Annotated in this window: 58 protein-coding genes and 1 pseudogene (2 of these 59 running past the window's edge); 34 read left to right on the top strand and 25 right to left on the bottom strand. The window is 48.9% G+C overall.

The features are described 5' to 3' along the window. Both ACJJIY_RS20590 and ACJJIY_RS20585 read right to left on the bottom strand, forming a co-directional pair. On the bottom strand, positions 1 to 245 hold the 5' end (the start) of the coding sequence (locus ACJJIY_RS20590; protein WP_445358730.1) for a glycoside hydrolase family protein. Its footprint begins 742 nt before the window's first position; 245 of the gene's 987 nt are visible here — the first part of the coding sequence; the start codon lies at positions 243 to 245; the stop codon falls past the left edge of the window. 114 nt (positions 246 to 359) lie between these two features. Further along, positions 360 to 1,580: an ROK family protein gene (locus tag ACJJIY_RS20585; protein ID WP_445358729.1), complete on the bottom strand. Its 1,221-nt coding sequence runs from the start codon at positions 1,578 to 1,580 to the stop codon at positions 360 to 362. Between the two features lie 246 nt (positions 1,581 to 1,826). Between ACJJIY_RS20585 and ACJJIY_RS20580 the strand changes: the two genes are divergently transcribed. After that, complete coding sequence (locus ACJJIY_RS20580; RefSeq protein ID WP_445358728.1) at positions 1,827 to 3,428, top strand: sodium:solute symporter; 1,602 nt, start codon at positions 1,827 to 1,829, stop codon at positions 3,426 to 3,428. 158 nt (positions 3,429 to 3,586) lie between these two features. Beyond that, on the top strand, positions 3,587 to 4,801 hold the full coding sequence (locus ACJJIY_RS20575) for a hypothetical protein (protein WP_445358727.1): 1,215 nt from the start codon (positions 3,587 to 3,589) through the stop codon (positions 4,799 to 4,801). 64 nt (positions 4,802 to 4,865) lie between these two features. On the opposite strand, the gene ACJJIY_RS20570 is transcribed toward ACJJIY_RS20575, so the two are convergent. The 5 genes from ACJJIY_RS20570 to ACJJIY_RS20550 form a co-directional block, all read right to left on the bottom strand. Beyond that, positions 4,866 to 5,198, bottom strand: coding sequence for a hypothetical protein (locus ACJJIY_RS20570; RefSeq protein WP_445355986.1), 333 nt, complete (start codon positions 5,196 to 5,198; stop codon positions 4,866 to 4,868). 209 nt (positions 5,199 to 5,407) lie between these two features. After that, entirely contained in the window at positions 5,408 to 8,509 is a 3,102-nt protein-coding gene (locus tag ACJJIY_RS20565) for an efflux RND transporter permease subunit (RefSeq protein WP_445358726.1), read from the bottom strand. Beyond that, a complete protein-coding gene (locus tag ACJJIY_RS20560) occupies positions 8,506 to 9,588 on the bottom strand; it encodes an efflux RND transporter periplasmic adaptor subunit (protein WP_445358725.1) in 1,083 nt (360 codons plus the stop codon). The genes ACJJIY_RS20565 and ACJJIY_RS20560 overlap by 4 nt, the downstream gene beginning before the upstream one ends. 576 nt (positions 9,589 to 10,164) lie before the next feature. Beyond that, complete coding sequence (locus ACJJIY_RS20555) at positions 10,165 to 10,461, bottom strand: hypothetical protein (protein WP_444896582.1); 297 nt, start codon at positions 10,459 to 10,461, stop codon at positions 10,165 to 10,167. A 22-nt stretch (positions 10,462 to 10,483) separates the two neighbouring features. Further along, positions 10,484 to 12,073 carry a VCBS domain-containing protein gene (locus tag ACJJIY_RS20550; RefSeq protein WP_445358724.1) on the bottom strand — a complete coding sequence of 530 codons (1,590 nt, stop codon included), beginning with the start codon at positions 12,071 to 12,073 and terminating at the stop codon, positions 10,484 to 10,486. 380 nt (positions 12,074 to 12,453) lie between these two features. Here ACJJIY_RS20550 and ACJJIY_RS20545 point away from each other — a divergent pair, with 380 nt between their 5' ends. The 11 genes from ACJJIY_RS20545 (at position 12,454) to ACJJIY_RS20495 (ending at position 22,653) form a co-directional block, all read left to right on the top strand. Continuing rightward, positions 12,454 to 13,089 (top strand): CHAP domain-containing protein, encoded by a 636-nt coding sequence (locus ACJJIY_RS20545; RefSeq protein ID WP_445358723.1) that lies wholly within the window; start codon positions 12,454 to 12,456, stop codon positions 13,087 to 13,089. 145 nt (positions 13,090 to 13,234) lie between these two features. Beyond that, the gene (locus ACJJIY_RS20540; RefSeq protein ID WP_445358722.1) at positions 13,235 to 14,404 is read left to right on the top strand and encodes a hypothetical protein; all 1,170 of its coding nucleotides are present in this window, start codon (positions 13,235 to 13,237) and stop codon (positions 14,402 to 14,404) included. A gap of 207 nt (positions 14,405 to 14,611) precedes the next feature. After that, positions 14,612 to 15,424 carry a sensor histidine kinase gene (locus ACJJIY_RS20535; RefSeq protein ID WP_445358721.1) on the top strand — a complete coding sequence of 271 codons (813 nt, stop codon included), beginning with the start codon at positions 14,612 to 14,614 and terminating at the stop codon, positions 15,422 to 15,424. After that, positions 15,412 to 16,173, top strand: a complete 762-nt coding sequence (locus ACJJIY_RS20530) for a LytR/AlgR family response regulator transcription factor (RefSeq protein WP_445358720.1) — start codon at positions 15,412 to 15,414, stop codon at positions 16,171 to 16,173. The genes ACJJIY_RS20535 and ACJJIY_RS20530 overlap by 13 nt, the downstream gene beginning before the upstream one ends. A 772-nt stretch (positions 16,174 to 16,945) precedes the next feature. Next, positions 16,946 to 17,668 (top strand): hypothetical protein, encoded by a 723-nt coding sequence (locus ACJJIY_RS20525; RefSeq protein WP_445358719.1) that lies wholly within the window; start codon positions 16,946 to 16,948, stop codon positions 17,666 to 17,668. 3 nt (positions 17,669 to 17,671) lie between these two features. Continuing rightward, positions 17,672 to 18,622: an IS5 family transposase gene (locus ACJJIY_RS20520; RefSeq protein WP_444895065.1), complete on the top strand. Its 951-nt coding sequence runs from the start codon at positions 17,672 to 17,674 to the stop codon at positions 18,620 to 18,622. Positions 18,623 to 18,801: 179 nt separating this feature from the next. Further along, positions 18,802 to 19,005, top strand: coding sequence for a hypothetical protein (locus tag ACJJIY_RS20515; protein WP_445358718.1), 204 nt, complete (start codon positions 18,802 to 18,804; stop codon positions 19,003 to 19,005). Positions 19,006 to 19,351: 346 nt separating this feature from the next. Continuing rightward, positions 19,352 to 19,966: a hypothetical protein gene (locus tag ACJJIY_RS20510; protein WP_445358717.1), complete on the top strand. Its 615-nt coding sequence runs from the start codon at positions 19,352 to 19,354 to the stop codon at positions 19,964 to 19,966. Between the two features lie 23 nt (positions 19,967 to 19,989). After that, positions 19,990 to 20,673, top strand: coding sequence for an ABC transporter ATP-binding protein (locus tag ACJJIY_RS20505; RefSeq protein ID WP_445358716.1), 684 nt, complete (start codon positions 19,990 to 19,992; stop codon positions 20,671 to 20,673). Beyond that, positions 20,661 to 21,875, top strand: coding sequence for an ABC transporter permease (locus tag ACJJIY_RS20500; RefSeq protein WP_445358715.1), 1,215 nt, complete (start codon positions 20,661 to 20,663; stop codon positions 21,873 to 21,875). Before ACJJIY_RS20505 ends, ACJJIY_RS20500 begins: the two co-directional genes overlap by 13 nt. Continuing rightward, positions 21,868 to 22,653 (top strand): outer membrane lipoprotein-sorting protein, encoded by a 786-nt coding sequence (locus tag ACJJIY_RS20495; protein ID WP_445358714.1) that lies wholly within the window; start codon positions 21,868 to 21,870, stop codon positions 22,651 to 22,653. The genes ACJJIY_RS20500 and ACJJIY_RS20495 overlap by 8 nt, the downstream gene beginning before the upstream one ends. Positions 22,654 to 22,719: 66 nt before the next feature. Here the strand turns inward: ACJJIY_RS20495 and ACJJIY_RS20490 are convergent, their stop codons facing one another. Then, on the bottom strand, positions 22,720 to 23,724 hold the full coding sequence (locus ACJJIY_RS20490) for a tRNA dihydrouridine synthase (RefSeq protein WP_444896593.1): 1,005 nt from the start codon (positions 23,722 to 23,724) through the stop codon (positions 22,720 to 22,722). Between the two features lie 565 nt (positions 23,725 to 24,289). Between ACJJIY_RS20490 and ACJJIY_RS20485 the strand changes: the two genes are divergently transcribed. The 4 genes from ACJJIY_RS20485 (at position 24,290) to ACJJIY_RS20470 (ending at position 28,421) form a co-directional block, all read left to right on the top strand. Continuing rightward, positions 24,290 to 24,526 (top strand): OadG family protein, encoded by a 237-nt coding sequence (locus tag ACJJIY_RS20485; protein ID WP_445358713.1) that lies wholly within the window; start codon positions 24,290 to 24,292, stop codon positions 24,524 to 24,526. Positions 24,527 to 24,579: 53 nt separating this feature from the next. Next, positions 24,580 to 26,370 carry a sodium-extruding oxaloacetate decarboxylase subunit alpha gene (gene oadA, locus ACJJIY_RS20480; protein ID WP_445358712.1) on the top strand — a complete coding sequence of 597 codons (1,791 nt, stop codon included), beginning with the start codon at positions 24,580 to 24,582 and terminating at the stop codon, positions 26,368 to 26,370. A 19-nt stretch (positions 26,371 to 26,389) separates the two neighbouring features. After that, on the top strand, positions 26,390 to 27,706 hold the full coding sequence (locus ACJJIY_RS20475; RefSeq protein WP_444896596.1) for a sodium ion-translocating decarboxylase subunit beta: 1,317 nt from the start codon (positions 26,390 to 26,392) through the stop codon (positions 27,704 to 27,706). Between the two features lie 265 nt (positions 27,707 to 27,971). After that, positions 27,972 to 28,421 (top strand): hypothetical protein, encoded by a 450-nt coding sequence (locus ACJJIY_RS20470; protein WP_444896597.1) that lies wholly within the window; start codon positions 27,972 to 27,974, stop codon positions 28,419 to 28,421. Positions 28,422 to 28,554: 133 nt separating this feature from the next. On the opposite strand, the gene ACJJIY_RS20465 is transcribed toward ACJJIY_RS20470, so the two are convergent. Both ACJJIY_RS20465 and ACJJIY_RS20460 read right to left on the bottom strand, forming a co-directional pair. Beyond that, positions 28,555 to 29,202, bottom strand: coding sequence for a type 1 glutamine amidotransferase (locus ACJJIY_RS20465; RefSeq protein WP_444896598.1), 648 nt, complete (start codon positions 29,200 to 29,202; stop codon positions 28,555 to 28,557). Next, on the bottom strand, positions 29,203 to 29,853 hold the full coding sequence (locus ACJJIY_RS20460) for a hypothetical protein (protein WP_444896599.1): 651 nt from the start codon (positions 29,851 to 29,853) through the stop codon (positions 29,203 to 29,205). Positions 29,854 to 29,944: 91 nt separating this feature from the next. On the opposite strand from ACJJIY_RS20460, the gene ACJJIY_RS20455 reads away from it, so the two are divergent. Then, positions 29,945 to 30,826 (top strand): LysR family transcriptional regulator, encoded by an 882-nt coding sequence (locus tag ACJJIY_RS20455; protein WP_444896600.1) that lies wholly within the window; start codon positions 29,945 to 29,947, stop codon positions 30,824 to 30,826. Here ACJJIY_RS20455 and ACJJIY_RS20450 read toward each other — a convergent pair. The 3 genes and pseudogenes from ACJJIY_RS20450 to ACJJIY_RS20440 all read right to left on the bottom strand — a co-directional run. Further along, positions 30,753 to 30,977: pseudogene (locus ACJJIY_RS20450) on the bottom strand (allophanate hydrolase-related protein); the annotation flags it as partial. The gene ACJJIY_RS20455 and the pseudogene ACJJIY_RS20450 overlap by 74 nt on opposite strands. Positions 30,978 to 31,119: 142 nt before the next feature. Further along, positions 31,120 to 32,538, bottom strand: a complete 1,419-nt coding sequence (atzF, locus tag ACJJIY_RS20445) for an allophanate hydrolase (RefSeq protein ID WP_444896601.1) — start codon at positions 32,536 to 32,538, stop codon at positions 31,120 to 31,122. 136 nt (positions 32,539 to 32,674) lie between these two features. Then, a complete protein-coding gene (locus ACJJIY_RS20440; RefSeq protein ID WP_444896602.1) occupies positions 32,675 to 33,280 on the bottom strand; it encodes a hypothetical protein in 606 nt (201 codons plus the stop codon). A 236-nt stretch (positions 33,281 to 33,516) separates the two neighbouring features. Between ACJJIY_RS20440 and djlA the strand changes: the two genes are divergently transcribed. From djlA to ACJJIY_RS20425, 3 genes are all read left to right on the top strand, one after another. Further along, entirely contained in the window at positions 33,517 to 34,302 is a 786-nt protein-coding gene (gene djlA, locus ACJJIY_RS20435) for a co-chaperone DjlA (protein ID WP_444896603.1), read from the top strand. Between the two features lie 46 nt (positions 34,303 to 34,348). Continuing rightward, positions 34,349 to 34,657 (top strand): BolA family protein, encoded by a 309-nt coding sequence (locus ACJJIY_RS20430; protein ID WP_444896604.1) that lies wholly within the window; start codon positions 34,349 to 34,351, stop codon positions 34,655 to 34,657. A 429-nt stretch (positions 34,658 to 35,086) separates the two neighbouring features. Next, entirely contained in the window at positions 35,087 to 35,932 is an 846-nt protein-coding gene (locus ACJJIY_RS20425) for an OmpW/AlkL family protein (RefSeq protein ID WP_444896605.1), read from the top strand. A gap of 113 nt (positions 35,933 to 36,045) precedes the next feature. Here the strand turns inward: ACJJIY_RS20425 and ACJJIY_RS20420 are convergent, their stop codons facing one another. The 3 genes from ACJJIY_RS20420 to recQ form a co-directional block, all read right to left on the bottom strand. Continuing rightward, entirely contained in the window at positions 36,046 to 36,288 is a 243-nt protein-coding gene (locus ACJJIY_RS20420) for a hypothetical protein (protein WP_444896606.1), read from the bottom strand. A gap of 276 nt (positions 36,289 to 36,564) precedes the next feature. Beyond that, positions 36,565 to 38,076 carry a CoA-acylating methylmalonate-semialdehyde dehydrogenase gene (locus tag ACJJIY_RS20415; RefSeq protein WP_444896607.1) on the bottom strand — a complete coding sequence of 504 codons (1,512 nt, stop codon included), beginning with the start codon at positions 38,074 to 38,076 and terminating at the stop codon, positions 36,565 to 36,567. Positions 38,077 to 38,174: 98 nt separating this feature from the next. After that, positions 38,175 to 39,980, bottom strand: a complete 1,806-nt coding sequence (gene recQ, locus ACJJIY_RS20410) for a DNA helicase RecQ (RefSeq protein ID WP_444896608.1) — start codon at positions 39,978 to 39,980, stop codon at positions 38,175 to 38,177. A gap of 153 nt (positions 39,981 to 40,133) precedes the next feature. On the opposite strand from recQ, the gene ACJJIY_RS20405 reads away from it, so the two are divergent. Continuing rightward, a complete protein-coding gene (locus ACJJIY_RS20405) occupies positions 40,134 to 40,562 on the top strand; it encodes a hypothetical protein (protein ID WP_157953964.1) in 429 nt (142 codons plus the stop codon). On the opposite strand, the gene ACJJIY_RS20400 is transcribed toward ACJJIY_RS20405, so the two are convergent. Next, positions 40,546 to 41,358 carry a glutaminyl-peptide cyclotransferase gene (locus ACJJIY_RS20400; protein WP_444896609.1) on the bottom strand — a complete coding sequence of 271 codons (813 nt, stop codon included), beginning with the start codon at positions 41,356 to 41,358 and terminating at the stop codon, positions 40,546 to 40,548. The genes ACJJIY_RS20405 and ACJJIY_RS20400 overlap by 17 nt on opposite strands. Positions 41,359 to 41,367: 9 nt before the next feature. On the opposite strand from ACJJIY_RS20400, the gene ACJJIY_RS20395 reads away from it, so the two are divergent. Then, positions 41,368 to 42,003, top strand: a complete 636-nt coding sequence (locus ACJJIY_RS20395) for a DUF502 domain-containing protein (RefSeq protein WP_444896610.1) — start codon at positions 41,368 to 41,370, stop codon at positions 42,001 to 42,003. On the opposite strand, the gene mnmC is transcribed toward ACJJIY_RS20395, so the two are convergent. From mnmC to ACJJIY_RS20375, 4 genes are all read right to left on the bottom strand, one after another. After that, on the bottom strand, positions 41,996 to 43,984 hold the full coding sequence (mnmC, locus tag ACJJIY_RS20390; RefSeq protein WP_444896611.1) for a bifunctional tRNA (5-methylaminomethyl-2-thiouridine)(34)-methyltransferase MnmC2/FAD-dependent 5-carboxymethylaminomethyl-2-thiouridine(34) oxidoreductase MnmC1: 1,989 nt from the start codon (positions 43,982 to 43,984) through the stop codon (positions 41,996 to 41,998). The genes ACJJIY_RS20395 and mnmC overlap by 8 nt on opposite strands. Before the next feature lie 13 nt (positions 43,985 to 43,997). Continuing rightward, positions 43,998 to 44,537: a flavodoxin FldB gene (gene fldB, locus ACJJIY_RS20385; protein WP_444896612.1), complete on the bottom strand. Its 540-nt coding sequence runs from the start codon at positions 44,535 to 44,537 to the stop codon at positions 43,998 to 44,000. A gap of 14 nt (positions 44,538 to 44,551) precedes the next feature. Then, a complete protein-coding gene (gene trmL, locus ACJJIY_RS20380; protein ID WP_108732553.1) occupies positions 44,552 to 45,025 on the bottom strand; it encodes a tRNA (uridine(34)/cytosine(34)/5-carboxymethylaminomethyluridine(34)-2'-O)-methyltransferase TrmL in 474 nt (157 codons plus the stop codon). An 82-nt stretch (positions 45,026 to 45,107) separates the two neighbouring features. Beyond that, a complete protein-coding gene (locus tag ACJJIY_RS20375; RefSeq protein ID WP_282933559.1) occupies positions 45,108 to 45,638 on the bottom strand; it encodes a glycine cleavage system transcriptional repressor in 531 nt (176 codons plus the stop codon). 92 nt (positions 45,639 to 45,730) lie between these two features. Here ACJJIY_RS20375 and ACJJIY_RS20370 point away from each other — a divergent pair, with 92 nt between their 5' ends. From ACJJIY_RS20370 to ACJJIY_RS20355, 4 genes are all read left to right on the top strand, one after another. Further along, positions 45,731 to 46,075, top strand: coding sequence for an MTH1187 family thiamine-binding protein (locus tag ACJJIY_RS20370; RefSeq protein WP_445358711.1), 345 nt, complete (start codon positions 45,731 to 45,733; stop codon positions 46,073 to 46,075). 16 nt (positions 46,076 to 46,091) lie between these two features. Continuing rightward, positions 46,092 to 46,904, top strand: a complete 813-nt coding sequence (locus tag ACJJIY_RS20365) for a class I SAM-dependent methyltransferase (protein ID WP_445358710.1) — start codon at positions 46,092 to 46,094, stop codon at positions 46,902 to 46,904. A gap of 62 nt (positions 46,905 to 46,966) precedes the next feature. After that, complete coding sequence (locus ACJJIY_RS20360; protein ID WP_108732557.1) at positions 46,967 to 47,191, top strand: YheU family protein; 225 nt, start codon at positions 46,967 to 46,969, stop codon at positions 47,189 to 47,191. After that, the gene (locus ACJJIY_RS20355) at positions 47,184 to 47,822 is read left to right on the top strand and encodes an alpha/beta family hydrolase (protein WP_444916035.1); all 639 of its coding nucleotides are present in this window, start codon (positions 47,184 to 47,186) and stop codon (positions 47,820 to 47,822) included. Before ACJJIY_RS20360 ends, ACJJIY_RS20355 begins: the two co-directional genes overlap by 8 nt. Here the strand turns inward: ACJJIY_RS20355 and ACJJIY_RS20350 are convergent. Then, the gene (locus ACJJIY_RS20350; protein ID WP_413665059.1) at positions 47,797 to 48,084 is read right to left on the bottom strand and encodes an antibiotic biosynthesis monooxygenase family protein; all 288 of its coding nucleotides are present in this window, start codon (positions 48,082 to 48,084) and stop codon (positions 47,797 to 47,799) included. The genes ACJJIY_RS20355 and ACJJIY_RS20350 overlap by 26 nt on opposite strands. Before the next feature lie 118 nt (positions 48,085 to 48,202). On the opposite strand from ACJJIY_RS20350, the gene tusA reads away from it, so the two are divergent. After that, complete coding sequence (gene tusA / locus ACJJIY_RS20345) at positions 48,203 to 48,433, top strand: sulfurtransferase TusA (protein ID WP_282933554.1); 231 nt, start codon at positions 48,203 to 48,205, stop codon at positions 48,431 to 48,433. 75 nt (positions 48,434 to 48,508) lie between these two features. On the opposite strand, the gene ACJJIY_RS20340 is transcribed toward tusA, so the two are convergent. Further along, the gene (locus ACJJIY_RS20340; RefSeq protein WP_108732560.1) at positions 48,509 to 49,195 is read right to left on the bottom strand and encodes a hypothetical protein; all 687 of its coding nucleotides are present in this window, start codon (positions 49,193 to 49,195) and stop codon (positions 48,509 to 48,511) included. Between the two features lie 293 nt (positions 49,196 to 49,488). Here ACJJIY_RS20340 and ACJJIY_RS20335 point away from each other — a divergent pair, with 293 nt between their 5' ends. The 5 genes from ACJJIY_RS20335 to ACJJIY_RS20315 are packed head-to-tail and all read left to right on the top strand — an operon-like array spanning position 49,489 to position 54,168. Then, entirely contained in the window at positions 49,489 to 50,073 is a 585-nt protein-coding gene (locus tag ACJJIY_RS20335) for an elongation factor P hydroxylase (protein ID WP_445358709.1), read from the top strand. After that, a complete protein-coding gene (locus ACJJIY_RS20330; RefSeq protein WP_445358708.1) occupies positions 50,070 to 50,963 on the top strand; it encodes a 5'-3' exonuclease in 894 nt (297 codons plus the stop codon). The genes ACJJIY_RS20335 and ACJJIY_RS20330 overlap by 4 nt, the downstream gene beginning before the upstream one ends. Then, positions 50,960 to 52,081, top strand: coding sequence for a 4-phosphoerythronate dehydrogenase (locus ACJJIY_RS20325; RefSeq protein ID WP_444916037.1), 1,122 nt, complete (start codon positions 50,960 to 50,962; stop codon positions 52,079 to 52,081). The genes ACJJIY_RS20330 and ACJJIY_RS20325 overlap by 4 nt, the downstream gene beginning before the upstream one ends. Then, positions 52,072 to 53,223, top strand: a complete 1,152-nt coding sequence (locus ACJJIY_RS20320; protein ID WP_444916038.1) for an ATP-NAD kinase family protein — start codon at positions 52,072 to 52,074, stop codon at positions 53,221 to 53,223. Before ACJJIY_RS20325 ends, ACJJIY_RS20320 begins: the two co-directional genes overlap by 10 nt. 3 nt (positions 53,224 to 53,226) lie before the next feature. Next, positions 53,227 to 54,168 (top strand): class I SAM-dependent methyltransferase, encoded by a 942-nt coding sequence (locus tag ACJJIY_RS20315; RefSeq protein ID WP_445358707.1) that lies wholly within the window; start codon positions 53,227 to 53,229, stop codon positions 54,166 to 54,168. Positions 54,169 to 54,202: 34 nt separating this feature from the next. On the opposite strand, the gene ACJJIY_RS20310 is transcribed toward ACJJIY_RS20315, so the two are convergent. Then, positions 54,203 to 54,604, bottom strand: coding sequence for a hypothetical protein (locus tag ACJJIY_RS20310; RefSeq protein ID WP_444896621.1), 402 nt, complete (start codon positions 54,602 to 54,604; stop codon positions 54,203 to 54,205). Continuing rightward, entirely contained in the window at positions 54,604 to 55,818 is a 1,215-nt protein-coding gene (locus ACJJIY_RS20305) for a pyridoxal phosphate-dependent aminotransferase (protein ID WP_108732567.1), read from the bottom strand. Before ACJJIY_RS20305 ends, ACJJIY_RS20310 begins: the two co-directional genes overlap by 1 nt. A 186-nt stretch (positions 55,819 to 56,004) precedes the next feature. On the opposite strand from ACJJIY_RS20305, the gene msrB reads away from it, so the two are divergent. After that, positions 56,005 to 56,130: the beginning of a peptide-methionine (R)-S-oxide reductase MsrB gene (gene msrB / locus ACJJIY_RS20300; protein WP_413665066.1), read on the top strand. The gene runs 291 nt beyond the window's last position; the window shows 126 of its 417 coding nt (coding positions 1-126); its start codon is at positions 56,005 to 56,007; its stop codon lies off the right edge, out of view.

The raw sequence follows: 56,130 nt of genomic DNA, 5'->3' as shown, positions 1-56,130 counted from the left end.
GTAGTGTAAGAGTCTGCAGCTTCCTCACTGGCGGTTGCAGTTCGAGGTGAGGGTTTTAATGCATCCTGGAGCGTTGTCCAATGAATAAGGTCCGTAGAAACGGCATGACCGACAGATACATTCCAATGGCGCAGCTCAGGATCGCCCAGTGATTTATCGGCTTGAAGGTAAAATACATGGTACTGGTCGCCGTCCTGCGCGAACCAAAAATCCCATACCCATTTATTATCGAGATTAAATGCCATGATATTTACCTCATTGGTGCTGATTGGAAATTTGCCGGTGAGTTATTGCTTTGATTATTCTTAGGGAGCCCAGAGTTATTTTTATGCTTTTCTGGGGTTCCAATTAAGGCGCAATCAGGTAGATATTCTTCCTGGTATGCCGCCCTTTAATAGAACTGTTTTATCCGGTGCAAAAATTGAGTAAAAAGGCAGAATCGCACCGCCTGTGGCGATGGCGTCGACTCCAATTTTTCCACTGACAATTTTGGGCGCAAATACACCTGAAGGCGCCACCTGCTTTATCCTGCGAGAAATCATTTCGACCAGTTCGTCTAATAAAAAGCGGGGTAAATGCGCATCGACAATAATAGCCTCCAGGTCCAGTACGCTGATTGCCGATAGAAATGCATAAACCAGCGCATCTGCACAGTCGTCCAGCCACTCTTGGATCTGAGGGCGGGCCTGGTCCATTACCGTTTCAAGTTCGGAAGTGCTGGTAATTTCGATGCCGCACTCTCGTAAATGTCTGCGCAGCCCAAATAGTGAAGCGCGATTGAGGAGTAGCTCAAATGCCCCTTGGTTTTCAGGGGTACTGCTAAGTTTTGAGGGGGGCACTGGCAGGGAAACCAGGTTGCCCGCATTGCCATGGACGCCGGTTTCCAGGCTGCTATTTAATACCAGACCTCCACCGATAAAGGTTCCGATATAAACGTAGAGAAAATTGGATATGTCCTGGCCATTGCCAAACTGCAATTCGGCAACAGCAGCAGCGGAACAGTCGTTCTCGAAGAAGACCGGCAGATGTGTGCGCTGAGCAACTTCTTCAGCAAAATTAATTTCCTGCCACTGGGCGGCAAGTTCTTCACTCATATTGAGCTCTTCGGTCCAGGCGCCGATAAACCAGGGCATAGCGATACCAACGCCCACTAGTTTCCCTCTGTCTTTAGCGGGTAGGGTATCAGTAAGTGCCTGGAGGCCCGATTTAATTTTTGTCAATAAAAATTCGGGCTCCGGGAATTCAAATTCGTGGCAAATCTTCTTTAGTACTGTGCCACCAAAATCCATTAGTAACAGCTCGATATTGCGCCGTCCCACCTTGATGCCGACAGAGTAAGCACCAGTAGGGCTAATAACGTACATAATCGAGGGTTGGCCTTTGCCGCCCAGTCGGCGCCCCTCTCGCATCACCAGCCCTGCGTTTTCCAAATCATCGACAATCCGGGTAACCGCCTGAGCGGTGAGGTCAGTTTGGCGCGCTAGGTCGGACTTGGAGGCTGCGCCAGTCTTCCGCAGGGTCGTGAGCACCACTCGCTCGTTATAGCGGCGTAAACCACTGGAATTGCTACCTTTACCCATCCGTGCCCCCTGAGATGAAACGTGATCTGATCCGGCCACCGATTGTCCGGTTCTATTGTTAAAAGTGTAACTTTAAAGCCTTTACTTAGTCTATTGGCTTCGTTGGTACTAAGATCCGAGTTTATATAACTTATTGATTAATATAGATTTTTTTGTTTATTGAAGCTTGGCTTTACTTAATTAAATCACTGTGATTTAATTTTTGGCCAAGTTCAAGCAAATCATTCTAAAAATACGCTGCTAGCAGTGAACGAGGAAGTTATGCCGGTCGATTTTGGTCTTCACCCAGTCGATGCGACCATTCTGGTCGTCTATTTTGTTTTCACCATCGCCCTTGGGCTCTTCCTAAGTCGCCGCCACGATACTGCAGAGGACTACTTCCTGGCTGGGAGGAAAATGGTATGGCCCTTGATTGGCTTATCCCTGTTCGCTTCCAATATATCGAGTACCACTTTGATCGGCTTAGCCGGAGATGCTTACAGCACTGGCATAGCGGTCTTCAACTATGAGTGGATGGCGGCGGTTATCCTGGTTTTCTTTGCCGTTTTCTATCTGCCCACAATTCTTCGCTCGCGTATTTACACGATGCCGGAAATGCTTGAGCGTCGCTTTAACAGCACCGCGCGCACTTATTTTTCGGGATTGACTATTTTCCTGAATATTGTGGTTGATACTGCAGGTAGCCTCTATGCAGGGGCCCTGGTAATGAAATTGATATTTCCTGAATTACCAATTTGGACCATGATTTCAATTTTGGCGGTGATCGCGGGTATCTACACCATCTGTGGAGGTTTGGCTGCGGTTATTTATACCGACACCATTCAGGCGCTGCTGCTGATATTTGGTTCAATCCTGATCAGTATTTTTGCCTTGGATCGCGCAGGAGGTTGGGAAAATGTTGTATCCCAGGTCTCGGCGGAACAATTGAGTCTGATACGGCCCATCGGTGATTCGAGTGTGCCCTGGTTGGGGCTAATTACGGGAGTCACTTTGCTGGGTTTTTATTTCTGGTGTACTAACCAATTTATGGTGCAAAGGGTACTCAGTGCAAAAGATGTTAATCACGGCCGCTGGGGAGCCTTATTTGCCGGTCTGCTCAAACTTCCCGTGCTGTTTATCATGGTTCTGCCTGGCACTATGGCGATTGTTATTTTCCCCGAGCTAGAGCGCGCAGATATGGTTTATCCCACTCTGCTATTTGAGCTGCTGCCTGTCGGTATCCTGGGGCTAGTATTGGCTGGTTTTGTTGCTGCACTAATGTCGCAAATTGATTCCACGCTTAATTCAGCTTCCACGCTGGTGACCATGGACTTTGTGCGGAAGTTTTTTCCGGGCCTAAACCAGCACCAGTTAATGCGTGTAGGTCAGCTGGTTACCTTTATCTTTATGATACTTGCCGTACTTTGGGCACCACAGATTGAGAGTTTTGGTTCCTTATTTCAGTATCTGCAGAAGGTGCTTTCCTATGCAGTTCCCCCTGTACTGGCACTTTTCCTGATCGGATTCTTTTGGCGTGGTGCTAACTCCAAGGGAGCTATAGCTACTTTGCTATTAGGTACCTTGGGCGGTGTTGGCCTCTTTTTTGTCAATGAAGTCTTCGACTGGACAAACTTACATTTCCTCTATATTGCTCCAATTTTGTTTGTCTTCTGTTCACTGGTATTGGTGATTACCAGCCTGCTTAATCCAACTGAGATTAGCGAAGAAGCCAAGTCTTTCACTTGGTCTAAAAGCGATTTTGACACTGAGACTGTATCCCTAAAAGCACAGCCATTATGGCAGAACTATCGAGTTCTATCCGTGCTACTGCTTGTCGCTACTGCGTTGGTGGTGGGCTCGTTCTGGTAGCGCGAAGTCAGATTACTTCTATTTTTCACCCCACAGGATGGAAAACTTAAACAATAAAGGCAATACAGGAGGGCTGGACACGGACGAAGTTGACAAAAGGTTGTACTCAGATAGTTGTATCCGTTTAAAAGAATAATCTTATAAAGAAGGTGTTGACTATGAAGTATTTCGTCACAGTGATGTTAGGTTTATTGGCTTCTGTGCAGATTAGTGCAACAGAAAATATTTTGGATCAGTACTTCAACACATCAGATAATGGTGGGACCCTAAGGTACGATACAATATTTCAGTATGGTAAGAGTGGGAATGGTAGCGATTTCGATATGTGCGACAGCTATGTCACCACCCGAATCCCTGGAGACAAGATCACCGCTATAACCAGTTTTAGCGGTGATGAGAGAATCAAAGGGTTAAAGCTCGAATACTTATATGCAGGAGATGAGGAGGTTGGTAAAACCACTATCTCCGGATATCGAAAGTTGCTTGGTGCTACCGAATATATTCAAGGTTGGCGCTTCTATAAAAAGCGCGATGGCAATATTTCCAGGATTCGAGTCTACTTGAAAGACATGGCTGATAACTCAACCCGTGATATTACCTTTGGAGGTAATAATGGCTGGTACAAGTGGGAGGAATACCATCTAAGTATTGAAACCCGGTCAGTAGTTGGATTTGCTGGTACTGCGAGTGATAGTAAAGTTTGGAGTATTTACCCTTGCGTTGCGGATCGTTTGGAGTTGGTGGAATCTGGAGTAGAGATTCATTGGGATCAGATTGTGGAAACTCCCAACAATACCAGGACATTCTTTGGTGAGAGATTGCTTGAGAACTCCGGCAGTATTGCCCAAAACGATAGTACAGAAGTCTGGTATACCGACGGGAAGAGTGAAACAGATACCTGGACTAATACTATGGGGATTTCGGTTACTGCTGGAGTTAGCTTGACCGAGGGCTACAAAGTCGGTGTTCCCGGTACTGTTGAAAATAGTGGTTCCATTACATTCAGTTTTTCTGAGACTTTTAGTGTTTCAACGACCGTTGGGGAAACATCGACCAAAAGCAACCAGGAAACTGTTAAAGATGCCATGCCATCTAATGTACCCGCCTATGGATTGATGATGGCGCGGATGATGGTGGAAAATAGCGAAGTTGAAGTTCCCTATACCACAACGGTCATGAATCCCCATAATGGTGATGAGTTCGAGTTGTCAGGAGTTATCAAAGGTTCCAGCTATTCCAATGCGCGGAAACGCTGGGATGAAGTGGGGCGGGCCTTTCCGACTCGTTATGAAATTTACCAGAGTTATGCTTGGGTGATCGAGTACTATGGGTTGGAAAATGCAAGTTTGATAGATGATCCGGATATTTTCTAGATTGATATTGATAAGAATTGACTGGCCCAAATTATAAAGGGTCAGTCAATCATATGAGATTCTGCTATTCATCATGAAAACGGATTGAGCCTAAGCGAATCCTATCATCTTCACATTCGTAATAACTGAACTTTACAGTTTTCTGGGACATATAGGCGGAAAGTAGAAAAGATACCTTGGTATTGTATATGGTAGAGTCGTCATTAATAAGAAAAAAGGTGTTTTTGCTCACGCAGCTCACCTCTGTCTCTGGATTGACAAATCCTCTAAGTCTGACATCTACACCGTTCGAGTGTACTTTTAAGTAGTAAATTTGCGCCCTCTCTGTCCAAGCGGCTTCGCTGATAAGTGGCAGTGTAAATGGAATACTCAAAAGTAAATATTTTAGAGGCTTCATCCTTGATTCCTTGCCAGTCTATAAGAGGTGATTCAACCAATTCTCTCCGTATTGGTTAACTGACCTATAAAACTATAGCAAATTAAATTGTTAGAATAGGTGGTAGACAGCGTCGTAAAGTGCCCTTCGAGGAAAATATTCACGCCCATACCGGTAGTTTGATTCTGTTATCTGTATGGCGTGAATAAATTAAGGCCACCTGTTGGATATTATGCAGTGGTGGCTTCTGGGAGTTTTAAGTCGCGGTTATGAGTGGCGGCGGGTGTGATAGTGCGAAACAAACTCGTTGAAAGTAGGGCGGACATAAAAACTAAGACGAATAAGGCGCTAGAAACCATTCCACCTGTAATGACAGTGGCTAGGCCGCGATAGATCGCTGCGCTACTTCCGGGGTTAAGCACTAAAGGGATATTGCCAAAGATACAGGTAATTGTTGTAAGCATAATGGGGCGGACACGCAAGCTGGCAGCCATATATATCGCCTCTAATTGATTGGCTCCGTTTTGCAATGACTTATGAAATTGGTTGACCAATAGTATCGCATTATTAACTACCAGCCCCATTAAGATTACAAAGCCGATCATGGTTATTACATCCAGGCTTTGGGGAGTAAACAGATTTAAAACTTGTAAGCTTATCATTCCGCCAGCGAAAGATAAGGGTACAGCACAGAGTACTGCTGCTGCTAACTTTGCGGACCTTTGGGCGAAATACAATAATAAGGCCAATACTGCAATAGCTGCTGCAAAAATCTTTAGAAATTCACTGAGGAACAGGTTGAGTTCATTGGCGCTACCTCTAAACTGTGTATGAAGATCATTGTAGGAACTTTCTGATAAAAACTCTTTTACAGATTGATCAACATCCTCGACAAAAGACTTCATAGCAACGCCTTCGGGAGGAGTCAAGTTTATTGATGCACTCACTTCCTGGCCAACACGAAGTATACTGGCTGGCGCTTGAGTGATTTTGGCGTCAGTCAATTCTCGTAGAGGAATAAAGCCATGATTGTTAATCAGTATCTCTGTATTTAGGAGCATCTCAAGGTTTTGCGGTTCTCTTGCTTTAAAGTAAAAAGGAAGAGTGTTGGTCCCTGTATAGAAATGCCCAATATATATTCCATCGGTTAAAGCCATCATATGATGATTTAATTCCGATATCGTAATACCTAAACGAGCTAATTGTACTAGTTTGGGTTGAAATTCAATACGAACCGCTCTATTTTGAAGTGCGCTACCTTCTTGAATTTGCGCTTCTGGAAACTCTAAGCGTAAATGACTCATCAGCTCACTCCCTGCCATCTGTAGTCGAGATAGCTCTGCCCCTTTGATATCTAACTGGCTAATACGGTTATTGGGCAGGGCAAACCTTAGTAAACCACCTTGTCTGAAATGTATTCGAGTCCCGATTAGTCCAAAGAGAGCTTTTTCATTTAGCCAACTCTTTAGTTCTTCAAAATCCCAGTCCCCTTTTGTGTATAGATAGAGATTGCAATTATTTGGGTTGCAAATTATTCCATAGGTTGAAACTTGGTTCTCTATTTCTTCTCTATTAGCTGTAATTCTATTTACGACCCGTTCCCCAATTTTATTTCTTATGGTCTCTGAGGATAAAGGACTTTCAAAGTTGATATAAACAGAGACCATATTTTGTTTAGGGTCCGGGAGGACATCAATGTTAGGGCTAGAAAAGAAAGTGGCAATGAGTGCGACGGGTAATCCTAACAAAATCACAGTGGAAGCTAGCTTAGGATTGCTTGCAGAACGGATAGAAAGCTTCACCCACCATTCAAGCACCTTATTGATTTTGATACTACTGAATCCCTCCTCAGTAACTGCTGCTTTTCCAAGTAAGTGTCTGGCCAATGAGGGTAGTATTAGTAGAGCAAACAATAGTGATGCTAATAACGCGCTTGAAATTGTGAAGGCCAGGTCTTGAAAAAGCTGCCCTGTTGCTGACTGCATAGCAATAATGGGCAGGAATACTATAACACTGGATATTGTAGATGAAACTAATGGGCCCGAAACTTCTTTGGTTCCCCGCGTGATACTTTCCTGAATATTTATACCCTGCTTGCGCAGTCTTTGAATATTTTCTACGACAATAATTGCTGCATCGACCATTAACCCGATAGAAAGTGCAATCCCTGCAAGTGAAACAACGTTCATGCTTCTATTTCCAAGATACATTCCCAGAACCACCAGAGAGATACAAATGGGAATGCTTAGAAATATTAGGGTTAGAGTTCTGGGGTTACGTAAAAACCAATAAATGACCAGGCAGGCGAGTAGTGATCCCAGCAAGAGGCTTCCGTATACCAGGCTGAGGGAATTCCGAATACCCGTGGAGTCATCCCGGCTTATGGCGAGCTTCATCCCCAATCGATTTAACTCTCCGTCATTTAATTCTTCTATTGTTGATTTGAGCTGGGCGATAGTTTCTAGAACATTGACATTTTCGGTAGGGCGTAGGTAGAAGTATAGAGATCTATTGCCTTCAAGGGCAAAATATAACCAATCTGAAGCTACACGCTCTTTTACCGAAGCAATATCCGAGAGTTGAATGATTTGGCTTTCTCGTGTTGCGATAGGTAGCGTTGAAAGTTCCTCTAGTGGGATCTGCCCCTTAAAATGAAGGGCATAATCTTTTGATCCAATTTTTAGATTTCCTCCCGAGCGATCCGTTAAATTGTTTAGATTTTCGGTTATCTCACTAATGGTTAAAGAGTACCGAGTCATCTTTTCCGGGTCGAACTCAATATCGACCCGTTGGGCAGTGGGTGTGCCGGCTTCTTCAATGGACTCTACACCAGGAACTTTACTAAAGGCTGGCTTTACATGATTTATAAACGCGTCGATTAATTGAAGTTCGGTAGCTGGCTTCTCAGAATATAGGAAAAAAGATCCAAGCGTAGCCCCTGCGCCATTTGCAAAATTGAATACATCCGGTGTGCGAACTTGTGTTGGCCAATTAGGTACTTGGTTGATTTTGGAGAGGACCTCAATATACATTTTCTCCATATTTGCCTCCGAATGGAAGTCAATTACGGTCCAAGCCCAGCTACTATTAACATTGGTTTGCAATTCTTTTAGGTGGCTTAGGCTGGAGAGCTCCTGTTCTAGGGGAGCAATTAGTATTTGTTCAATTTCTTCTGCGGTCTTTCCTGGCCAGGAGGTTGCGAGTGCAATTTGTGGACGATTAATGGATGGGAGTAGGGCGTTTGGTAAATTTATCCCGGCTATAACCCCGGCTATTATTAGGGTAAAGGTACAACAGATGATAATTGAGCTGTATTTCTCCAGGGACTTCATGTGTTTTCCCTCTTTGTAGGAGTAACGGCTTCATTGAGTTGCAACCCTTCGTGACCCAGTACAATCAAAAGATCGCCGGGAGCAATGCTTGAGCGTACGACAAAATAATTATCGAGAGTATCTATTATTTGCACCCTGGTACTAACTGCTCTTTGGTCGTTGTCTAGAGTCCAAACCTTATATTGTCGCCCACTCTCAAGAATTACGGCGTCACTAGGAATTCTAGTAATGTATTCTTGCTCGCTATGACCCGCGAAAGGGGTAAACATAGTTATTTCAAATCGCTGCCCAACCAGTAAGGATTTGAATTTTTGTCTGTTTACTTTAAAGTAGAGATTAAAGTTCTGTGTTTCTGGGTTTACTATATGGCTGATATTTCTGAGTTCAATATCTTGCTCCTTAATTTTGAAGGTGCTATTGCTTAGCAGGCTTTCTTTATTTATGTGTTCTTCAGGGAGACTACATTCAATTTGGTTTTCAGTTAGTGGGAGTAACTGCATAATTCTTTGTCCTGGGTTGAGGTTTTCTCCAGGATTAGCTTCTATGCTTAAAACTTGACTATCGGTTTTTGCGTAGTGCAGTAGTCGTTTAGAACGATATTCAGCTGTATTTAGTTGTTGTTCGAGTCTTTGCTTGGTTAATTGATAGGTGTCCACATTGAGCTTAAGGTTATTTAAATGAGACTGAGAAACCATGTCGGCGGAGCGAAGTTTTTCCAGTCTATCTAGTTCTTCTTCTGCATAGTTAAGTTGGCTTTGTGTTAATTCAATATCGGTGCGAATGATCTTCATTTGCTGGGAAAGATAAAAGCCATCCTGGGTTGCTACTAATTCACCAGCTTTGATAATGGAGCCAACAGGCTTTATTTCTATAAGTTCAGCATCTGAGTGACTAGATATTTGATGTAGGGCAGGGGATGATACAGAGCAAAATAACTTTGTTCTAATAGCTTGCTCCCAGGGTTGCGCTGCTTCTACTAGTACTGTGCGGCTATCGTTGGCAAGGCTATTGGAGCCAATAATTAACAGAATAGGTGGGATGCTACCCATAAAGAGCTTTTTAATTTTACTGTTTCTCATCCTGAGGCTCTGGTCGGTTTTATTTCTGAGTTAATTGCTTAAGCGCGGTAATTAGTATTTAAAATTAAAGAGACTGAAGTGCCTTTAGTATTATATTTGGCTAAAAGGTATTTGGATGAGCTATCTGCTGCAATCTCGGTGCGGTAAGATGAAATCTACAAGGGGTGAGTTGTTCATGTTTAGAATTTTGTAAAATGTTAACTTTTACAATGGATGCTTTTGGCGCCAGAGGCTAGTTTCTACTACATATATTGCAGCGCTTATATGCCCAGCTGGAAATGGCGGCGGGAGTGGTGTTGTGAATATTAGAGTGGCTTGCCTGCTCGGGTTTTCTATCGGCGTAAGTTGAATAGGTCTGTTTGTAACTTACCTAAATGGTAAAGGTGTGCCGATATTATAAGACTTAAATAATTAACTTTAATAATGTGGCCAGTAAAATGTATCTAGGTCTGAGGTGGCCAGGTGTTAGGCTAATTGGTGTTGTGTTAATCGGGTGCACTGATAATGTTCTGTACACCCGAATTGATCTATGCGGAATTTGTGTGGTAGGAGTTAAAATTATAGTTAGAAAGGGCGTTATTCCTCTCGTCTTAACTCCAGACGTTGAGATTCACGTATACGAAAACGCCGCTTGTTTTCTCGCTCTCCATGAATACGTACTCGCTCACCAGATTGCATACCTTTCTGCTTTGCCTCTTTGGCGTCGATAAAGTAGTAGTCACCGGTAGTTTCGTCTTTTACGGAGAAGCGGTGATCCACTTCTCCTGTTTGAAAGTTCTCGGAGATCTCTTCCTCTAACACGCCAGTTACAGTCTCTTCGGCAATCGCTGAAGAGGAAAGGGCGAGAAGTAGGGCTAAGGGTAGATTTTTCATTGCGGTCTTACTCCCCATTAAATTATTCATCGTAAGTTACAGAAACAGTTGCAGAGTTGTTGCTGTTGTCAGTGGTTAGGAATTCAATAGTGATCCCAGCAGATGAGTCAGTAAAGCTGTCCCCGGTAGTTGACAGTGTGGCTACCTGGTTGGCGGTAACATTGTTATTACTGGTGCCGCTAAGATAGTGAACGGTTACCGCATTTTCGTGGTGTGGACGGGGGTTGAGGGTGTCGTGCTCGACGTGGTATTCGATGTAATAGTAGTTTTCTCCATTCCTGCTACCAATACTTTCGGCCTTTAAGAGTTGAGGTAGATCGCCACTAAGCTCACCAGCAGTAAGTTCTATGGCTTGAAACTCAATACTAGTGGTGCTGCCTGCGACCGCCTCAATAGTTTCAGTGTATCCGGGGAATGAGTCATACCAGCCCATATAGTCACGATGACCGCTCCCAAAGAGTCGTGATTGCCAAGCATTGCCCATTAGGGAGCCGTCACTACCATATTCACTCTCACCGCTATCGTTGGTATCCCCATCATTATTATCGTCATTGCCGGCGTGGCTCAGGCCAATATTGTGCCCAATTTCATGGCCCATAATCAGTTGATCACTATCTGCAATTATCATGCTCCAGCGGCCTCCGACAGAGGCGACTCCCGTGCCAACCAGCCCAGTACTGGCCGCAGCTTCCGGGAAAATGTAGACCCGATGACGCCAATCGTTGAGTTCTACAGGTTGGTTGTTGGAGTCTACGTAATTGCTTTCGATCCAACTGGTTGCCCTATCTCTCCATGTATAGCCGCTATCGTTATATTCACTGCCCGAGCGAGATTCCGCATCTTCGATGCTCAATACACCACCATTCTGACTGTCGGCAATGTTGTAGGTAAAGCAGTCTATAGAAGTGCTCTCATCATTGTCTTCACCGTAGCAGTATTGATCTAGTGAGGTGTCATTGCTTAGATGGCGGCTGAACTTTAGTTGTCCCAGGGAGTTTTCATGGTAGGCATTATCAAGAGAATCTGTGTCATTGAAAGCCATATTTGCAATTTGGGTAATGCTGAGATTATCTCCTACGGCGGCATCTGAGAAGTTCATAAAGATAAAGACAATGCTGCTTTCAGTGGCTTCGATGGTTTGAATAGAGAACACTACAGAGAGGGCACTACCATCGGTGAGCTGAAAAGAGATTGTGTCCTCTACGGAGTCACCATCATTCAGATTCTGGGAACTGGTGTTTAATTGATATTCCCAGTTTCCACTTTCATAGAGAGTAAAATCCCCATAGTTTCCGGCCACACTGCTGGCTTGAAAGGTGGGGCTATTACTATCGGTATCTTCGAGGCTGAGAGTGCCACTGGCATACTCTTGTGTCCCTACGATAAGTGATGCCAGGGGACTACTGGGGTTAAAAGTGTAGCCCCCCGTTTCTTCATCACTGTCGTCGTCCCCGTTATCGGAATCATCAGAACCACTGTTGTCTCCGCCGTCGGTACTTGTTTCGGTTTCAGTAGTCTCATCGTTGGAATTACTACTGCCGGATCCTCCTCCACAAGCTGTAAGGAGAACCGATAAACTGAATGCTGTAAGGAATTTTAGGGTATCAGGCATGACAAACTCGACGTATTTCTTAATCTAATTGAGCAAGGCGATTTGTAATTGATGGACAGCTGCTCAGTGGCCCGGTTCCTGCTGATTATTAGTTAAATAACTATATTTGGATTCTGGGTCACCTAAGGCAAAATAGCTATCGCTTTTTTGGCAGGTTGTGACGGTGTTGGATCAATTGCTATTAGCGCCTGTAAGTAGTGTGAACCCCGTTTGAGCAATTGATGACAGGGTTCAAAAAGTTAACTAGGTGTAATGAGTAGGATAAAGGAATGAGACCTATATTTGAACGTAGAGTGCACTTAACCCCATTTGCTTTTTTGCACAGGTGGGAGTCTGAAATTGGGGTGTTTTTAGTTGGGGTTGATTAGAGGGAAATATGGATGTTGTCTTTCGTTGAAACAATCAAAGAAGGTGGAAGGAAGGGTAGGTTAATTGTTGTTGTGGCCGGTATAGGACTTTTGATCGCCGTGATATATCAACTGGCTACTCGCCTAAACCTTAATACAGCTTATTCTGTCGGAGAGATTATAGACTCACTTCATGGGGTAGAAGTTTATTACAATGGAGGAGTTAATAATGTTGAAGAGCGCAACACCTCGGAAGACGGTTATAATCTTGGTCTAAGGTACCAGTGTGTTGAGTTTGTTAAGCGCTATTATTACGAGCGATTTGGGCATCGAATGCCGGATACATTTGGACATGCTAGAGATTTTTTTGACCTGACAGTCCAGCACGGGAGTGTGAATACCAAAAGAGGATTACTGCAGTTTCACAACCAAGGTAATACCCCTCCGAATATTGGCGATATCGTTGTTTATAGCCCCTCCCTTTTTAACCCTTATGGCCATGTAGCTATCGTTTCTATGGTAGATATAGAGAATGCTACCCTGGAGATTATTCAGCAGAACGCGGGTCCATTTTCTCCCTCCCGAGAGCGTTACCCACTTATTTTCATGCCCTCAGGGCAATGGTATGTAGAGAATAACCGTATTCTCGGATGGTTGCGCAAAGAGTGATCAACTTTTCAGAGGGTTATTTAATGGAAAACCCCCTCCATTAATCTCGGTCAAAAGCCATTTATCTGATTCCAGTACCGCTGGTCTTATCCGATGGTATGGGCCTGGAAGGTTGGTAGTGTGCTTCCCACGAATGGAGGCAATTATGAAACTATATTCTCTTTGGGCGCTATCTCTACTGATTGGTAGCGCTACTAGCCAGGCGGATGCCCTTGAATCACAGTGGGAGCTGGCGATGACAGCCGCTTATGATCGCGCTTCTGATAGCTCACTTTTTGAGGCGCAATCAAGTGTGTCTCGGCAAGCTTTACTACAGGGGGCACTACAGTATGAAGCTTGGGAAGGGCAGATCTCTGCATTCCACCAGGCAGAGCGCGGTGGCAGTGAAGACTCAGAGTTGGTAGTTGAGGAGCTTTTCTGGCAGGTGAGCTGGCAGGACTGGGATTGGTTGCTGGGCAAACGCCGCCTGGACTTTGGTGTTGGTTATGGTCATCGACCGCTGGATTGGTTTCTACCCATAGAGCGGAATCCGGTATCACTTCAAGTGAGCGAAGGAGTTGGGGTGGTGTCTGCCAGTCGTTTCACTGAGAATGGAGAGCTAAGTGTAATGCTGGTGGATGCCGGTATCAGCCAGGCCTCTGGGGGTGACCACCCAAAGGGATTTGCCATGCGCTGGTATCAGCTTGGAACTAGTGCCGAGTGGCAGTTACTGGGTTACATGGATGATCAGCGAGGTATGAACTTAGGGGGAAGCTGGGTTAATACTTATGGAGAGCAATGGGAGATCCATACAGAATGGCGCTACCAGCAAGAATACTGGCGCTGGCGAGCCCCAGCTTTGACGGCTATGCCAAAACAGGAGCAGATGGATGATGGCTGGCAAGCTCTTATAGGGATGACATGGGCAAACAGCATTGGGCATTCGGTTATTTTAGAGTACTGGTTTGATAGTCGGGCCTGGGGGAAAAGCGAATGGGAGCAGGTGTTTGATAACAGCTTGTGGTACCAAAATCAGGGAGTGCAGTGGGATGGCCTCCGCCAATCCTCAGCAATGGCCTTTTTAAGTGATAATACCCTGAGGCACAATTTACTTTTACATTGGACGCTTACCAATAATGAGTACCATCCAAAAGTAGATTTAATATACACGCCTGAAGATGGTGGCCTTATTTTAACTATCGGGGGTGAGAGGGAGATGGCGGACGATTGGGTACTTGGAACATCCGTAAGATATTTTGCTGGTCCTGATGAGTCTGCTTTTGCGCAGCTTCAAAACCAGGCTGTATTTACCTTGAGTACGACTATTGTTTTTTGAGTGGAGTTAAGGGTGAATCTGTTAAGAGAGTGCTTACGTACATTGATAATTTGTGTGGTGGTGGCGGTAATTACCCAGGCTATCTGGGGGGGGAGCTATGCAGTTCACGGCGTAATTTCTCTGGCGTATGGATTTATAGCGACATCCACGAGGCAGGTAGTCGAGTTTTTCAAGCCCACCTGGCCCTCAAAAGTAAAGTATGCGGTAGTGAGTTTAGCGGCAACTGTACTGGGAACTCTACATGCTTGGTGGTGGATATCGGGTTTTGGGGAGTTTCGGGCACTTGATTTTTTAGTTATTGCCATTCTTCTTTCCATTTTTCTCTATCAAGTTCATCTTAACCGGGAGCAATCTCACCAGCTTGAGAGGGAACGTCAGGAAGCTGAATTGTTAAAGCTTGAACAACAAAAGACTCTTGCTCAAAGCCAGCTAAAAGTGCTGCAAAGCCAGATAGAGCCTCATTTTCTTTTCAATACTCTGGCCAATCTAAAAATGCTAATTCGTCACGACCCTCAAAAGGCAGAAGACCTACTGGATAACTTTAGTGATCTCTTGCGAATTAGCTTGAAAAAATCCCGTTCCGATCAGGTATCTTTAAAGGTTGAGCTTAGCAGTTTGAAATGCTATTTAGAGATTCAAAAGATACGCCTGGGGGAAAGGTTAGAGTATGAAGTTGATTTATCAGGGGATGTGAGTTTAGAGACATTTGTTCCCCCGTTACTTGTGCAACCCTTAGTCGAAAATGCAATTTTTCATGGCATTGAGCCTGCTGCTAAAGGTGGACTGGTCAGGTTGCGGGTGAAGCAGAAAGAAAACCAGTGGGTTATTGAGGTGGAAGACAATGGTGTGGGGCTCGCTACTGGAGCTAATAAACTTAACCCCAGCAAACATAATGGGATTGCGCTAAGCAATATTAGGGAGCGACTTTCCACCCTTTACCAAGAGCGTGGTAAGCTACTGATTCAAAGTAATAATCAGGGCGGGGTAACTGCCCGTTTGGAGTTTCCATGCGTGCCATAATTGCAGACGATGAGCCTTTATTGCGTCACCATCTTGACCAAATGCTTGCCGATATTTTTCCTGAGCTTGAGATTGCTGGTAAAGCCTGTGATGGCCGCGAGGCGTTAGCCCTATGCCAACAAGAGGAGCCTGATGTAGTTTTTCTCGATATTCGCATGCCTGGAATGGATGGATTGGCTGTTGCTGAGGCTCTTAACAAATTAAAAACAAATCCTATTGTTGTATTTATCACAGCCTATGATGAGTATGCTGTAAGTGCTTTTGAGCATGAGGCAGCCGACTACCTGCTAAAACCTATTGATGACAAGCGGCTGGAAAAAGCTTGTGATCGTATTCGGCAGCGCCTGAGAGACCGGGAAGAGGGTAACCTAAAGTCAGGACCTGATATTGAGGCGTTGCTGAGACAGCTTTCCTTAAGTAGACCCGAGTACCTTCGCTGGATTAAGGCAAGCAAAGGCGAAGATATTCATCTGATTGCCTGCGATGAGGTTTCGGCATTTGTGGCAGAGGACAAATATACGACGGTTTACTCTGGTCAGGGTGAGCATATTATTAGAACCCCACTAAAGGAGTTGTTAGTTCAGTTGGAGCCAGATTTATTTTGGCAAATCCACCGTTCTACAATTGTCTGTGTGAAGCGCATTCAAAAAGTATGCCGTGGAATAACTGGCGGTGTATCTGTGGTGATGGATGACGGGCGTCAATATACGGTGAGTCGCAGGGCTGCTTCGTTGTTTAAAACAATGTAGCAATTAACAATTTATAATTATCTTAACTTAGGGGGGGAATTGATCCCTCCAATTAAGTTGATATGTATGTCAGAGATTCATATCTGCTACCTAAGATTTAGTAACTTTACCGCCCTTATTTTTGATGGCCGGACATTCAGATTGGTTTGGTACCGAGAGATCTTTAATCTAAATGCTCCAACTGCCGCTGATTAAAGGGAGGGTGATAAGATGGGATTGCGATAAGAGACTATAGCGTTAAAGATGATATGGGCTTTATTGAATTACTATTAAAGCCGAGCTTCAAACTTAATCGGATTTCAATTGCTAAGACTTTGGGGTGGTTGCTGTTTGGGTTTGAATTTGGACGCTTGTTTATATGTTTACATGCTATTGCTAAATGAATTGACTAGTAATCTTGTGCGAGCTGAGGGGGTTGTTTTTTGTAATTGTCGGTAATTTACTTTAGGGGTTTGATTGGCATAATTGCCCGCGACTTGAGGGGTGTGGTGTTTTTTTAATTGTAGATTAACTATTTTGGTGGATTTGAGTTTGTTCATGCCTGGTGCTTGAGGTTCTATCTGAAGGTCTATTTTATGCTCTTTTGGCTTGTTAAATAGGCTAAGATTTTTCTTTATGGTTTTTCTATTTTAGGCCATTTTCTTAAATGGCTGGGAAGGTATGTATGCTGCCTTCTTCCAGAGAGTGCGTAATCTATTTTCCTCTTGTAATGACAGGTATTCTGCTGTGAGTACCTGTGTGTGAATTTTCTCCGATAATTAATGGAATAATTATGTTGGATAGTTTTAAGTTGGACCCTTCTTCTGTAGAAGGAGTTGAGGGTCTAATTGAGGTGAAATCTCCCTACTTTGCACTAGAGGCTTTACATTTTGACGCTGACGGCTGGCTTGTTGCTAAAGTGCCTGTGCAATGTCAAAGCACATATGAAAGTAGTTTAATGGATGTCGCGGAGATTGGTCGACACTTGGCAATTTTGGGCTCTTGTTTTGGCGCTTTGGCCAATCCAGTGAGATCCAAGCATTACTACTTGGCGCGCAAAGCTGATTTGAAAACTTATGATAGCTTTGTTTCTGATATGCGCCCTGATCACCTTCTGGCCCGAACCAAAGCCGTATTTACCAATAAGAGAGAGTTGGTTGCTGAGGCTGAATTGTTAGACCCTGCTGGTGAAGTGGCGGCACGACTTAACGTGAAATATCATGTAATGCGGCAGCGATCTTTCCATAAGATATATAGTGATAGTATCCATGCTATTACTCCTGTTGTTAGCGATATTAATCCTTACTCCAAAAGTATTGATATTAATGTACATAATATTGATCTAATGTCTCTGACGGCAAGTATCGGTAGAGTTACTCCAGAAATGTGCATGGGGCATTTTGATCGGGTGAAAGCGTTGCCCGTTGCTATTGCCTCGCAGAGCCTTATTAAGGAACCTCTGAATAATTCCAAGCCAATATTGGTAATATTCACCTACCCATCAAGACTACGATGAATTATGCACCAAGTCACCTTTGCCGAAGCAGAATATAAGCTAAAGCGCCGTATAACTCGCCGAGAGAAGTTTCTTTCTCAAATGGAAGCCCTCATCCCATGGCAGCGACTAGAAGCTCAGATCACTCCTTGCTATCCACAAGGCAAACGTGGCCGACAGCCATATCCATTGAGTGTCATGCTCCGTATTCATTGCATGCAGCTATTTTATAATCTCAGTGATCCCGCTATGGAGGATGCACTGTATGAAATTGAATCCATGCGTAGTTTTGCTGGATTGACTTTGAGCGGCCCAATTCCCGATGAAACAACGATTCTTAACTTTCGCCACTTACTGGAGCTCAATCAGCTAGGTGCAGCTCTTTTTGATGAAATCAACAAGCATCTTGCTGAGAATGGCATGGTACTGCGTGAAGGTACGATTGTAGATGCCACTATTATCTCTGCGCCAACTTCAACCAAGAATAAAAAGAAAAAACGTGATCCAGAAATGCATCAAACAAAGAAAGGCAATCAGTGGCATTTTGGAATGAAAATGCATATCGGGGTTGATGATGTGCTCGGAGTAATACATAGCATAGATACAACAGCAGCGAATTCGCATGATGTCACAACTACAGAGCGAGTTCTCCACGGGGAGGAGAAAAGAATCTGGGGAGACTCTGGGTACATTGGTGCGGAGAAACGTGAAGAGTTGAAAGAGCGGGAGGCGGATTGGTATATAGCAATGAAGCCGAGCAAGCTAAAAACTCTTCCAGGGCGTGATGCACTTCGTAAAGCGGAAAAGATCAAGGCGCAGATAAGAGCGAAGGTCGAGCACCCCTTCCGCTACATCAAACGGGTATTTGGTTATGACAAGGTCCGCTATCGGGGACTGGTAAAAAATACTGAGAGGCTGTGCTTACTGGCAGGCTTTACCAACTTAATAATAGGGAGAAAATACTTGGCTGCCTAGGGGTGGTTCGCCTGAAATCCACCTATTGAGGGTTTCAGATGAAAAATTAGTGGACTATTACGCGCAAATTACGCGTTTGTGCGTAATAAAGTGAATTTTTCAAGCAGCTCAGCTTAATTCTGGAAAAATGCTTCGTTGATCAGAGGGTCCTTAAGTCATGTTGTATATTTTTGAGGCGGTTGAAAGGTGAAGATAGTGCTCGATTTATTGTTACCTCTGCGGATTTGTGTGCGGACAACTTAGCGCTGGCAGGACAAGATGTAGATATAAAAGTAGAACTCTTAGATGTTGAAAACGATGTTTTTATTGTTCGTACTATAGCTACAAATAATTTGGGACAGTCTGTCGGTGAAATGACCACCCATATTGCAATGGTGGATTAGTCTTTGTAAATTTCATTTGATATTTTATACAGATCAAAGGAACTGCTCTTTTGGTCTGTATCCACTCTATGTGCATCGCGCACTCTTATTAGTATCAATTTAGATACCAAGTCTTCAATGTTTTGGCGATTATGCAGTCTTTACTAATTGGTACTCTCTCCTGAGTTTAGACGCTTTAACGATAGTATCTCTTCGCGTGCAGTAATTTTCCACCTATCCATCCTCTAGAGCCATTCAGCATAAGTTTTTGCCTCTTATCCTCTCCAGAGACAGTTCATCGCACTGTCCTGAATGATATTTGGATGCTAGGTAATCTATTAAAAATTCAGAAGCAAGGAGAAGTGTAATGAAAAGGTTACTTGTAATAATGGCTTTAAATCTTGGGGTGAGCGTTTCATCTCTTGCTGCCCAGGACGCACAAATGGAAGGTTTGTACCAAAAAGCGGCAGCACAGGGTGGGGCGGCGATAGAGGAGTCCTATGAGGCTTTTAAGGCGTTACAGAAAGATAATCCTTCTGATCCTATTGCACTTTTTTACCTGGGGGCCAGTGAGACTCTAATGGCAAAAGAAAGCTGGTTGCCCTGGAGAAAGGTCAGTTATGCAGAGAATGGAATTGCCCGTATGGATAAGGCGCTCACCATAATTGAAGAAATGGATAACCCTGGTCGTTCCTCTCAGGGGATGCCTCAAGACTTGCTGCTCAAAGGAATTGCTGCAACAACTTTTACTAAGGTGCCAAAGTTCTTTAATTCTTTTGACCGTGGGTTTGAACTTTATCATGAGTTGATGGGTGATCCACGCATGGGATATATGCCGCCAGACGCTACTCACTGGATTTACTGTGGCGCATTGCAGGCTGCAGAGCTTGAGGGTGACAAGGAGTTAGTGAATTTATGGGGAGCAAAGGCTGAGAGTCATGGCATATCAAATCCATGTGGTGATGTTAAAAACTCTGACTAATAGTACGAACAGGTAGTGAATCTATGTTACAGCTCACTCATATTGAAAAGACTTACACTTCCGGTGAGGTTCAACTTCGGGCGCTAAAAGATGTGAATCTGGATATTCGAGCAGGCACTATGGTAGCTCTGTGCGGACCATCGGGGTCTGGTAAAAGTACCTTGTTAAATATTTGCGGGCTACTGGATCATGATTACAGCGGAGAAGTCTGCTTTGCCGGCGAGGTGCTGAGAAAAAGCCATCGGCAGTCAATGAAGATCCGTCGTACCCAGTTGGGTTTTGTATTCCAAAAGTTTAATTTGGTTCCGGTAATGACAGCCTTTGAGAATGTAGCCTTTCCACTTCTTTTAAATGGAATGAAAGAAGGTGAAGTAAGACGGCGTGTAATGGGCATGTTGGATCATGTCGGGCTGTCCCAGTTTTCTAACTACAGGCCAGATCGACTTTCAGGTGGACAACAGCAGAGAGTAGCAATCGCTCGAGCACTGGTGCACCAGCCCAAACTGGTAATTGCCGATGAACCTACGGCCAGCTTGGATAGTGTTACCGCACAACAAATTATTGAGTTAATGAAAAGTTTAGGAATGGAGCAAAAAACAGCTTTTATTGTTGCCAGTCATGATGATCGAATGACTCGTCATTGCGATAGAGTTGTTGAGTTGAAAGATGGTGTAATTCTACAGGAGAGTGCTTTATGCATCGCTTAAAAGTCGCGGTTTTAAATTTATTGCGCAATCGCCGCAGAAGCTTTCTTGCCGTTGCAATTATTTCCATTGTGGTAACGGCCTTGATGACCTCCGGAGGTTTTGGCCTATTTACGTATCAATCCCTTAAAGAGAGCGCGGCGCGTAGTGAGGGGCATTTGGTGCTATCACAGCCGGGATATTTCTCTTCTGATGAGGACTTTCCTCTTCAGCTTGGTTTAGATAATGCCAATAAATTACGTAGGGACTTGTTGGTTGAGGAAAATGTGAAGGCCGTGCAGCCTAGAGTTTATCTGCAAGGGTTAATTTCCAATGGTGATAAGTCTTCTATTTTTTTAGGTCAGGGGATATTGCCAAGTGAATTTCGGGTGAAGGGGCCTTTTCTAAATGTCACTGAGGGCAGTATTTTATCAAACCGTGAAGATATCAGTGATCCTGAGATTATGCTGGGTAAGGATCTCGCAAGAAATCTTAATGTAAGGCCTGGGGATTATATTACTTTAATGTCCTCTACCGTTCATGGGGCTCTCAATGCAATGGATTTTAAGGTTAGGGGAATTTTCGGGACTGGTGTTCCAGATATGGATAAGCGTCAAGTATATATTTCTGTTCCGGCTGCACAGTTCCTTTTAGATAGTGACAGGGTTTCAACCATGGCAATTTATGGCTACAGCCTTGATAAGACATCGAGCTTGCAGGAAAGACTGCGTGAGTTAGTTCCAGAGCTGGAAATTACAACTTGGGAGGATCGTGCCTTTTTCTATCAGGGAGTGAAGAGTCTTTATGATCGAATTTTTGGGTTGATGGGAATCATTATGGCACTGGTTATCTTTGTCTCTCTTTTCAATACGCTGGCAATGTCGGTAACAGAGAGAACACGGGAAATAGGTACCTTGTCCGCATTGGGAGCATCCAAAGTGGAATTGATAACAGGGTTTATATTGGAGGCTTTAGTACTTGCTGTAGTGGGTTCTTTAGCCGGTGTTATTTTGGCTGGTCTGATAAGCGCTGGATTGATGATGTTTGACATTACTATGCCGCCACCTCCGGGAAAAACAACGGGGTATCCTTTGACTGTTTATTTCTCTATTAACTTGGCTTGGATGATTTCGGTTGCAATAGCTGCGATATGTGTTTTTTCATCCTTCCTTGCGGCGCGGAAAGGTGTCAATAAACCGATTACTGAGGCATTGGTCCATGTATAAATTAAGATTAGGCAGAGTTAGCTTGGCGATTGGTTTGTTGCTGATGTTCTCTCCCTTTGTTTCAGCTGGGACTGAGGAGAAGGAAAGTCATTTTTCCGCTGTACAGGTAGAAAGCATGTTGGCCAAAGCCGATTCCTATCGTCTTGGAGAGTCATCTTCAAAAGTTGTCACCAACATCCAGGTTTTTAAACAGGGAGAGTTAGAAAGCGAAGATCGCTACCATGTTTATACTCGCCCTGAGAGAAAATCATTGGTGATATTTAAAGGTATTGGTGAAGAAGGGCAAAAAATGCTGATGCTGCAGGATAACTACTGGCTATTGATGCCCCGCAGCCGCCGCCCTATCCGCATTACACCGATGCAAAGATTGCTGGGGGAGGCTTCAATTGGTGATATCGCCACTTTGACTTGGAGTCAGGACTATCGGGGACAATTCGAGGCAAATGAAATTCTAAAGGATAAATTGACCCACAAAATTCAGCTGGAGGCAAAAACCAAAGGAGCCAGCTATCAAAAGATAACATTGTGGCTTGATAGTGAGAGTCTCTTCCCTATCCAAGCGGAGCATTACTTGAAATCTGGAAAGTTGGCTAAGGTTGCGCATTTTGTATCGGGGATAAAGGATGAAGAGCTATTTGTGGAGGAGATGGTTTTAGTTGATAGCATTAAGGCTACCACTGAAACCAGAGTTCACTACGAAAGTAGCACTGCGCATCAGTTAGCGGAAAAATTCTTCAATCCGGCATACTTGAGTCGACAGTCAAAAATGGATCTGTGAGAGTGGATCTGAGCGGGTAACTTCCTCTGCCAGTATCAATTCCGATACTGGCAGAGGTGCGGAAAATTAGGCTGCCTCAATTGATGCTATTTGAATTTTCCGCTCTTCGGAAAAAGCTCTATCAAGCTCTTCTGCCTCCCTGAGACGTTTTATTTTATCAAAGAACAATTGGGCTTCAGGAAAAGCCAATTTCAAGTAAGCGAGCCATTGCTTAATACGATTGCCCAGATACTTGGAAGGGTAAACTTCTCGGGTGGTTTGATAGTAACCCCAAAGAATTTCAATAATCTCTTGCCAGCCCATTGCTGTATAGCTCTCACCTGAGCAGTAGGCTTTTATCTGCTTGCCCAAATCTGGCCTGGCTAGCAGGCTGCGACCAAACATAAATGCTTCGCATCCGGTTACTTCACGGCAGCGTTGAAATTCCTCAAGTGTCCAAATATCCCCGTTGGCAATGACTGGGATTTCCAGTTTTTGGCGAATTTCACCGATGTATTCCCAGTAGGCTGGGGGTTTATAGCCATCGACTTTGGAGCGAGCGTGTACTGCCAGTTCATTTGCGCCGCCAGCTGCTGCGGCCTGGGCGTTATCCATATAGCTAGAGCGATCATTAAAGCCCAGTCGGATTTTTGCGGTGACAGGGATGTTTTCAGGGACAGCGCGGCGAACCGCTCCTACAATAGCTTCCACTCTGTGAGGGCTTTGTAATAGGCAGGCGCCACCGTCGCTGTTATTCACTGATTTTGCAGGGCAGCCGAAATTGAGATCAATTGCTGTAGCACCGAACTCAACTGCTTTTACTGCATTAATTGCCATTGCATTGGGGTTGCCGCCTAACAGCTGTAACCGTACTGGAATCCCGCTTGGGGTCTTTGCACCTTTGTCGACCTCTGGGCACAAGCGGGTGAATACTCTGCGAGGCAAGCGAGTATTAGTGACACGAACAAACTCTGTAACACAGATATCGACTCCTCCAATGGCGGAGAGCAGGGCACGCACGTGATGGTCGATTACCCCCTCCATTGGTGCCTGGTAAATCGTAGGTTCTGGGGTAGGTGTCTTGTCGGTCATAAGTCAGTTGAGAGGTAAATCATAAATCTAAAGGCGCATATTCTATCAGCAAGTTATTGTAATGGCGCAAAATCGATCATTCTTCAGTATATAAAAGTAGGAGAAATAAACTCAGCCTATTGATGTTTTGCACCAAAATTGGGCGTGGTAATTTAGACCCCTCCGTTGCCTCTGAAACCAATAAGTGTTTGATTTTAAAAGCAACTTGTATTGATAATAGAAAAATATCAGCATTTTGGAACTAATGAATTTTTTCCTGTGTGCCCGCTCTTTTTGGGGGAGGATCAGGTGCAGCGGCGGTTGAAATTACCGGTCTAGGGAATAAGATTCCGATGTGCAGAAATTTGGGACGGCTGGGCTAAGTGAGATTTTCCCGGGCAAGTTTATTGGTTGTACGACATAAATTTGTTTAATTGTGAGCGAAGATTTTACATATGCACAAAATATCAATTGGGGTGTTTCAGCTGTCCTGAATAAATAGGTACGTAAATTCATAGTGTTACGGGGACAGATGAAACCGTCCGGAATGGCTGGTTTTATTGCCTGGTGCCAGGGGGAATAAACAGTGCAAGAAACACTTTTGCAACAGGGGCTAGATATCACCCTGTTTGGTATGGGAATTGTTTTTACTTTTCTGCTATTGCTGGTGATCGGTACCGGTATTATGTCGAGAATGATCTCCCGCTATTTTCCCGAAGCGGAGCCCGTATCCCACACGCCTTCCCCAACCGCAGGGAATGATAAGGTCCATTTACATGCGGTGATTAAAGCGGCGATCGAACAGCATCGCAAAAGACGCTAACCACCAATCGCTTTCAAACAATTTCCAATAATTTCTGCCGAGAGAGATAACCCATGACTGAGGTTAAAAAGCCATTGGGGATTACCGATGTAGTCCTGCGCGATGCCCACCAGTCACTGTTCGCTACCCGACTGCGACTGGACGATATGCTGCCGATTGCTGAGAAGCTCGATAAAGTTGGCTTCTGGTCCCTGGAGTCCTGGGGGGGGGCCACTTTCGACTCCTGCATTCGCTATCTCGGCGAAGATCCCTGGGAGCGTATTCGTGAATTGAAGAAAGCTATGCCGAATACGCCTCAACAGATGCTGTTCAGGGGACAGAATATTCTCGGCTACCGCCACTATGCGGATGACGTGGTTGAGAAGTTTGTAGAGCGCGCTGCAGTCAATGGGGTAGACGTGTTCCGCGTGTTCGACGCGATGAACGATATGCGCAACCTGAAAACAGCACTGGCTGCGGTGAAGAAACAAGAGAAGCACGCTCAGGGCACCATCTCCTATACCGTGAGCCCAGTACACACCATGGACTTATGGGTGGATCTGGGGCGCCAGATCGAGGATATGGGAGCGGATTCCATCGCGATCAAGGACATGGCCGGTCTGCTGCGCCCCTATGAGGGCTACGAGCTGGTGAAACGTTTGAAGGCCGCCGTGGACATCCCCATCCATATGCAGTGCCACGCTACTACCGGTTTATCTACGGCTACCGCTCTCAAGTGTATCGAGGCGGGTATCGACAACGTGGACACCGCGATCAGCTCTATGTCCATGACCTATGGTCACAGCCCAACCGAAGCGTTGGTGGCCATTTTGGAAGGCACTGAGCGGGACACCGGGCTGGATATTAACCTGCTGGAAGAAATTGCGGCTTACTTCCGTAACGTCCGCAAGAAATACGCGAAGTTTGAGGGCTCCTTGAAAGGCGTGGACTCCCGCATCCTGGTGGCCCAGGTGCCGGGTGGCATGCTCACCAATATGGAGAGCCAGCTGCGCGAACAGGGCGCCGGGGATCGCTTGGATGATGTGCTAGAGGAAATCCCGCGGGTGCGTGAAGACCTGGGCTTTATCCCGCTGGTTACCCCCACCTCCCAGATTGTGGGTACCCAGGCGGTGCTCAATGTCCTGACTGGAGAGCGTTACAAGTCGATCTCTAAAGAGACTGCCGGAGTCTTGAAAGGTGAGTACGGTGCGACGCCTGCTGAAGTTAACCAGGAGCTGCAAGTCCGGGTGCTTGATGGCGCTAATCCGGTTACTTGCCGTCCGGCGGACCTGTTGGCACCGGAGTTGGACAAATTGACTCTGGAGCTTCAAGAGAAAACCGGTGAACAGGATGTAGTCTTGACCGATGGTGAGGGGGAGATCGACGATGTGCTTACCTATGCACTCTTCCCACAGATTGGCCTGAAGTTCCTGAAAAACCGTGGTAATCCAGAAGCTTTCGAGCCAGTACCTACCGGTAATGAAGGTGCTGCAGTCAAGAACGACAAAGGTGAAGAAGTTTACACCGTGACTGTAGAGGGACAGAGCTACACCGTCACTGTGGCCGATGGTGGCGACTTAACCAATATTGCTCCGGTGTCTGGTAGTGCTTCTGCACCAGCAGCTGGTGCACCTTCCGTGCCCGCCACCGGCGGTGAGCCGGTTAATGCGCCTCTCGCTGGAAATATCTTCAAAGTAATGGTGAAGCCTGGGGACCAGGTGAGCGAAGGTCAGGCGGTGTTAGTACTGGAAGCGATGAAGATGGAAACTGTGGTGAGTGCCCCTCGTGCCGGTAACGTCTCCAGTGTGGCAGTAAAAGAAGGCGATTCAGTGGCGGTGGGTGATGCCCTGCTGTCTATTGCATAGCCAAAGGTAGGAGTCACACGTGGATAATCTGATTACTCTTTGGCATTCCTCCGGTGTCGCGCAGATGGCATCGGGCCAGTTCATTATGATTTTGGTGGGCCTGGGCCTGCTGTTTTTGGCCATTCGCAAAAACTTTGAGCCCCTGCTTTTGGTACCTATCGGTTTCGGCGGAATCCTGGCCAATATTCCCGGTGCCGATTTGGCACTCTCAGCCGCGGAGACAGCCCTTACCCAGGGAGATGGAGCTGTGTTGGCGCAAATGGCCCAGATCCTGGGCCTCGATAGTACTTCAGCTTTACCCGCGCTTCAGGAAGCTCTGGCCAGTGCGCCGGCAGCCGTGCAGGTACAAGCAGCTGAGTTTGCCCGGGATGCCGGTTTCAATAACGGTATGCTGTATAACTTCTATTCCGTAGCTATTGCTTCCGGCATTGCGCCGTTGGTAATTTTTATGGGCGTAGGGGCTATGACCGACTTTGGTCCGCTACTCGCCAATCCGCGCACCTTGTTCCTCGGTGCAGCGGCCCAGTTTGGGATCTTTGCCACGGTGCTCGGTGCTGTGGGTCTCTCGGTAGCGGGAATCATGGACTTCTCAATCGCCGATGCCGCTGCGATCGGTATTATCGGTGGAGCAGATGGCCCCACAGCTATCTATGTTTCCAGCCTATTGGCCCCGGACCTGTTGGGGGCTATTGCTGTAGCAGCTTATTCGTATATGGCGCTAGTGCCTATGATTCAGCCGCCGATTATGCGAGCCCTGACCACTGAGCAGGAACGCAAAATTGAAATGGTGCAATTGCGCCATGTGAGCAAGCGGGAAAAAATTGCCTTCCCGATGTTGCTGCTGATTTTGGTGGCCCTGTTCCTGCCAGCTGCTGCACCGCTGTTGGGCATGTTCTGCTTTGGTAACTTGATGCGTGAGTGCGGAGTCGTTTCCCGCTTGTCGGACACCGCTCAGAACGCGCTGATCAATATCACCACTATTTTCCTGGGACTTTCCGTTGGTTCGAAATTGGCGGCAGACAAATTCCTCGACCCTAAAACCCTGGGTATTTTGGCCTTAGGTATTGTGGCGTTCGCGATCGGCACTGCGGCTGGCGTGTTGATGGCTAAGTTGATCAATGTATTCAGCAAGCACAAGATTAACCCATTGATTGGTTCTGCCGGTGTTTCTGCCGTACCTATGGCCGCGCGGGTGTCCAACAAAGTGGGACTCGAGTCCAATCCTCACAACTTCCTGTTGATGCACGCAATGGGCCCCAACGTAGCCGGTGTTATCGGTTCTGCGGTGGCTGCGGGTGTGATGATCAGTATGGTGCGGAGCCTTACTGGAGGGTAACCAAAATCCATGGCTTTGGAAGAGAGGGCGAACAGTGTTCGCCCTTTTTGTTGGCCTAAAACAAATGCATTTTGTCTGCTTTTGCTAGTTAAAACAGATCCTTCTGATTTAAATAATTTGAAGAAGTAGTCATGGATGGATTTGGTACGCTTATCAGGTCAATAGAGTATCTCCAGCGATAGAATTCATTTTGAGTTAAGGTTAGTTGCGCTATATTCCTCCCAAAATGTTTACTGGAATAAAAATTCATTAGGAAGTAACCCCAATGCGTAGTTTGCCATTCTTAATTGCCTTTGCTCTTTTCTCCACCAGTGCGTTTGCACATGATAATCATCAAACTGCGGAAGAAGTTCGCCTGTTAAAGAAAGAGGTGGTTAAGCTCCGTAAAGAAGTACGCTCTGAACACAAGCAGAGTGTGGGATCTGAAAATGTTCGTGACTTAGAAAAAGAAGTGATGAGGTTGCGAAAAAATGTCCATCGGCTTCAAGATTTGATTTTGGAATTACAGGCGAGTATTGAAGCTCAGTCTGAATTAGTACATCCATTTCCTGTAGAGGAGCGCCCTAAGTGGGCTTGCTATATGTCAGATGTAAAAGCTGGGGGTATTCACTCTAAGGGCTTTAGTCGTATTGAAGCGAAGGGAAGATTACTTGAAATTTGCTCCCAACGTGGTGGCCTTTGCTTTGAGAGTGGAATTGAATGCTCCGATGAGTAGTAACTAATAGCCAGTTTAATATGGGGCGGCTACTCTTGGATGAGTTTGCGCCCCTGGCTACCCCTTAAAAAGTAAGGACGATAACTATTAGGTGAGAGTACAGCTTTGCACCACTTGTTCATACTTAAGCTTCTTATCTAAGGTTGTCTAGTTTATAGAAGTGAGTGTCTAGGATCTTATATAAAAAGTCACGCCCTTGCTGATGGAGTTTCTCTGAGGAACCGTAAGTTTTAAAGTATTCAGGAAATAGTTGGGCAATATCCTCACTGGACCACTCTAGGTGAAACTGCAAACCCATTATTCTTTCGCTGAATAAAAAGGCCTGATGAGGGCACAAGTCAGATTCTGCCAAGCAAATTGCCCCCTCCGGAATTTCAAAGAAATAGCTATGTGCCTGGAATACATTCTCTAAATTGAAATTCAGTGCTGTTGTAGACCTTATAGGTAGCCAGCCCATTTCCTCTTGAGGAAGTTGGCGGACCTCTGCATCCAATGCATATGCAAGAATCTGTGCCCCAAGGCAGATGCCCAATATTGGGATTGGAAGTTCAATGCAGTTTTTTACCCATGCAATCTCATTGGCAAGCCAAGGGAGCCTTTCGCGCTCACAAACGTTCATCATCCCACCAAGGATAATAACTCCGCTAAAATCGCTTTGAGGAAGTGGTGACTTCTGAGGGTTAATGATAGAAAGCGGTATTCGCTTCTCTGTAGCCCAGTCATAAATATACCCTGGGCCCTCAGTTCCCTCATGTTGGATAATCAGTATTGGTTTGGTCATTTACTGGAAATCCTGATTTTCAAAATACAGTTCTTCCTTATAGTGGATGCCAGCTTTAGTTAGGCTTTTTGGCCAGCTATCTTTCGAAAGCGGTTTTAAACTGCCGCTATAAATGTCGCTGAAAAAATCATGGTCGGTGCTGACCAGCAGTATTTGGTCGAAGCTGGGGGTGGATGCAATTTCATGCACAAGCAAAGTGTAATTTTTAAGAAGTATTAATTGGTAGTGCCCATTTTCTGTTCGGGTAAGGGGGCTATCCATTAGTCGAGAGGTTACCCTGAAAGTAACAGCTTGCAGCGCAAGTTTTCCTCCTCGTTCAAAATGCCCTGTAAACATTTGGGCGTTAAAGGCATTGAGTTTTCCCTCGCGTAGTTCGCGTAAAGAAAATTCCTCTGGAAGCAATGTAACTAACTCGTTTTGCTTGAGGAGGTTTTGCACCTCCTCCTGGTCATCAGTCTCCAATTCCAAAATAACTTGATGACTGTGTTTTCCGCCATGTAGTGGCATGTGTGTGGCAATAATTTGCCCGCCGACGGTAAACAGGGCCATGCCATGAATTCCGACCGAATTGTCACTTTGTGCTAATGAAGATTGTGTGAAGCATACGCTTGAGCTGATTGTCAGCGCCAAAAAGAGAAGAATATTTTTCATCGGTTTTGTGTAGCTATGAACTTGGATGCAGGGGATTCTAAGAGTACTCTAGTGAATAATCGATTCAAAAATAGAGATATTTGATTCCACTATGGAAATAGAAGCACTTGAGAAGTTTCTAGTGATTGCTGCGACGGAGAACCTGCAGCGCTCCGCAGACAGGCTGGATACGAGCCCGGGTGGATTGAGTAAAACATTAAAGCGGCTGGAAGGAGAGCTGGGCACTCGCCTGTTTGATCGAGTTGGCAAGCAACTGAAAATCAATGATGCAGGCCTCAGACTGCAAAGTCGGGCGGTTGAGATGGTGGCGATTGCCAGAAGAATTCGCTCTGAAGTTGGCGAGCTAAATGTAAATCAGGAGTGCCGAATTGCTGCTCCGACCATGCTGCAACTAGCCTGGGGTACATTTATCTACCGCAAATTTATTATTGAGGAGGAAGGGGGGCGGTTGTCATTCACATCGGCCTATGAAGCCTTGGCATTGAAGATGTTATCCAGGGGGGAGGTAGATCTGGCCCTGATAACCGGAGCGGTTTTGGGGCAGTTGTCATCCTCAATGGGTGCTCGGCCACTTGGCTCAGTATCAATGTGTATTGCTGCAGGGCCTGATCACTCTTTGGTAGTGGAGCAGGGGGCTGAGGTGAAGGCTTCACTGTCAGATATCTTGCAATATCCATTTGCCGCACCGAGGATATCACCCTTCTGTGGTGAAGAGCGGGGGATAGGTAGCGATGGCTGGCCGGAAATTAATTATCCTCGCAAGGTGCAGGTCGTTGTAAATGATTATGGGGTTCTTTGCCAGCTAGTAAAAAATAATAGGCTGCTCGCTTTTCTGCCTGAGCCTCTGATAACTGAAATAGGTGGGGTAATCGTTAGGGTGGAGGATGGCGATATAAAATCTAGTGAAGAGCTTTTTGTAGTAGGAAGGAAAACGAATGCCTCCTGGCTAAGTAAATTCGCCGAGTGGGCTTAGTGTTTGGATTGGAGCCAATTAAGCCAGCTTCCATAGAGGGTATTGTAGCAACTAAATGGCCGAAATATTCGGTTGGTAACTGCCATATTTCCACCTGGATGGCTTGCCCATTTCCTGATTCATCGCGAACCAGAGCGGGGCGCACCTCCTCGGGGAGAACATAGAGTCGGTATTGGTGACTGGTTGTTGTTTTCTGATATAACTGTTCTCCCGCTCAGTGAGTTGCCAGTTGAGAGGTTACTCTTTGAGATGTGCACCACAGATTACAATTTTTACCAGCTTGTCCGGTGTAGCTAATGGCGAGAGCCGCTGTCTTGGTTGGATGTTTCTCCCGGGCGTTCTCCTGTAGCAGCCAATGGGAGATTACAGGCCTGGTGTAAACTATTAGAAAAACTTAGCAGAGACATATCGCAATGTTTCTGGCTAAACAAAGTGACTCCCCAGCTAATTCCGGAGCTAAGAAAGCCAACGGGTACTGCGGTCGCAGAATAGTCCAATAAGTTCATAAAATTTGTGTAGGTTCCGAGAATAGAATTTCTTTGAATGGGTTGCTCGGATATTTGCTGGCGGGTGTAAGCAGTCGGTATAGTGGGAATAATGATAAAATCGATATTCTCCAGTGTTTTATCACAGATTCTCTTTAGTGCTTGTAAGCGGTATTGTCCCAAGAAAGCATCAGCTGCAGTTTTTGTTTCCGCGGAGTTAATAACCTTCCGGATTACCTCAAGCATGGATTTCGGTTTTACACCTTGAGTTGCAATCCAGCGCTCGGCTACCCAGGGACCTTCGTATAGTAGCTTTGCCGCTTCTATAAAAGGATTAAAGTCTACAGTTACAGCCTGTCCGCCCAGCACTTTTAATTTTTTGATAGATTGATTAAAGAGTGCCTGGGTTTCTTTGTTCCCTTGAAAATCAAGTTGTTCAGGTATACCAAAAGAAAAACTGATCTTATTGTTAGGGAAGCTTTCCTGGAAGTACCGCAGCCTATTTGAAGATGGGGTGGTACGGCTATAGATATCGGCTGAATCAAACTTCGCCGTAATATCAAGTAGCTTGGCAGCATCTTGACAATTTAGGGCGAATATTGACACGCAGTCGAGACTTTTACAGGCGGGGACAACCCCTGTAGTGCTCAGCAGTCCCCGAGTGGGTTTGTGGCCTATTAAATTATTGAGTGCCGCAGGTACCCGACCAGAGCCAGCAGTATCTGTTCCCAAAGCAAAACTGACTTGCCCAAGTGCTGTGGCAATAGCTGATCCCGCACTGCTCCCGCCAGAAATATACTCCTGGTTAAAAGAGTTTTTACCTTCTCCGTAAGGGGAGCGAACACCTACTAGACCGGTGGCGAATTGGTCGAGATTGGTTTTGCCGAGCGGCACGGCTCCTGCTTCAATCAATAGCTTTACAACAAATGCGCTTTCGCGAGGGATATAGCTAAAGTCTGGGCAGGCTGCTGTTGTAGGTACTCCAGCAAGATCAATATTATCCTTGATAGCAAAGGGCACTCCGTATAATGGCAGATCGCTGGGCCTTATTCGGTCCAATGCTTCTAGATAGGGTTCTAGCTCTTCTCGCGTTAATAGAGTTATCCAGGCGTTATAATTGGCTTGCTGCAGTGCTTGCTTTAATAGACTGGCAATGAGTTCACGCGGTGTTGTAATACCTTGGGAGTAGGTGTTTCTTAGATGGTCTAGCGTTAAATCGTGGGCCATAAAAGGGTTCCGAGAATAACTTCAACTAGATACCGAACTGTTATTTATTTCGATGTTTGTATTACTAAGATTATATTTTTTCAAGAATTTTCATCTCAATGTAAACCGCATAATATTAGATTTAGCAAATACATAATTAGTTTGATGTCCTCTCCGGTGGACAGGGTGTCCCTGCTGCAATCCAACCTTTCATTGCTTCAATGAACTTATCGTGGGGGATATTTACCGGTTGGCGGCTGTCACCGGGGTGCCATCCCCACAATACCAGTGGGCTGGTACTGACAAACTCCAGCTGACTGGTTGGTGCTCGCCCGCCGTTGTCCTGGGGAGTAGTTAGCAGCTTGCAGATTTGAGCCGAGGATTTTTGTGACCAGTTCAACTCAATGGGTGCCATAACCCACCCTGGAGCTCCAGGCGCACCGGTAACAGGGTTGTTTTTATTTGAATGGCAGTTATTGCAACGCATGGTACCTGCCCCCATATTATCTGGACCGCGCTCCACTCTAGGAACATGGGGAGACCCTTCATTTATAAGTGGCATCTCCAACTGGTGGCAATTGAGGCAGCGGGGGTGCAGAAGGACCTCTACGATAGTTTCCCAGTCCTGGTGCCCTGGAGTGCTGCTGGCCTCCTCTTGCTGGGATGCACCTCGATGTTGATCGCAACCGGTTAACGTGAGGAGTGCTATGGCACAAAAAGCCAATAGGGGGCGAAAGAGAGCTGTGTCTGGCCGCATTTTCATTCGGCTTGCCTTTAAGTTCGATTTTCACTCTCAAACATAATTGGGCCTGAGGACTAGTGATAGTTTCGAGATTGATTGCCGCGTCAAAAGATAGACCTGGCGGGTTCAGTTCTATTGGGTTGTGACCGGCGATTCATATTTGGGGATTAAGGCGCCGTAGTACGTGGTATGATAGGCGCGTTTTACTTGTTTAATTCTTATATAGCGGGCGCGACTTTTAGCGTCTAGGAGAGTGTATGTCCTGGTTAGGGGCGGGGTTAGGTGCAGGCTTTGGTTTTATGTTTGGCGGTCCAATTGGTGCGGCATTGGGAGCCTGGATCGGCAGTTCATTTGGTTCCAGTTTGCAGCAGCGCCTCGGGAAGGCTGCTTCGGCCCTGAGCAGGGATGGAGCCCAGACAATCTTCATCGTGACTCTATTTTCGATGCTGGCAAAAATGGCTAAGGCAGACGGCCTGGTTTCTAAAGCTGAAGTGGAGTTTATAGAGGGCTTTATTAGAAACAACCTCCGTCTGGGCACTGAGGAGCGCAAGCATGCAATCCGTATTTTTGAAAATGCCAAGACTGATAAGTACAGCATTTACGATTACGCAAAACAGTATCGCCAGCTGGTTCGCGATCAAGCAATGCGGGAAATGGTGTATCGCCTATTATTTGCTGTTGCTTATGCCGATGGTGAATTACATAGCGCAGAAGAAGATATTTTAAAACGCATCACTGTTGATCTTGGGTTGCATGAATCTTTATTTGCGGCAATGCAAAATGAGTTTGTGCACGGGGGTAGGAGTACGGCTGCAAATTTGGAGCAGCATTACGCAGTGTTGGGTTGTACTCCGGAGACTAGCGATAAAGAGCTTAAATTAGCTTATCGCCGAAAAGCAGCAGAGTATCATCCCGATAAAATTGCTTCCAAGGGGTTGCCTGAAGAGTTTATGCGTCATGCTGATGATCAGATGAAAAGTATTACTGTTGCCTATGAAGCGATTGTTGAGGCGAGAAAGCAACAGGCTAAGGTTGTCAGCTAGGTTCTGGAAAGTAGCCTTGCTGTATCGCAAATAAAGGAGTTGATAGATGAGTCTTGCTGAGACAATTAAAGATAAGCTGACTGCGGAATTTTCCCCTCAGCATATTGAAGTGCAATGCGAAAGTCATATGCACAATGTGCCTGCTGGCTCTGAAATGCACTTTCGGGTCGTTTTGGTGAGTGAGGCGTTCAATTCGGCAAGAAAAGTGCAGCGCCATCAAAAAGTCTATGCGGCTTTATCTGAAGAAATGGCTGGCCCAATACATGCTCTTGCTCTGCACACTTACAGCCCGGAAGAGTGGGAGGGACAGGCCCCACAGAGTCCTGAATGCCAGGGTGGTGGAAAAAAGTCGTAATTCAGCGCTTTATTTAAAACAACTCAGACAGGTTCCAGTTCTGGGACCTGTCGCGTTTTTCATGTAAACAGCTATTCAAAAATTTTCAGTTTCTTTTTGCGTCATGAAAGCCCTCATAAGCTTTTACTGGTTGTAAGAATCAGTAGTGTAATGGCGTCTATTTTTTGTTTGTTAATTTAGATCTCTTCATATCTCTCTTGCTCTGATGGCCGCTAGAATTCCAAGAGGCGCCTATCCATTTTAAAAATCATACTTTGTTCGGGAAAATTAAACGCCAAAAAGCGGTTTAAGTGCCAGAAAACAATAAATACTTTTTTACACGCCAACATTTGTTTGTTTTTTCTACACCTGTTACTTCGTGCGACTAGACTGACCATTGATTGGGCTGATTGCTGTTTGATCTGCTGAATATCAATGGAGTTACCACAAATGAAGATGACGCGTATTCTGATCCCCGTTATGACGCCCCTCGCCTTAGCAATCTCTAGTGTCGCTTCGGCAGGACCGGCTGGCTATGCCCCTCCCCCACCAAAGACCCAGGAGTTTAAGGTTCGAATTGGTGGGGCCTATATCTCCCCCAACTCGGATAATGTCACCTTTAGTGATAGATTCTTTGACTGGCCGGATGATGAGTCTTTTGACTGGGGTGCATTCCGTTCCAATGTTGATCCTAGTGATGAGTGGGGCTGGTTTATCAATGTAGAGTGGCGGGCTACTGACCATATGAGTGTATCCTTGAGTTACACCGAGGGTGACCGCCATACAGGAGGAGACAATAGGCCCTGGCTACGTCGCTTTAATCCGGACTTTGACGAATTCCATCGCCGCCGCGATTTCGCTAGGTGGAAGCCTCAGATCACGGCCGCCTATCTGAATTATTATCCGTTAGATCCCAGCTGCATGGTTCAGCCTTATATGGGAGTAGGTATCAACTATACCGACTTTACCGATGAGCGTCTGAGACATTGGGGTTGGTGGGATTTCGATGATGATGTTGAAGTGTTCCGGCCTTGGGATGGCCGTGTAAACCTGGGTGACAACTGGGGATACACTTGGCAGATTGGTGTCGACTTTAATTTCGGTCATGATAGTAGCTGGCTGATTAACCTTGCCGCTATTTACTATGATGTAGATACCGATATTGAGGTGGATGCCTTCTGGTTCGATACCAATGATGACAATGAGTTTTATCGCCACAGATTCGGTGGTGATTACCTCTTTGACCCCTGGTCATTCAATATTGGTGTAGGCTACAAGTTTGATTTCCACTGGTAATCAGTCATGCAGCCAAAAAAGGGCGCTTCGGCGTCCTTTTTTATTTAACGCTCATCTGATATTCAGGGGAAGGCGAATAATTTTTCTTGAGTGCTGCAGTTGCCAATTCTTGATTACAAGTGGCGCTTATATTGATCGCAGTTGTATTCTTTAAATTTCTCTCTCAATTTTTTTATCTTGTCCTTCCATTTCTCCATCTGCTCTCCCGATCCGTCATCTTTTCTTTCTTCGCGGAAGTGTTCAATTTTTTGTTGCCATTTTTTACATTTCTTAAATGATGCATCCTGTTGTGCTGCTGCCTGATGGGTAGCGGTCAATACAGCAATAAGGGCAATAGCGAGACCTTTGGTTTTCATGATGGTTATTCTAGTTATTGCTAAATAAATAATCCCACCCTGTCAATCTGAAGTAAATGAGATGCATTAAAAAATAAGAACTTATTTGTTTTTTTTGAGTAAATTAGTGAGGTAAATAAAAGGTTTTGGTGTTAGGCGTGAAAATCGGGGCAGGGGAGTGTTTAAGGAGAGTAGAGGTTGGAGTCCTGAAGCTTTATGCCTGCTAGCAGTTTATATCTGGAGTAGGAAGAAGGCCCGTTTGGTTACGGGCCTTCTTATAATGATTTGTTTCAGTAATTACTGATTTGAAGGAAAACTGAACTGAATACCTTCCCTTACACCACTGGCAGGCCAGCGCTGGGTAATGGTTTTGCGCTTAGTGTAAAAACGCACTGAATCGGGGCCGTAGGCGTGGAGGTCGCCAAACAGTGAACGCTTCCAGCCACCGAAACTGTGGTGTGCTACTGGCACCGGCAGAGGTACGTTGATACCGACCATTCCAACTTTAATATTGTCGCTGAAATAGCGTGCGGCCTCACCGTCGCGAGTAAATAGACAGGTGCCGTTACCGTATTCATGAGCATCGATAATATCCATTGCCTCCTGCATGGTTTCGACACGTATCACACAGAGTACCGGGCCAAATATCTCCCCACTATGAATCGACATTTCCGGAGTGACTCGATCAAATAGGCAGGCACCCAGATAATTACCATTTTCGAAGCCGGAAACGGTTTGGTTGCGCCCATCTACAGCCAACTCGGCACCCTCTTCGATACCAGCGGCAATATAACTCTCCACTTTTTGTAAGTGTTGCCTGGTTACCAGTGGCCCCATATCGCTTTGGCTGTCCATACCATCGCCGATTTTCAGATCAGCAATTTGTACTTTGAGCTTCTCAACAAGGGCGTCGGCGGTTTCATTACCTACCGCTACAGCGACAGAGATGGCCATACAGCGTTCACCACAGGAGCCATAGGCTGCGCCCATTAGAGCCGCTGCAGCGTTGTCCAGGTCGGCATCGGGCATGATGATCGCATGGTTCTTGGCACCACCAAACGCTTGCACTCTTTTTCCATGGGCGGTGCCTGTGGTGTAGACATATTCTGCGATCGGAGTCGATCCCACAAAGCTCACCGCTTGGACACGTTTATCAGTGAGGAGTGTATCGACGGCCTCTTTACCGCCGTTAACCACATTCAGTACCCCTGTAGGGATGCCGGCTTCTATACCCAGCTCCGCGATAAACAGTGCAGAGGAGGGGGTGCGTTCGGAGGGTTTTAGTACAAAGGTATTGCCGCAGGCAATTGCCATTGGCCACATCCACAGGGGAACCATAGCGGGGAAATTAAAGGGGGTTATGCCGGCACAAACACCCAGCGGTTGGAATTCGCTCCAGGAGTCTATTGCCGGTCCGACATTTTTACTGTGTTCGCCCTTTAGCATTTCCGGAGTAGAGCAAACGTACTCGATATTCTCGATGCCCCGCTGTAATTCCCCCATCGCATCGTCGAGGACCTTGCCGTGTTCCAGGGTAATCAGCTCACAGATCTTTGCGGCGTTCTCCTGGAGCAGGTCTCGCAGGCGGTACATAATTCGTACTCGCTTGGCCGTCGGAAGGTTTCGCCAAGCGGGGAAGGCTGCTTCAGCTGCGCTAATGGCCTCTTCAACCGTCGCTTTAGAGGCTAGCGAAACCTGGGCGATCACTTCGTTGGTGGAGGGGTTGGTGACCTCTTGGAGTTCGGAGTTACCTGCGGCACCGGTGTCATTAACCATGTTGCCATTAATCAGGTGGCCGATTACTTTCATAGTTCTCTCTCAGTCGGGTTTATCAATTATTGTTCTACTGCTTTGCCCCTTTGTAACACAGCTCTGTGTTTTGGGGAAAAGCTCCCGACTGTTCGGAGTTATTCGTGTTTGGGAAAATCCCTGAGAACTGCCAAAAATGCATCGCCGAAGCGTTCGAGCTTACTGTCTCCAACGCCGGAGACCGCTAATAGCTCGCTGCGTGTTTGTGGGTGGGCTTGTACCATGCCGCGCAGGGTCGCATCGTGGAAGACGACATAAGGCGGCACGCCGCGCTCTTCTGCCAACTGTTTGCGACAGTTGCGCAGGGCTTCCCAAAGCACTTGGTTTTCTGGGCTGAGATCATCCAGGCTGCGATTGTCACGGCTCTGCGAGCGCGCCGCTTTTGGGGGAAGCTTGCGCAGGTTGAGAGTCTCCTCCCGTCGCAGCAGCGGGCGACAAATCTCAGTGAGCCTCAGCCCCTGGAACTCTCCCTCGACCTCCAGGTAGCCGCGAACAATCAGCTGCCGCACGACTGCCCGCCATTCGGCTGCACTTAGGTCTTTGCCGATGCCATGAGTGGAGAGCTGGTCGTGCTCGAATTTGCGGACTTTCTCGTTCTCGGAGCCGCGCAGTACATCGATCACGTGGCTGGCGCCAAAGCGCTGCCCGGTGCGATAGACACAGGAGAGTAGTTTTACCGCTGCCTCACTGGCATCCCAGGTGGCAGGTGGCTCCAGGCAGGTATCACAGTTGCCGCAGGGGTTGTCCAGTGGTTCCGCAAAATAGTCCAGCAGGGCCTGGCGGCGGCAGCTGGTGATTTCACACAGCCCGAGCATGGCATTCAGGCGGCTGCGTTCCTGGCGCTTGTGCTCTTCGCTGCCCTCTGAGGACTCCACCATCTGGCCGATCTTTACCACATCCTCGAGACCATAGAGGAGTAAAGCAACTGAGACTCCGCCATCGCGGCCTGCACGGCCAGTTTCCTGATAGTAGGCTTCGATACTCTTGGGCAGGTCCAGGTGAACAACGAAACGCACATCCGGTTTATCGATCCCCATTCCAAATGCAATGGTGGCGACAACAATGACGCCCTCTTCACGCAGGAAGCGGCGCTGGTGCTCGGCGCGGGTCTCGGCGGGTAGTCCGGCGTGATAGGGCAGGGCAGTGAAGCCCTGCTGGCTCAACCACTCCGCAGTGTTCTCCACTTTGGCTCGGGACAGGCAGTAAATAACCCCGGCGTTGCCCTGATGTCCGTTCTGTAAGAATTGCAGCAGTTGGCGGCGCTGGTTGTCCTTGGGCTCAATGCGGTACTGGATATTGGGGCGGTCGAAGCTGCTGACAAAGTGGCGGGCCTCTTCCAAGTCCAAGCGGCGAGCAATTTCTGCACGGGTGCGCTTGTCTGCTGTTGCTGTCAGGGCAATACGGGGTACCCGGGGGAATTGCTCGTGCAGGCAGTTGAGTTGCAGATAGTCGGCGCGAAAGTCGTGCCCCCATTGGGAAACACAGTGGGCTTCATCAATGGCAAACAGCGACAGTTCTACCCGTTGCAGTAATGACAGGGTTCGTGGCTGTAGCAACCGCTCCGGGGCTAGATAGAGGAGATCCAGCTCACCGTGTAATAGCTGGCTTTCGATTGCCTGGATTTCGTCATAGGCCACTGATGAATTCAAGTAAGCGGCGCGGATGCCGGCTTCCTGAAGAGCTTCTACCTGGTCCTGCATCAGGGCAATCAGGGGGGAGATTACAACTCCACACCCGGGGCGCGCCAGGGCGGGAATCTGGTAGCACAGGGATTTACCACCGCCGGTGGGCATTAATACCAGGGCATCATTGCCGGCTACCAGTGTGTCGATAACTGCTTTTTGAGGATCGCGGAAATCGGTATAGCCAAAAACGTGTTCGAGAATATGTTGTGGGGAATTCATGGGCGGGGAGTATACCTTGTGGCTCGATCGCGCGTGGTATGTTTATTGATGAGTATGCCGCTGAAATTGAATGAAATTGGCGGCTTTACGCCTGTGACATATTTCGCGGGTTATAATCCTACGCCATCACAGCGGCAAGCTAAGGATAGGGCTATGCGCACATTGATTTTGTCAACTGTGTTGTCGTTGACGGTTCCTGCCGGACTTCTGGGGTGCGCCTCCACCTCCCCACATAATCTGGTTCAATCTGTTGTTGCTGACACTCACCTGGGGTGGCAAACAGCACCGGAAAACCAACTGGCATTTTCCCTGGCGACCGCATCGGGTGTTGCCCAGGTTGAGCTACAGCCTTTGCCGGAAGAGTTCACAGTGGTCACTCTTGAGTTACCCGGCATGCAAAAAGTTGAAAATATTCAGTGGGAAAATGAAGAAGGGAAATTCACCACGCTGTATGACGGCGAGGCGAGTTTGGAAGGCGTCAGCCTACAGAGCAGGGGGCACGGCTATCGCTTGCAGTTGCAGTTGTCTGCGATGGACTATCTCCGGGATGGGGGGGTGCTGACCGTTACGGATCAGCGTTAGAAACTCTACTGGTACGCTCAAAGCCCAGTCCTGCAGGGCGAATCAAATAGAGCTGTTTCCAGTACTTTCCAGTTATCCAGAGCCCATTTTTGGCTTTGTCCCAGGCGATCCCATTGGCCACGGTGTCAGGGTGATTTCTGCCGGCCGGATTGAGAGCGCTGAGATCGATAATGCCGCGCACCTGGCCACTCTCCGGATCGATGGCAATAATCTGTTTTTCTTGCCATATATTTGCCCAAATCAGGCCCTGGGCAAATTCCAATTCATTGAGTCTGGACCAATTTTTACCTCCGCCTTGAACTTTGAGGTGTCGCACTACCTCAAAAGTATCGGGATCGCGGAAAACCAGTTCGCCACTGCCATTACTCATAATCAGCTGCTGGCCATTACTGGTGAGGCCCCAGCCTTCGCCTCGATAGTGCATGACCTTCAAATGTTGGAGCTTGTCTGCGTGGTAGACATGGACCTCTCCCGCCTTGTAGGTCAGCAGGTAAAGTTTATCGTGGAGAACTGTGAGCCCTTCGGCGAAACGGTTCCTGGCCAGCCATTTGCGTCTTACTGGATTGGCGCCAGGATCGGTATACTCGGCGAGCCAGGAGCGGCGGTAGCGACCACTGCTCTCCCACCAGCGTTGACCATCGTAGAAAAGCCCCTGGGTGAAATGGTCCCCTCCACGCTGGCGCTCTTCCAGGATGGAAAAAGGGATTGTTTGGAGTTGTGTCTCTGCAGCTGCACTTTGCAGCCACGGGGCGTAAAGCAATAACAGTATCCAGCTGTTCACGAGAAGTCGGTTCATCAATAGCCTATGACCAGAATTAAAACTTTTATCACTTTGACGCTGCTGGGTGGACTCGCAGTGGTGCTGCCTATAGCTATCTTTGTCCTGCTGTTTCAGTGGCTGTTCGGTCAAGTTGGTGATCTTGTAGCTCCCGCTGTGGTGTGGCTTGAGGCGCATACAGAATTTAAGAATACCCTTGCCAGGCTCGTGGTGATAGCCCTGATTCTCGGTGGTTGTTTCGCGATTGGTTTGTTGGTGAAAACCAGTGTTGGCAGCTGGTTGCACCGCCATGTGGATCACTGGTTGGGACGCCTGGCGCCGGGTTACAGCACCATCAAAGATGTGGTGATCCAGTTTATTGGTGGCGGTGGTGAAGGTGTGCTGGCGGGGCCGGTAGCCAAGGTCCGCATTCACGGCATTGATAATCCGCTCACTGTCACCGCAATTGTCACTTCTCAACACCCCAATGGAGATATGACCGTCTATGTGCCCACAGCGCCGGTACCCACCTCCGGGTTTGTGTTTCACGTACCGGCAGAGTGCGTAGAAATACTGCCCGGCGTGAGTGTTGAGGCGGCGATGAAGACGATCGTCGCCTGTGGTTCCGGCAGTGCCAACTTGCTGTCTTCAGAGAAGAAGGAGACTGGAGTCCCCTCTACTTGATATCCCGGTTTCTACCCAGATCGCGAATGGCAAAGCGAGCCGGGTGCAGTGCTTTGGCCAGGGTTGCGCTGACCGGAAGGGGCTCGTTGAGCATCCAGGCAGTCAGTACCTCGGCTGTTAGTGGTGCGTAGGTAAAGCCACGGGAACCCAAGCCTCCCATTACATAGAGGCCTTGCTGGTAGTCAGCCCGCTCGGGAACGTACTGCTTGCGATTCTTGCGCAGTGCGACATAGGTATCGTTGATAGAGTCCCAGTTGGGTAAGGGGCCGGCTAAGGGTAGGTAGTCGGGGGTCGCTGCGCGCAAAGCCGCTCGGCCAGTGAGAGACTGTTGTGAGAACTCATCGGCTATTTTCGGCAGTAGCTCTGCCAGGGTTTGTAGATTCTCGCTGTGCTCGCTAACTCGTAGGTCAGTAGCGGTCTCCTTAAGCTTAAAGGTGGCACCAAAGCTCTGACGCCCTTGATAGGCAGGAGTGATATAACCCTCACCGCACAAAGCCATTTGTAACTGCGAAGAATTTTCAGTGGCCGTTGCTCTGGACACCTGCCCGCGAATTGGCTTCAGGGGGAGGGCCGCCGCAGGGGCAAATTGGCGAATATCATTGGCACCGCACAGAACTACCGCATCAAATTGAAAGTCACTGCGGTCTGTTTTTACTGACCAACCGCTCGATTCTCGCCCTAACCCTTTTACCAAGCTGTTGCTGTGCAGGTTGATATTTGGGTGCTGTAATAAAGTGGCGCAGACTTTGCGCGGTTCAATCCACCCGGCGTGAGGAAAGTGCAGTCCACCCACGGGTAGGTCGACGCCTGCCAGGGAGCTGGCCGCTCGAGCATCGACAGGTTCAGCCAATAGCTGCCCAACGCTCTCCGCCAGTGTGGCGGCAACCTGACTCTGTAATTGCTGTTCCCGCTCAGTTTGCGCCAATTGAAGCAGACCGCTGAAGTGGCTCACTTTAGAGCAGCGGCTGCGATAGTAGCGTTGGGCAAACATCAAAGCGTGGAGATTGAAGTCTCCGTTGGGGCTGGGCTTGGGAGATAACTTGGCGTATAGAATTCCCTGGTCATTCCCAGAGCCACCAGAGCCGGGTTCCTCACCCTGTTCAAATACCTGAACATCGATGCCGCGCTCTGCCAGCGCCCGGGCAATAGTGGCACTGGCTATTCCCGCGCCGACAATAGCGACGGTTTTAGGGGGCTTGCTTTCCTGGTGAGGCAGGTGCCACGGAGTTTCTCTGGTTTCGCTCACTTGTGGGCTCTCCAGAGTGCCACACAGCATCTCTCTTTTGCGCCCGAAGCCGGGAACCTTGCGCAGGGAAAAACCGGCATCGCGGAGTCCGCGCTTAACCAGCCCGGCACAGGTAAAGGTGGCGAAAGTGGCGCTGGGACTGCTCAGAGCGGCCATGTTTTTAAACAGCTCTGGTGTCCACATATCCGGGTTCTTGGCTGGGGCAAAACCATCCAGGAACCAAGCGTCTACCTGGTGATCGCTGTCCCTTTGCAGGCGCAAGCTGTTCAGGGCCTCACTTGCCTCCCCGATAATCAGGGTCAGGCTGACTGGGCCAAAGTGCAGCCGGTGAATGCCGGCGGCCAGCAGGGGAGGGTAGCTATCAATCAAAGGCTGAGCGAACGGGGCCAGTTGTGGCCAGAGATCCATTGCCCTGCGCAGGTCGTTGGGACGCAGTGGGAACTTCTCGACCGAAATAAAGTGCAAGCGAGCACTTTCCGGGGCCGTTTTCTGCCAAAGCTCTGCGGCGGCGAGAAAGTTCAGGCCGGTGCCGAAGCCTGTCTCGGCAATGGTAAAGGTGCCGTTCTCTGCGAGCCGTTGCCAGCGTTCAGCCAGGGCATTTTGCTGCAGGAAAACGTAGCGGGTTTCCTCCAGGCCGGAGGCGCTGGAAAAATAGATGTCGTCGTAGGCGCGAGACAGCGGCTGGCCGTCTTCACGCCATTCAATTTCTGCGTACTTTTTGTCCGGTTCGCTCACAATAAGACTTCCGTCAGCCCTCATCCTGCAAGCCAAACTCGCGCATTACCTGGGCGCACCAGCGCTGGATACGCTCCTCGCTCAGATCGAATTCGTTCTCCTCATCCAGGGCCAGCCCGACAAACTGGCTGCCATCGGCGGTTAGCCCCTTGGACTCTTCAAACTCGTAACCTTCTGCGGACCAATAGCCCACTGCACGGGCACCGCAGGCGAGGAGCTGTGAATGCAAATAGCCCAAGGCGTCCTGGAACCACTGGGGGTAGCCTTCCTGATCACCCAGACCAAACAGCGCGACCTTTTTCTCGTGCAGGTCCAGCGCGGCCAAGTCGTCCCAGATATTTTCCCAGTCCTCTTGCAGTTCGCCGTAGTCCCAGGTGGGAATGCCGAACAAAAGGAAGTCGTAGTCTTCGGCGAGGCCAATATCCGCCTCTGCGATATTGTGGATATCAATCCATTGAGGACCGATACACTGGCGGATCTTCTCCGCAGCCATTTCGGTATAGCAAGTGCTGGAACCGTAAAAGAGTCCGATTGGGGCTTGGGAACTTTGCATAAAAGGTGAACTTCTTACTGCTGGGACACGGCGCCACTAAAATCCAATTGTCGCCAGGCCTCATAGATAACAATGGCGGCGGCATTGGACAGATTGATACTGCGGCTCTCGGCACGCATGGGGATACGCAACGTATTTTCGGCCCCTACTGCTTGCAGGAACTCTGCGGGTAGCCCCCGGGTCTCCGGGCCGAACACAATGGCGTCATCCGCCTGGAATTCGATCGCGGTATGGCTTTTGCTCCCCTTGGTGGAGAGCGCCAGCACCCTGGCGGGTTGCTCGCTATCGATAAAGGTCTGCCAGTCCTTGTGGCGCACCACGCGACTGTACTCGCTGTAGTCGAGGCCGGCGCGGCGCAGGCGTTTGTCATCCATATCGAAACCTAAGGGCTCGATAAGGTGCAGCTCTGCCCCGGTATTGGCACAAAGTCGAATAATATTGCCGGTATTTGGCGCTATTTCAGGTTGGTATAGAACAATCTTGAACATGAGGTGGCGTTTGCGCTGGAGAGACTTCTAGCTAGACCGGACAGCAGTGCCCGGCCCTGTACGGCTGCGGATTATTCCACAATTAGATGGGGGTGGCGATCTCCTCGCAATCGATCTCGACTCCGAGTTCATTGGCAATCTGGTCCAGATCGTCACGCAGGCCGTCGAGATCTATGTCTTCGGCCACACTGATGGTGCACTCGGCATTAAACAGGGGCTCACCGCTCCAGGGGGTGCTGCCGTAAGTGGTTTCCAGGTGCTCCATATTGATATGGTGGGCGGTAAGTGCGCGCGAGATCTCGCGGACTATGCCGGGACGGTCGTTGCCAACCAGTTTCAGCGTCAGCGTTTGCTGGGGTTTGGCGGACACTGCAATGGCATCTTCAATAACCAGGTTGTAGCCTGCGTTTGCCAGGGCTGACAACGCCTCTTTAAGTGTCTCACTTTTATCTGCGGGCACCGCCACCCGCAGGATTCCGGCAAACTTCCCAGCGAAGTGGGCCATATGGCTGTCTTCCCAGTTGCCGCCGTTATCTGCGATAACTGCTGAAAGCTTTTCCACGACACCGGGCTTGTCATCAGAGATCATGGAGATAACGAGATGCTGTTGCATATAAGGTTCCTTTGCTTCACGAGAGACGTTGAGCTGACATTGTAATAGGATCTCGTCGAATAACTCTATCGGCCAATCTCAAAAGCGTTATTTTGAAACCAATATCCAAGTACTTTAACGAGGGACTGTTGATGAATGTGATTGCGGACTTATGTGTGATCCCTATCGGCGTTGGTGTTTCCGTCAGTAAATACGTTGCTGAGTGCGAGCGGGTGCTGGAAGAGGCGGGGCTTTCCTATCGCCTGCACGCATACGGTACCAATATCGAAGGGGACTGGGATAAGGTGATGACGGCAGTTAAAGAGTGCCACGAGCGGGTGCATCAAATGGGCGCCGAACGAATCAGTTCCAGCCTGAAATTGGGAACTCGTATTGACCGCGAGCAATCTATGCAGGATAAGATCGACAGTGTGCAAACGAAGTTGGACCAACGATAACAACACAGGAAAAACTATGACGAGCAATTTTAAGAAATCCCTGGTGGCCCTGGCCGGTGCCCTGGCTTTGGTGGGCACAGCCCAGGCCGCAGATTTCTCTGCTGCTATTAAGGGGGATCATCGCAACAAGGATTATGTCGCCCGTGATCAGTACCGCAACCCGGCGGAGACCCTGAAGTTTATGGGGATCGAGCCGGATATGACGGTAGTGGAAATTACCCCGGGAGGCGGTTGGTATACCGAAATTCTCGGGCCCTACCTGAGCAAGGAAGGGACCCTATACGCGGCGCACTTCCCTGAGAATAGTGAGTCCGACTACTTCAAGCGCTCCCTGAAGAACTTCAAAGCGAAGCTGGCTGCTAACGATAAGGCTTACAAGAAAGTGATTGTGACTGAGTTTGCCCCGCAAACCGGTCGCGAGATTGCTCCGGCAGGCAGTGCCGATGCCGTAGTAACTTTCCGCAACGTACACAACTGGATGTATCGCGATTATGCCGATGAAGCTTTTGCCAGCTTTTTTGCCGCGCTGAAGCCTGGTGGTGTTCTGGGGATCGTTGAGCACCGTGCCAAGCCAGGTACCAGCCTGGAAGATATGGTGAAAAGTGGTTATGTCACCCAGGAGTATGTTATCGACCTGGCTAAAAAAGCGGGCTTTGAGTTCGAAGAGGCCAGCGAGGTAAATGCGAACCCCAAAGACTCTGCTGACCACCCCAAAGGCGTATGGACCTTACCACCGGTAATGCGCTTGGGTGAAGAGGACCGTGAAAAGTATCTCGCTATCGGCGAGAGCGATCGTATGACCCTGCGCTTCCGCAAACCCAAGTCCTGATCGTTTTACAATATTCTGGGGGTGGCTATGGCTGCTCCCAGCCTACCTGAATTAGTCGCTGTATGATTATTCCCTTCGAACAACTAGATGCCGATACCCTGCAATCTCTGCTGGAAGAGTACGCCACTCGCGAGGGCACCGAATACGGTGAACGTGAAGTGGAACTGGTGGACAAAGTTGCCAGCCTGCGTCGCCAGCTGCAATCCGGCCAAGTGGTGATCTGGTTTGAGCCCGGTGAAGAAACTGTAAACCTGGTCCTGGCCGAGGACCTGCCCCCCGATGTCTGAGTGGTTGATCGATAGCCCGAGAGAGCCCCTTGCGCGCTTTCTGTTTGCCCATGGCGCCGGGGCGCCGATGGACAGTGAGTTTATGCAGTTCCTGGCGCAGGGGTTGTGTGAGCAGGGTGTGGAAGTTGTCCGTTTTGAGTTTCCCTATATGGCGCAGCGGCGCACCGGGGGAAGTAAGCGGCCACCCAATACCATGCCCCAGCTGCAAGAGTCTTTCCGCGAGCAAATCGTCCAGTTAGGCCCCGAGTTGCCCCTGTTTATCGGTGGTAAGTCCATGGGCGGGCGCGTGGCGAGTCTGTTGGCGGATGAATACTGGGGGCAGAAGGCGATTGCCGGTGCCGTATGCCTGGGATATCCGTTTCACCCCCAGGGCAAGCCGGAAAAGCTGCGTACCGAGCACTTGGTGGATATTCGCTGCCAGACCTTGGTGATACAGGGAGATCGGGACCCATTAGGCAGCCGGGCTGAGGTAGAGGGCTACGGTTTGGCGAACACCATTGAGGTCGAGTGGCTGGAAGATGGCGATCACGACTTTAAACCCCGTCGCGCCAGCGGTTTTAACCAGCTTCAGCATTGGCAATCCGCAGTAGAGTTGGCTGCCCAGTTTATGCTGCGATCTCTAGGACAGTAATGCGCTCTTCCCGCACCATCAGTGGGTTGAGTAGATTCATCTGTGCGCGGCGCTCCTGGCTGGTATACCAGTGTTGCCAATGGAGCTCAGATTGCCATTTGGAGAGTGTAAAGCGCCGCAAGGGATTGCCCTTCTCGATATAGGTCTGCCCCTCGATAAAGCCTACTGTGCGGTAGGCGCAAGTGAGGATTTTGCGGGCGGCCTCTTCATAGCTGCCCTGCATTTCTGCCGCAATTTCCCGTTCTATCAACACGTAGATCATTGTCAGCCCGAATTGCGTTAGCCCTATGAGGATTTTAGTGCGGGCGCAGGGGAATTACCGCGCGGCCCTCATGCCTCTGGAGATGACGACGGCGGTAAAATTGCGCACAATGATACCTATGAAGTCAGATCACACCTTAGATGCCCGTGGCCTCCTGTGCCCGGAACCCGTCATGATGCTGCATTCAGCGGTGCGCAATGTCGCCGATGGTGAAGTGTTGAAAATGGTTGCTACCGACCCCTCCACTCAGCGGGATGTGCCCAAGTTCTGCCAATTTCTTGGATATGAGCTGGTACAGCACGCAGAGGAAAATGACGAATTTGTCTACTGGATTAAAAAAGCGGAATAGCGGGTCGCGGTTGCTCCAGCCCCCATGCCATTGGCGGGGGCTGGCACACTCCTGAATATTAAGACCCAACAGTCCCTAGGGAGCTGTCACCAGGGCAGCGATAGCGGCCAGGGCTTCGGGGTCCTCGGATTTAATTTTGTTAGCGATATGGTGTTGGAAAAAGTACCGGAATCCCTCGCTCTCCTGCGCGGGGTACAGGCAGTGATCCCCCGGTAAAACCGGAGTGGTTTCAACAATATCGTGGTCTATTAGCATGCCGTGAATCTCCCCGTCGGCGTGCAACCTCCAGCTGACGACCTCAATCAGTGTCAGGTTCTCGCGCTGTTCATCCATAAACACAGCGTGGGTGCCGATGGTGTCGGGGATCTCCTGGAGTACTTCCTCAGCTTTATTGCTCTCGTATTCAAAGTATTCCGCCGCAGTCTCCAGCTCGACGATCTTGTGAATGGGGGGCTGATGGAAGATTTCCTCGATGCCGGGGTCATAGTAGCCCTCAAAGCGTCCGTCGAGAGGGTCCTTGATGTCGGGACAGGCCACTATGGTGTTTAACCAGGGAACGAGGCCTACGACCTCGCCATTTGCTTTGAGACCCCAGCATAAAACTTTCAGGCTATATAGATCTGTGCCGCTGGAGTTGTTGGAGTAGAGCATTTCCAAGCCGTCTAGCTCCGGCGAAAGACGAATAAAGCGCCTGTCCGCAGAAGTTTCGATGGGCTCGCCGGTGAAGAGGTCAACCACATTGTTGATGCTGTGGTCTGTCATGGAACACCTCCTTGCAGGGCCGGTTGTATACCGTCTCCACGTCAGATGAAGGTGCGACAGCGAAATGCCCTACCTCTGAAGGAAGACTGGGGCAGGAGGGTGTTTGATTGCTTTAATTCCCTCCTCGGGGAGACGCTAGAAGGACACGCCCTCTGCGGCATCCCTGTTCCTAAAGGTATATGTTGATTTGCCGAAATACAACCAGCGCCTTTTGCGCCCCGCAAGCGCCTGCGCTTTGATCGGGGCGCAGGCGTTGATATAGTCCCCGCCTTTGAGGTATCCCGGAGAACGCCTTGCCTGTTGCAACCGCAGAAATGGCTTCTGTTCCTACGAAACTGCCAATGGCTGATCGTATTGTCAGAGTCTTCGATCACTGTTTTTCAGACCCAAATGGGCTCAATACCCGACTTCGCGGGGGCTTTTGCGAGCCCTATTACCGGCCAAGGGGGGAGGGTCAAACCTACCACCAGGTGGAGTTCACCCTGGACTATGCCGCCAGCGCTTTGCATGAAGTGGCGCACTGGTGTGTCGCCGGAGAGGCCCGGCGGCAGTTGCCGGATTACGGTTACTGGTATGCGCCGGATGGTCGCAGTGCCGACCAGCAGGCTGAGTTCGAGCAGGTAGAGGTCAAGCCACAGGCCCTTGAATGGATCTTTGCACGGGCTTGCGGACTCAAGTTCCGCGTGAGCGCTGACAATCTGGAAAATGGATTGGGCGCTAGCGACCGGTTTAAAAAGGCCATCCGGCAGCAAGTTCTGGACTATTGTGATACCCGGCCCAACCCTCGGGCCTGTGCATTCGCCGAAGCCCTGATGAAGGAATTCGGTTGTCCCATTCCTTTTGACCGGGGCAGCTACCAATTGGCGGATCTCTCTTGAATAGTTATCTCATAGACGCATCGGTATATATTTTTCGCTACTACTTTGCGCTGCCGCCCAACTGGGAGAGTCGCAGTGGCTACTCCACTGAAGCCGTTTACGGCTTTACTAACTTCCTGTTGGATATGTTGACGCGACAACCGGGCTATATTGCCTGCGCCTTCGACGAATCACTGGGAAGCTGTTTTCGCAATGAGATTTACCCAGACTATAAGTGCGGTCGCGCACTACCCGATGAAGCCCTGGCTTTCCAGCTGGCGGCGTGCCGGGAAATGGCTGAGGTACTGGGTATTGCCAGCTTTTCCAGTGAGCGCTACGAGGCCGATGACATACTGGCCACGTTAACCCGGAAGCTGCACCGGCATAACCCAGTGGTCGTGAGCCGGGACAAGGATCTGGGGCAGCTGCTGGCTCGGGGCGCTGTATCCCTGTGGGATTTTGCCAACGACCGGCACCTGGATGGCGAGGGCGTACGGGAAAAGTTCGGTGTGCGCCCGGAGCAGATTCCCGACTATCTGGCCCTGGTGGGAGACACCAGCGATGATATTCCCGGGATACCCGGGGTTGGCCCAAAGACTGCGGCACGCCTGTTAGAGGCATTCGACACTATAGAAATGTTGCTGGAGCAGCTCGATACCCTTGCCACAATGCCCATTCGCGGAGCCAAGGGATTGGTGGCCCGGATAGAGGAATACGAAGAGCAGCTGCACCTCGCCAAGCGCCTGACCAGTCTTGAGGAGCGGGTTCCCCTGGATATAAAACTGGCAGATTTGCGCCCACAGCCGGTGGATGTCTATCTGGCCCGTTCCCTGGCGGAGGAATTTGGTATCGGTGGCCTGAGCAAGAAGATTGAACGCACCTTAGCGGGTGTTGATGGAGAACTTACATGACGGATAGTGCTGCACAGAGTGCGGGATTAAAAATTGTCGCCGATGAGAATATTCCTGCGTTGGAGGCGTATTTCGGTGATCTGGGAACGCTGGAGCGCTACCACGGCCGCACCTTGAGCCGAGAACAATTAATTGATGCGGATATTTTGCTGGTGCGCTCGGTCACCCAGGTTGATCAAAGCCTGCTGGAGGGGACCCGGGTGCGCTTTGTTGGCAGTTGCACCATAGGCACTGATCACCTGGATACCCAGTGGTTGGAACGCAATGAGATCTTCTGGAGCGCCGCGCCTGGCTGCAATGCCAACTCCGTGGTGGAGTATGTTTTCTGCACCCTGGCCGCACTGGAAATTGACTGGCATGGGCGCAGCTTCGGCATAGTGGGCTGCGGCAATGTTGGCGGGCTTTTGCAGCAGCGCTTGCATGCTCTCGGGGTTTCCTGCGCAGTTTACGATCCCTGGCTACCGGAAAACCCGGATGCGAGTGAGCTGGAAAAGGTGCTGAGCCAGGATATTGTTTGCCTTCACGCACCGCTGGTTAAGGGCGGCACCTACCCCAGTTTCCATATGATTGGAGCAGAGCAGTTGCGCCAGCTCCGCGATGGCAGCGTATTGATTAGCGCCGGCCGGGGTGGGGTGGTAGACAACCGGGCACTGCTGACGGAAATCCAGCGGGGTAAGCGTTTTACTTCCGTACTGGACGTATGGGAAAACGAACCGGATATCGATACTGAATTATTGCAGCATGTTGACCTGGGGACACCGCATATTGCCGGTTACAGTCTGGATGGGAAGCTGGCCGGCACCCGTATGATTCGCGAGGCCTTGTGCCGGGAATTGGGTATTGCACCTATGTCTGCGGAATGTCAGCCGGCTGTTACATTTAAAGAGGTCACGGGAGACTCAGCAGAAGAATTACTGTTGCAGATGTACAACCCCCGCGCGGATGATCGCCGCCTGCGCGCGGCGGCAGCAGGTGATGTGCCGATGGAGAAGGCTTTTGATTTGCTGCGTAAAGAGTACCCCGAGCGCCTGGAGTTCAGTCACTACAAAACTTCAGCCCAGACTTTGGGTGACGAAGAGAAGCGGCAACTGGAAGTGTTGGGGTTGGCGTGCAGTTAAGTAAACAAGTAAAAAAGCTTGGTTTAATTATTAACCCCTGGGCTGGCATTGGCGGCCCGGCAGGTCTCAAGGGGAGCGATGGTGCCGAAACGGTGCAACGCGCGCTGGACGCAGGTATCGAACCCCAGGCAAATCAGCGTGCGGCGCTGGCCCTTGAGGAATTAAAACCCTTTAAGGATGAGCTGGAGATCCTGTGCTTTGCCGGCGATATGGGGGCCAGTACAGCGCGTAAACTCGGTTTTTCTGTCTGTGAAGTGGGCGTGGCCGAGTGCTCGCCATCCTCCCCGGAAGATACAGAGCGTGCAGCAGCCACTATCCGCAACAATGGTGCAGACCTCATTGTTTTTATTGGCGGTGACGGCACTGCGAGAAATATCGTCAATGCCCTGGGGGATAATTTCCCGGTGCTGGGTATTCCCGCCGGAGTGAAAATGCACTCCGCCTGTTTTGCGATTTCCCCTAAAGCGGGTGGTGAGGTTTTGCGCCGTCTGATGGCGGGGCAGCTGGTGGACCTCGCTGAGCGTGAAGTGCGGGATATTGATGAGCAGTCATTCCGCAGTGGGCGGGTTACCACGCGTTACTACGGCGAGTTGCTGGTGCCCCAGGAAGGCCAGTTTTTACAGGCGGTAAAAAATGCCGGCCGCGAAGTGGAAGAGCTGGCAGTTGCGGATATCGCCGCAGAGATTACCGAAGACCTGGACCCGCAAACCCTGTATGTCGTTGGCCCAGGCTCTACTACATTGGCAATCCTCAGCGAGTTGGGCTGTGAGGGAACACTGTTGGGGGTGGATTTATTACTGGATGGCCAGTTGTTGCAGTTGGATGTCAGTGCGCCGCAAATTGAACAGGCCATTGCCGATCACAGCGGGCCGGTAAAAATCATTCTCACCGCCATTGGTGGCCAGGGTCATTTAATTGGCCGGGGTAACCAACAATTGTCAGCCAATGTACTGCGGCGCGTTGGGCGCGATAATTTAATCGTGGTTGCAACTAAAACAAAAATTACGGAATTGCATGGGCGTCCGCTATTAATCGATAGCGGTAACCCCAAGCTTGATAAACGGTGGAGTGGTTTTATTCGAGTGGTTACCGGCTACCGGGATGCCATTCTTTATCCACTGAGTAACGGGGATATTCAATAAGCGATGAGTGCAGATTGGCAGTTACTGCTGGAGCAGGTAGAAAATAAACTAGGACAGAATGTTGGCGACAGCCGCCGTTTTTTTCACGGCCGGGGTCGCAGTTATGAGGGCTTGGAGCAGGTCTGCGTCGACAGCTTTTTCCCCGCTTTGTTAGTAACTTTTTTTGAAGAATATGAAGGTGAAGTAGAGCTGTGTGAAAAACTCTGGCAAATGGCTGAGGCGCGAGGTTATCAGGGGGTCGCTGCGCAGCGACGCTATCTCCCTGGGGCACCTTTGCAGTGGCACTTTGGGGAGCCGGTAACAGACCCGGTCGCGCAGCGTGGAGACCTTAAATTCCCCCTCACGTTTGATCGACAAAATGTGGGTTTCTTCCTGGATATTGAGCCGGGCAGGGCCTGGCTTGAAGAGCAGGTACGTGCAAGGGCTGGGCAGGCGTCAGCAAAAATGCTCAATCTTTTCGCTTTCACCTGTGCTTTTTCTGCGGTCGCGCGAGCGGCAGGTGATATCGATATTGTAAATGTGGATGTCAATCGTGGTGTTTTAAGTCGCGGACGGGAAAATCACGAAGTTAATGGGCTGTCCCTCAAAGGGGTTCAGTTCCTGCAATTCGATGCACTGCGTCAATTCAAGCGCTTCGACCGTCGCGGTCCCTTTGACCTGGGCATTGTCGATCCGCCGACACGACAAAAAGGTCGCTTCGATGTCAGCCAGAATTATGAAAAGTTGCTGAGGCAGCTGCCCGCTTGTCTCGCCGCTGAGGCGGATCTGCTGATGGTGATCAACTCGCCCCGGCACAGCGAAGCCCAGTTTAGGGAGTTAATCCTCGGATCTGACAGCGGTTATGAAGTTGTAGCGCGCTTGGAGCAGAACCCGGATTTCCCTGATCGGGACCCGGATGCTGCCTTAAAAATGCTGCACGTTAAATATCGTCGCCAATCCCAGTAATGGCGATTGCCAATGCCGCGCATTAAGGGGCTCCTTACAGCGCGGCAAACTCCCGCATCAAGCGCTCCATCAGCGCCTGCAACTGGCCTGATGATCCCTCGCGCACAGCGCTGTTGAGCAACTGGGCGTTGCTCTGCCCAGACTCAGCTCCGGCATTAATCATTAGCAGGAAACCCTTGTGGGTTAATACCGCATCCTCCATCGCCTCCTGGCGCACCAGCTGGGAAAAGCTGATATAGCCACTCTGCTTTAGCCAGGTCATGGACCCCAGGCAGGCTAAATGGCGGGGGGAGTGCAGCCCGTACTCATCCGGTGAGTCGGGGCCGGAAATATCTTCCACGTAAACGGTTGCCGGTACCGGGAATTGATTAAACATTGCCAGCAGTACCCTGCCGGCATCCCGGTAAAAATCGTGAATATGTAAATCGTCCAGCATCAGCAGGAATATCGCTCCAAAAAGTCGCCCAGGCGTTCCATCGCATGCGATAAGTCGTCGGCACGGGGCAGGAAGACAATACGCAAGTGGTCCGGTGCATCCCAATGGAAGGCACTGCCTTGAGCCAGTAGTATTTTTTCCTGGCGCAGGAAATCCAGCACCAGCTGCTCGTCATTTTCGATCTTATGATGATCCAGATGCAGCTTGGGAAACAAGTAGATAGCACCGCTAGGTTTGACACAGCTCACACCGGGAATGTCATTGAGCATGCGGTGGGCCATATCTCGCTGTTGGCGCAGGCGCCCGCCGGGCAGGACCAAATCGTTAATACTCTGGTAGCCACCGAGCGCAGTTTGCACGGCGAACATGGCGGGTACATTGCCGCACAGGCGCATAGAGGCGAGTATTTCCATCCCCTGAATAAAACCTTTGGCCCTGTGTTTGGTGCCGCTGATAACCATCCAGCCAGAGCGGAAGCCGGCCAGGCGGTAGGACTTGGACAGGCCGTTAAAACTCAGGCAGAGCACGTCCGGGGCCAGTTTGGCCATCGGGGTAAATTCCGCATCGTCGTAGAGAATCTTGCTATAAATCTCATCGGCGAAGATCACCAGGTTGTGACTGCGGGCAACCTCGACAATATCCTCCAGTAGTTCCCGGGGATAAACGGCGCCAGTAGGGTTATTGGGATTGATAACCACTATGCCGCGGGTTTTTGAAGTGATTTTTGCTTTGATATCCTCAATATCAGGCAGCCATCCGGACTCCTCGTCGCAGCGATAGAGAACTGGCTTGGCACCGGTGAGGTTGGTGGCGGCCATCCACAGGGGGTAGTTGGGCATTGGCAACAGCATTTCATCGCCATTGTTGAGAAGGGCCTGGGTGCTCATGGAGATCAGTTCGGAGACGCCGTTGCCCAGGTAAATATCGTTAATCTCGACGCCCGGGATACCCAGGGTCTGGCACTCTTGCATAATGGCCTTACGCGCAGCGAAGAGCCCTTTAGACTCGACGTAGCCCTGTGCCTCAGAGAGATTGTGAATGACGTCTTGGATAATCTCGTCGGGGGCGTTAAAACCGAAGGGGGCAGGGTTGCCAATATTCAGCTTGAGGATGCGGTGGCCTTCCTCTTCCATGCGCTGGGCCTGCTCCATCACGGGGCCGCGAATTTCGTAGCAGACGCCGTGCAGTTTTTCTGATTTATTGATGTCCTTCATGGTGACCTGGAAGCTCTATTGCAGAGCAGGAGCGGCCCAGGGCCGCGAGTTCAGTGCGCGAAAACCGGGTAATGTCCACCAGCGGTAGGTACCACTCCTGCGGGAAACCGGGAACCGATACACATAGGCATTGCCACAAAGTGACGCCTGACCGGAAACCCCAATTGATTACGGAAACACTAGAGTATGTCAAAACAGATGGATGAGAACTACTGGCGGGATAAGCTTACAGATGAGGAGTTTGAGGTCTGCCGGGAAGGTGGGACAGAGGCGCCGTTTAGCGGCGAATATTGGGATGTTTTTGACGATGGC

The organism is Microbulbifer maximicatervae (SeqCode) (assembly GCF_052468155.1).
The sequence above is the reverse complement of the archived record's forward strand: the minus strand, read 5'-3'. Positions and strand labels throughout refer to the sequence as shown.

Coding starts and splice junctions, on each gene's coding strand:
- ACJJIY_RS20585 (WP_445358729.1), bottom strand. CDS start 1,580: ATGGGTAAAGGTAGCAATTCCAGTGGTTTACGCCGCTATAACGAGCGA.
- ACJJIY_RS20575 (WP_445358727.1), top strand. CDS start 3,587: ATGAAGTATTTCGTCACAGTGATGTTAGGTTTATTGGCTTCTGTGCAG.
- ACJJIY_RS20570 (WP_445355986.1), bottom strand. CDS start 5,198: ATGAAGCCTCTAAAATATTTACTTTTGAGTATTCCATTTACACTGCCA.
- ACJJIY_RS20565 (WP_445358726.1), bottom strand. CDS start 8,509: ATGAAGTCCCTGGAGAAATACAGCTCAATTATCATCTGTTGTACCTTT.
- ACJJIY_RS20560 (WP_445358725.1), bottom strand. CDS start 9,588: ATGAGAAACAGTAAAATTAAAAAGCTCTTTATGGGTAGCATCCCACCT.
- ACJJIY_RS20555 (WP_444896582.1), bottom strand. CDS start 10,461: ATGAAAAATCTACCCTTAGCCCTACTTCTCGCCCTTTCCTCTTCAGCG.
- ACJJIY_RS20550 (WP_445358724.1), bottom strand. CDS start 12,073: ATGCCTGATACCCTAAAATTCCTTACAGCATTCAGTTTATCGGTTCTC.
- ACJJIY_RS20545 (WP_445358723.1), top strand. CDS start 12,454: ATGTTGTCTTTCGTTGAAACAATCAAAGAAGGTGGAAGGAAGGGTAGG.
- ACJJIY_RS20540 (WP_445358722.1), top strand. CDS start 13,235: ATGAAACTATATTCTCTTTGGGCGCTATCTCTACTGATTGGTAGCGCT.
- ACJJIY_RS20530 (WP_445358720.1), top strand. CDS start 15,412: ATGCGTGCCATAATTGCAGACGATGAGCCTTTATTGCGTCACCATCTT.
- ACJJIY_RS20525 (WP_445358719.1), top strand. CDS start 16,946: ATGTTGGATAGTTTTAAGTTGGACCCTTCTTCTGTAGAAGGAGTTGAG.
- ACJJIY_RS20520 (WP_444895065.1), top strand. CDS start 17,672: ATGCACCAAGTCACCTTTGCCGAAGCAGAATATAAGCTAAAGCGCCGT.
- ACJJIY_RS20510 (WP_445358717.1), top strand. CDS start 19,352: ATGAAAAGGTTACTTGTAATAATGGCTTTAAATCTTGGGGTGAGCGTT.
- ACJJIY_RS20505 (WP_445358716.1), top strand. CDS start 19,990: ATGTTACAGCTCACTCATATTGAAAAGACTTACACTTCCGGTGAGGTT.
- ACJJIY_RS20500 (WP_445358715.1), top strand. CDS start 20,661: ATGCATCGCTTAAAAGTCGCGGTTTTAAATTTATTGCGCAATCGCCGC.
- ACJJIY_RS20495 (WP_445358714.1), top strand. CDS start 21,868: ATGTATAAATTAAGATTAGGCAGAGTTAGCTTGGCGATTGGTTTGTTG.
- ACJJIY_RS20490 (WP_444896593.1), bottom strand. CDS start 23,724: ATGACCGACAAGACACCTACCCCAGAACCTACGATTTACCAGGCACCA.
- oadA (WP_445358712.1), top strand. CDS start 24,580: ATGACTGAGGTTAAAAAGCCATTGGGGATTACCGATGTAGTCCTGCGC.
- ACJJIY_RS20470 (WP_444896597.1), top strand. CDS start 27,972: ATGCGTAGTTTGCCATTCTTAATTGCCTTTGCTCTTTTCTCCACCAGT.
- ACJJIY_RS20465 (WP_444896598.1), bottom strand. CDS start 29,202: ATGACCAAACCAATACTGATTATCCAACATGAGGGAACTGAGGGCCCA.
- ACJJIY_RS20460 (WP_444896599.1), bottom strand. CDS start 29,853: ATGAAAAATATTCTTCTCTTTTTGGCGCTGACAATCAGCTCAAGCGTA.
- ACJJIY_RS20455 (WP_444896600.1), top strand. CDS start 29,945: ATGGAAATAGAAGCACTTGAGAAGTTTCTAGTGATTGCTGCGACGGAG.
- atzF (WP_444896601.1), bottom strand. CDS start 32,538: ATGGCCCACGATTTAACGCTAGACCATCTAAGAAACACCTACTCCCAA.
- ACJJIY_RS20440 (WP_444896602.1), bottom strand. CDS start 33,280: ATGAAAATGCGGCCAGACACAGCTCTCTTTCGCCCCCTATTGGCTTTT.
- djlA (WP_444896603.1), top strand. CDS start 33,517: ATGTCCTGGTTAGGGGCGGGGTTAGGTGCAGGCTTTGGTTTTATGTTT.
- ACJJIY_RS20430 (WP_444896604.1), top strand. CDS start 34,349: ATGAGTCTTGCTGAGACAATTAAAGATAAGCTGACTGCGGAATTTTCC.
- ACJJIY_RS20425 (WP_444896605.1), top strand. CDS start 35,087: ATGAAGATGACGCGTATTCTGATCCCCGTTATGACGCCCCTCGCCTTA.
- ACJJIY_RS20420 (WP_444896606.1), bottom strand. CDS start 36,288: ATGAAAACCAAAGGTCTCGCTATTGCCCTTATTGCTGTATTGACCGCT.
- ACJJIY_RS20415 (WP_444896607.1), bottom strand. CDS start 38,076: ATGAAAGTAATCGGCCACCTGATTAATGGCAACATGGTTAATGACACC.
- recQ (WP_444896608.1), bottom strand. CDS start 39,980: ATGAATTCCCCACAACATATTCTCGAACACGTTTTTGGCTATACCGAT.
- ACJJIY_RS20405 (WP_157953964.1), top strand. CDS start 40,134: ATGCGCACATTGATTTTGTCAACTGTGTTGTCGTTGACGGTTCCTGCC.
- ACJJIY_RS20400 (WP_444896609.1), bottom strand. CDS start 41,358: ATGAACCGACTTCTCGTGAACAGCTGGATACTGTTATTGCTTTACGCC.
- ACJJIY_RS20395 (WP_444896610.1), top strand. CDS start 41,368: ATGACCAGAATTAAAACTTTTATCACTTTGACGCTGCTGGGTGGACTC.
- fldB (WP_444896612.1), bottom strand. CDS start 44,537: ATGCAAAGTTCCCAAGCCCCAATCGGACTCTTTTACGGTTCCAGCACT.
- trmL (WP_108732553.1), bottom strand. CDS start 45,025: ATGTTCAAGATTGTTCTATACCAACCTGAAATAGCGCCAAATACCGGC.
- ACJJIY_RS20375 (WP_282933559.1), bottom strand. CDS start 45,638: ATGCAACAGCATCTCGTTATCTCCATGATCTCTGATGACAAGCCCGGT.
- ACJJIY_RS20365 (WP_445358710.1), top strand. CDS start 46,092: ATGACGAGCAATTTTAAGAAATCCCTGGTGGCCCTGGCCGGTGCCCTG.
- ACJJIY_RS20360 (WP_108732557.1), top strand. CDS start 46,967: ATGATTATTCCCTTCGAACAACTAGATGCCGATACCCTGCAATCTCTG.
- ACJJIY_RS20355 (WP_444916035.1), top strand. CDS start 47,184: ATGTCTGAGTGGTTGATCGATAGCCCGAGAGAGCCCCTTGCGCGCTTT.
- ACJJIY_RS20350 (WP_413665059.1), bottom strand. CDS start 48,084: ATGATCTACGTGTTGATAGAACGGGAAATTGCGGCAGAAATGCAGGGC.
- tusA (WP_282933554.1), top strand. CDS start 48,203: ATGAAGTCAGATCACACCTTAGATGCCCGTGGCCTCCTGTGCCCGGAA.
- ACJJIY_RS20340 (WP_108732560.1), bottom strand. CDS start 49,195: ATGACAGACCACAGCATCAACAATGTGGTTGACCTCTTCACCGGCGAG.
- ACJJIY_RS20325 (WP_444916037.1), top strand. CDS start 50,960: ATGACGGATAGTGCTGCACAGAGTGCGGGATTAAAAATTGTCGCCGAT.
- ACJJIY_RS20315 (WP_445358707.1), top strand. CDS start 53,227: ATGAGTGCAGATTGGCAGTTACTGCTGGAGCAGGTAGAAAATAAACTA.
- ACJJIY_RS20310 (WP_444896621.1), bottom strand. CDS start 54,604: ATGCTGGACGATTTACATATTCACGATTTTTACCGGGATGCCGGCAGG.
- ACJJIY_RS20305 (WP_108732567.1), bottom strand. CDS start 55,818: ATGAAGGACATCAATAAATCAGAAAAACTGCACGGCGTCTGCTACGAA.